Below are 57,671 nucleotides of genomic sequence, written 5' to 3'. Positions count from 1 at the left end.
CCGCATCTCTTCACCAGATTTGAGATACTCTGTGCCGCTATAACGCATCCGCTTATCTTCAATAATTAATTTGCCCGTTTGGATACATAGCAAAGCGTCGTGGGCTTCAACGTCGAAACAAGAAATAAAATGTGAATCATTAGTCGCAATAATTTTAATGCCTAACTCCCTAGCAATTTTAACTATTTCAACATTCACAATTCGGTCTTCTTGGGAGCCGTGGTCTTGAATTTCTAGATAATAATCATCACCAAATACATCTTTATACCACTGAGCAACTTTCCGGGCTGCATCTGGTCTATTACTAAGAATGGCTTGGGGAACTTCTCCACCCAAACAAGCGCTGGTGACAATCAAGCCTTCATGGTATTGTTTTAGTAAATCTTTATTAATACAAGGACGAGAAAAAATTCCTTTGCCTTGAACACCTTGAAGGTGAGAAATTGTAGTTAATTTTACTAAATTTTTGTAACCTTTGGTATTTTTAGCTAAAACAACTTGATGATATTTCGGGCGGCGTTCTTGTTTTTCAATATCGCCATTAATTACATACATTTCATTGCCGATAATCGGCTTAATATTTTGACTACGGCAGATTTTTATTAGTTCAACGGCTCCATACATGACACCATGATCGGTAAGAGCGATCGCTTTCATTCCCAGTGCGATCGCTCGATCTACCAACTCTGGTAGCTGACTTGCCCCATCAAGTAGACTGTAGTCACTGTGAATATGTAAAGGCACAAAGGACATAAGCATCTCCAACCACAAGCCAAGATATCTCTAGGGGCCTACCTTGTGGTATACCCTTTCGAGGCAGATTTTGCAAAGCAACGGAATCTTAGATTAACAGTTTTTAACCAAAATTAAAGCTGTTCTTTTTCGGGAATTATCACTATCATTAGTGTTGTTTTAATAGTTACAGCAGTTAAACAGTACCTAGCCAATGAGTCAAACAGAGAGAACTACTTCGCCTGAAACCAAAGCTAGCCCTTGGTGGCAGCGTATCCCTCTCACGTTGCAAATTCTCATCGCCTTAGTAGCAGCGGTCAGCGTCGGAATTACCCTTGGTGCAGGGAATCCCAATCCTAGCAACGCCGCCTTAATCAACAATTTAGCAATTCCGGCTGAATTGGTACTAAAGGCTCTCCGCGCCTTGGCTACACCCCTAATTCTGGTAGCGGTGCTGCATACTTTGATGACTACCAATATCCCTGGTACAGCCGGACGGCGGTTGGCAGTGTTACTTTTAACTAACACTACCGTAGCTATTTTGGTGGGACTGTTCGTAGCCAATGTACTGCGTCCGGGGACTTGGGGCAATGTAAACACCTCAATAAGTACGGCAATAACTGCTCAGAGTCTCGATCCTTGGGGAATACTCAAAGATGCTGTACCCGAAGCTGTCCTCAAGCCATTGGTTGATAATAATGTCATCCAGCTGATTGTGATTGCCCTAAGTTTTGGCATCGTCCTGCGGGGCTTAAAATCTGAACAAATCGCCCAAGGGAAGAATGGATTCCAGCCGATAGAGGATGTCATCGGAATTTTATTTGAAGCGGTAGTCCGCATCCTCAACTGGGTAATTGCTTTAGTGCCGTTCGCAGTCTTTGGGATTGTGGCTAAAACTATTGCGATGCAGGGCTTTGCCCCATTTAAATCTTTAGGTGCATTTATCGTCGCCGTATTATTAGCACTGGTATTGCAGGCTTGCTACTACCTGATCAGAGTAAAATTTGGTTCTTGGGTACACCCGCTAAAATTCCTAGCTGGTGGTTCTGATGCGTTTTTGACAGCTTTCTCAACTTCTTCCTCTGCGGCAGCAATGCCCATAACCTTTGAGGTTTTGCAAACAAAAGTCGGTTTAAGGGAATCTTCTGCTGCCTTGGGGGCATTAGTTGGGGCAAATTTTAATAATGATGGTACTGCCCTCTATGAAGCAATGTCTGCGTTGTATATTTCCCAACTAATTGGGCAACATTTGAGTCTGACACAGCAGTTAATTGTCATCCTTACCTCGATTTTTGCATCGGTAGGTGCGGCAAATATTCCCAATGCGGGACTGGTAACGATGACACTGGTGTTCACTTCTGTCGGCTTACCTACCCAGTACATCGCTTTGCTAGTTACTGTAGACTGGTTTTTGGATCGCTGCCGTACCGCGATTAATGTTATGGGAGATATGACTGTTAGCGCTCTACTTGACGGCAAAAAGCCACGTTCTGTAGACGAGGCTTAGTTTGCCAGCTTTTATTTGAGTTCAGCAGCTTGTCAAATATCTAATGCTGTTGAGGTCCTTTGGCGTCACATGCTTTAGTCCAGCAACGTTCTAAAAGTTGCAGACGCCAGATCAATACAAAGCGTTGGGGATTCAATACTAATTTAGTATCGCTACTAAATAAGGGCTGGTTCAGATACTGCCAAAGAGGAAATTTAATTTTGGTGTGTTTTGGAGTCATAAGAACAAGAAAAATAATATAAAAGTTGTGTCTAGGAATTACCTAATACTGTTTTTCTAGTTAAAGGCTACCCTGCGTTTTTGCTATTGTCTTTGTGGCAATTGCGGAATTCCAGCAAGTGAATTTATGTTGTTTACGCTTTAATACTGAAATTGCGCGCACCATTTTTCTGATTCCATATCCAGTGAAATCTTATGACTTTTCTCAAGATTGCGTGAGATTATCTTTTGCTATACAAGTCTTGAAGTCTGTTTGTAGCTTAGACTACTATTTTTTATTTTTCAGCAAGCCCTATTTAAGTTTGTATGTAAATTTATGTAACTAATGATTTTGATATGTAATTTAAATGTGGAACAGCTTATCCCCTACATTCCCAGAATTAAACTTGACTGCTAAACAGATTTTTCAAGCTGGGCGTTCAGAAAATCAATTATGACCGCAGTGCTGACACTCCCATCGGGCCACGAGTCACGCCTAATTGATTTTGCAACTTCAATTCACGCCAGAGTTGGGAACCAGTAATTTCGCCTTGCAATAATTGACTATAAAAATATATTGTTTTACTCACTTGCTCTGGTGTTTCATTCACAAACTCGATGCGAAAGTGACGTAATCCCAGTTCTATAAGGCGCTGTACGTACTCGGCTCCCGTTTGAGCAGTGCCGTTAAATACAGTATTACGGCAACCTACATCTGCTTTGATGACGTGTTCGCTGCCTACACGGTCTTTTAATTTCACTTCCTGTTTTTCACAAGGTCGTCCACAGTTGGTGTAATCTGTACCCGTCGAGAGAAAGGCGCAAAAAACACAATGTTCCATGTGAAACATTGGTATATGTTGATGGATTGTCACTTCAAACCACTGGGGTGGACAACTGGTGAGCAGGTCTTGCAGTTGGGTAATATTCAGGTCATAGGATGCCGTCAGCCGTTCTAAACCAAAGTGTTGCTGAAAGTAGTCTGCTGTTAAGGGATTAGCAACGTTGAGCGAAAAATCTCCAATGCAACGGTCTTGAGCAAAGAATTGCAATTGGTCATAGTTCCGTATCAGATAGCCATCTGCTTCCGAGGCACGTACTTGCTGTAAAATCCAATTTTCCCCCGGTTTAGTAATTCGGGGTGGTGCAACCCAAATTGTGGGAAGTTGGGAGTTAGGAGCGATGCCCTGAGCCTGTCGAAGGGTTAGGAGTGCTGAGTTATGAGTTAAAAGTGAAGAATTTTCTGCTTTGTTTTTTTGCTGTTGCTGGCGCACCATTTGCACCGCTTCTTGGTAGGCACGGGGGTCTTCAAATTCACAGTACAGTGTTTCAACACCAGCTTTGAGGGCGGCTTGGAGTTGCTTGAGATTTCGTACTAGGACGATGAGTGAGGGAGATGTAGCTTTAGCTTCCCGCAGGGTGGGAGATGAGGGGAGTAAGTTTTGGAAAGAGACATCACAATGTAATTGCCAGCGTTTGGGTTGACTTCGCAATTCTTCCAACTGTGCTACGATTTCCCGCCGCATCCGGTTTAATTCACTTACGGGTAGCATAATAGCACCGCTGAGGTGGTTGGTTAGTGTTCCTAAACAGAAAGGGGTGTTACCCAAACGACCAAATTGTTCTTGTAAACGGTCTGTATCTAGGGGTTTGGTGTGCGCTTCAACTAGTGAAATTGCGGACTCTACCTGTACAATATTACCAAGTTGATCACGAGCGATCGCAATCAACGCCTGACCAACTTCTCCATAAACCTCCAATTCAATGGGACGCTGAAATTGGGGATTCTCTCCAGCAAAACTCTGACGTAGTTGCTTATCTAATTCTGGATCGCTGGTTTTCCAAATGCGATCGCCTATATGCACTCGGCGCAGGTTCAAGTCATTTCGACCAAAGGTCAGCATGGTTTCATTACCTTTGTGTACCACAGCATAAACCCGGCCACCTTCTTCCTTCGCCTCTGGATGACCGCAGTCAAACACAATTCCATCCCCTGGTTTGACAGGCGCTTCCAATTTGACTGTTACCTGTTCGTTGTGAATGCGGCTGACTTCACCTAAATAAACCCCACGTTTTTTACCAAAGCGGGCGTGAACTAGTTCTTGATTATTAATCCCGCCAAACCAACCCGTGTAAAGTCCGCGAGAAAATGCCATCTCTAAGTTGTAGTGTTCTTGATCTGTTTGACCTCTCCCCCAGCCCCTCTCCGTTTCGGAGAGGGGAGCTTTTATTCCCCCTTCCCTTGCAGGGAAGGGAGTTAGGGGGTTAGGTCTTTCCAATTGCGTCATTACACTATCCAAAGCTTGCCGATAAACACGGGTGACATTAGCAACATACTCTGGAGCCTTCAAACGACCTTCAATCTTGAGACAAGTTACTCCAGATTTCACCAAATCGGGCAGAACATCTAACCCTGCTAGGTCTTGAGGACTGAGTAAATATTTGCGTTCTTTTAAATTTACAACTTCCCCATCAGCGATTAAATCGTAGGGCATCCGGCAAGCTTGGGCACATTCACCTCGGTTAGCAGAACGTCCGCCTAAAGCCTCACTAGTCAAACACTGGCCGGAATACGCTACACACAAAGCACCGTGAACAAAAACTTCCAAAGGCAGCGACGTTTCCTGTTGGGCAATCTGCTGCTGTATTTTATTGATTTCTTTGAGAGAACATTCACGCGCCAATACCACCAATTGACAGCCAAGAGATTTGGCAAATTCCACCCCAGCCGCACTGTTAATTGTCATTTGCGTGGAAGCATGGATGGGAAAATCGGGCGAAAGTTGACGGATGAGACGGCATATACCGATATCTTGAACGATCGCTGCATCCACACCAGCTGCAATAATTGTGCGGAGATATTGCTGTGCTTCTGCTAGTTCTTTGGGAAATATGAGTGTGTTGACGGTGACATAACCCTTTACGCCCCGACGGTGCAGGAATGCCATCAATTGGGGTAAGTCCGCCTCAGTAAAATTTTGTGCCCGCATTCTGGCGTTAAACCGATCCAAACCGAAGTAAATCGCATCTGCCCCATTTTCCACAGCAGCTTTAGCACATTCCCAATTACCTGCTGGCGCAAGTAATTCAGGACGTTGAAGAGAAAGTTGGGAAGAAGGGCGATCGCTTTTCATCAGATTTAGGAAAGGTTAACTAGCACCATAGTGATTTTATCGAAGTTTGTGGGGAAGGGTGCGATCGCTCTCTCATCTGCGGTTCATTCAATCCTCTTCTTCTCTGCATCTGGAGTAAATAGACAGGCGAGAAGAAACAGAACTATATTAAATTTAGTTAAAAAAAGTTTCACTAGGTTGTCAATATATTAACAAAATGGAAATTCTTAAATCAAGCACCGCCATAAATTGGAATTAAACCTGTGCCTGCTAAAGATGCCTTTCATACAGTTGTCAAAACAGCACTTGAGAAAGATGGCTGGTTAATCACTCACGATACTTATGCTCTACAGGCAGGAACCCTTGAATTATATGTTGATTTAGGAGCAGAAAAAGTTATTGCAGCCGAAAAACAAGGACAAAAAATAGCTGTTTAAATTAAAAGTTTTCTAAGTCCGTCAAAAATTACAGAACTTTATGCTGCATTAGGACAATTTATTATTTACCGAATTGCTTTACAAAAACAAGAAGCTAATCGCACTTTATATTTAGCAGTTCATAGTACTGTTTACAATGAGTTTTTTATCCTTCCATTTATCCAATCTGTAATTAAAACTAATCAACTCTGTTTACTAATTTATAATATTGAACAGGAGGCGATCGCAGAATGGCAAAGCTAAACGAATATCGAGAATATATTAAGAATTTACTTCAACAACACGCCAGTATTGTTTGGGATAATCGTATTCAAGCACAGACAATTTTTGATACAGAACACGATCGTTATCAATTAGTTTATGTAGGTTGGCGCGAACAAGACCGCATATATGGGCCTGTTCTCCATCTAGATATTATTGACGATAAAATCTGGATTCAGCAAGATGGGACAGAGGTAGGAATTGCTAATGAATTGGTTGAATTAGGTGTCCCAAAAGAGGATATTGTTTTAGGTTTTCAGTTACCCTCTGTGCGTAAATATACAGATTTTGCTATTAGTTAGTTGAATTTCTTAAAAATTGCGATCGCTCTCTTGTTTTGCTTCACATCATTGGGTTAAAAAAGAGCGATTGCTTTTCTTTCTTGGCGTCTTGGCGGTTCGTTAAAAAGAGCGATCGCTAGTTTATTAGAAAAACTACAACTCAAATTGGGAATACTAAGTAAAGTGCGGTTATTTGCTGCGGAGAATCCAAGCGACTTTTTGCCAGATATAGCCCTACTGAGTATTTATCAACTTGGAGAAGATTATGACTTTACCAGTGACAGTAACCTTTATGCTTGCTGATTGGATCATTAAAGGAATTGCAGATGGAACATTGGAAAGGGTTGGAGGTGTAATCCGAGAAGTAGGAAGCAAACATATCGTTACGTGGTTACGGGAGGAGGGATCTCCTACTGGAAATCAGTTAGGGGAACTTGGGCGAAGTATGCTACTAACTCAAGGAATTTTGCAGGTAACTAGTGCAGTTAGTATACTTAACTTGGGTGTCTCAGTTATAGGCTTTGCTGTGATAGCACAACGCTTAAAAGAATTAGAGCAACGGCTACAACAAGCACAAAAACTGTTAAATCACATTAACCGTAAAATCGACCTTAGTTTCTATGCTAATTTTCGTGCTGCAATCGAATTAGCAACTAATGCTTTTACAATGACCAAAACTGAAAATCGTAGAAGCAGCGCCCTACAAGCTATTAACCGTTTTTTAGAAGCAGAACATATCTACACTGAATATACTGATATCGAAATTGAGCAAAAAAGCCAAATTGCTGATGAATATCTGCTGACTTTATCTTTAGCCTACCTAGCTGAAGCACATTGCTATTTAGAATTAGAAGAACACGATACAGCACTTCGCCGCTTTCAAGAAGGAGCAATAGTTATTCGTTCTCGTATTCAGAAATATGTGAAGCTTCTGCTTACTTCTAACCCAGCAATATATTTACAGCCTGAGTTCAGAGGTCAGATTGATTTACGGAGGCTAACCCGAATTTACCAATGGCTCGACCCAACTTTAGATGAAAATGCAGTATTTGATAGGCAACGGATGAATCTATTCATGTTGGCTAAAGACCCTAATAAGTGGGTAGAATCGATACCAGCCGCAATTTGGGATTCCAAGGTAGATTGGGTAGGAAAAGCAATTTGGGATGATCCTAAGCCTCAGATTTACGCACGTCTTCCTAAAACTTTGGAACTAATGGAATCTATGATTGAAACCAATCGCCGTTTTGAAGCATATCAAACAGAAATACAAGCAATATCTCAATTAGGAATCAGCTTTCATGACTGGCTTAAATTAACTCCGTCTACAGAAGTTAAACCAGAGGGTGCAAAATTAATGTATATAATTCCATCCAAACCTTTAGAGTTACAGCTTTCCATGTGAATTAGCGCTAGTTGATAAATAGACACTCGAAGTGGGAATACTTAGTCAAGCAGGAGTATTTATTGCCTAGATGTAAAATTGCTTCTCATTAAATATCCTGCGACGGAAGTTTATCAACTAAGAAAAAATTATGAGTTTACCAGTTCAAATTACCTTTACACTTGCACCATATATTGCTAAAGGGTTAGCTCAGGGAGTATATGCACTATGTGGGGGTATAATTCGGGATACTCTAAAAAATAATAATATCATTGGATTTTTAAGAGGGACAACTCCAACCCCTACGAGTTCCTCTAATAACGTACTAAACCTGATTATTTCTGGTGCAAACTTGCTAACTTCAGGAGCAAATATAGCCGTGTCTGCTAACGGATTTAGCAATGTTAACCATCAATTAGATAAGGGATTTAGTGACGTTAACCAGCAACTAAGTAATATTGAAAATAAAATCCAAGCAATTGGAAAACCTTTACAAATAAGTCCAGGCATTTTGCAAATATCTACTGCTGCTAGCGTACTTAATCTGGGAGTATCTGTGATGAGTTTTGCTGTTATATCGCAGCGACTCAATGAGATAGAAAACCAATTAAAACAAGCAGGAGAATTGTTAAATAAAATTAATCGCAAAATTGACCTGAGTTTTTATGCTAACTTCCATGCTGGAATAGAATTAGCACTTAATGCTTTCACGATGACTAAACCTGAAAATCGTAGAAGCAGTGCCTTACAAGCTATCAATCGCTTCTTAGAAGCAGAACATATTTACAAAGATTACACAGTTAATGAACTTTCCCAGAAAAGCCCAATTATTGACAAATATATACTGACATTATCTCTAGCCTATATTGCGGAAGCACGTTGTCACTTAGAACTAGAAGAACATGAGACAGCGCTTCGTCGTTTTCAAGAAGGAGCAAAATTTATCAGGTTGCTGCTTCAAAAATATATTGAACTCATGCTTACTTCTAATCCAGCAGCATACTTACATCCTCAGTTTAAAGGTCAGATTGATTTACATAAACTAACCCAAATTTACCAATGGATTGACCCGAATTTTAATGAAAATACAGTTTTCGAGATGCAACGCGAGAATATGTTTAAACTAACTCAAAGTCATGATGAATGGTTATCATCACTTCCATCGGCAATTGTAGATCGTAGTGAAATTCAATGGGGCATATTCGGAGGAAATCCTACTCCATTCACAGGGAGATTTGAAAAAGAAGCTTACAAACGTCTTCCCCAAGTGTTTGAAGTAATGGAATCTATGATTGAAACCAATCGCCGCTTTGAATCTTACCAAACAGAAGTACAAGCAATATCCCAATTAGGAATCAGCTTTCATGACTGGCTTAAATTAACACCATCTACAGAAATTAAACCAGACGGCGCAGAATTAATGTATATAATTCCATCCAAACCTTTAGAGTTGTAACCTTCCATGTGAACTAAGTACAGCATTTCACTCGTAGCGAATTAAATTTAGCAAGACTCCGCGTTCCTCTGCGTTTAAAAACGCTACTCTTTGAAGTAAAGCTGTATTAAGTTCGCTATTTTCCTAAGTCAAAGGCTTTTTAACTTCACACTGCATCAGCCCCTTGGCTCTTTTGACAAACTTTTCATCGAATGTATAAAATTCAGAACAGTGCTGACTTTGAGCTAGATGAAAAGCATCGGCAAAATCTAAGCCATTTTCATGCCACTGGATTACTTGAACAACTAAACTAAGATTAGTTAGGTAAATATTAGGTAAACCAAACAAGTTTCTCAAAGCTGTACATATCTCATGTGGTTTAAACTTGTATGCAAATCTTAATACCCATTCAGTCTCAAGTATTACGGTATCTGAAATAAAAATATCTTGAGTCTGGAAAATTTCTCTGCTCTTTTGAAACTGTAATTCGTCATCTTGAGTTAAAAATCTAACAATTATTATATTTGTATCAACTGCAATCATGCCACGATTCCTCTACACCTTGGCGAATTGCATTATCCATATCCTCAAGAGTTTTAGGTTTTCCCTGATATTTTAAACAACCTGCTACATCATCTAATTTAGTTTCTGCAAAAGGTTTCTTAGGCTTTAAAAGAATTCCATCACCCATATCAATAATAATAAATTCTTGACCTACTTCCCATTGATGAGCTTCCCGCAAAGATTGGGGAATAATTACTTGTCCTTGGGGAGACAATTTGGTAATTTCCATTAATTTAAGAAGTAAAAAACTAAAAGTAATATAAAAATTTTAGCATTTTTGATTATTCCCATTTCTCCTCTTCCTCTGTCTTCTCTGCGCCTCTGCGGTTAGTAAAAAAAGGACGAACCCAAAAGTTCGCCCCTAACATAGTATTATGCTGTTGCTCAATCCAAACCCAAATCTAAATCTTCGCTTCTTCTCTCACCAACTTATCCCAACCCAAATCTTTCAAATTATTATTCCGACGCAACGGACGAGTCACCAACTCTAACATGTCACGCGCATTCGTAAAGCCGTGAATTTGAGCAAAAGTGAACTCCACCGACCACTTGGTATTAATACCCCGTGCTTCCAATGGGTTAGCGTGAGCCATACCAGTAATTACCAAGTCTGGTTTCAACTCATAAATTCGTTGAAGTTGATTGTAATTATCCGGCTTCTCTACAATCCTTGGCAGGGGTGAATTCATTTCCTGGCAAGTTTTCTCCAACAGCGCCAACTCAGCAGCTTGATAGCGCTTATCCATGTAAGGAATACCGATTTCGTGAACAGTCATCCCACAACGGATTAAGAATCTTGCTTGGGAAATTTCCAGCAAGTTATCACCCATGAAGAATACAGACTTACCGCGAATCAGTTTTACGTAATCTTCCAAGCCTGCCCAAATTTGGGCTTCCCGTTCATCCAAACCCTTGGGAGTAATACCGAACACCGAGCAGATTTTCTCAATCCAAGCGCGAGTGCCATCGGGGCCAATGGGGAAGGGTGCGCCAATGAGTTTACACTTGCGGCGGCGCATTAAGGTGGTAGCAGTGCGGCTGAGGAAGGGGTTGACACCAGCGACATAATACCCTTCTTCCAGTACTGGCAATTCTGTGAAGCGCTTCGCGGGTAGCCAGCCGGAAACTTTGATGCCTTGTTTCTTCAGTTCCAAGGTTAACTGAGTAACTACGGGGTCGGGAAGGGAGCCAAAGAGAACTAAGGGTGGATGATCTACGTACTCAGATTCATCTTGGGCAACATCTTCTTTCTTTTTACCGAAGTTGAGCAATTTTGCGATCGCATTACGTTCACTTTTTTCTGTTTCCGCCACCGGAGCCTTATCAGGGCAACGGTTAGCCATTGCTGCTAATACAGTGTCTTCCCCTTGGGTAAAGGCGTAATCTAGACCATTTGCCCGCGCTACAACGATGGGAATCCCGATTTCAGATTCTAGTTTCGGTGCCAAACCTTCCAAATCTGTTTTGATAATTTCTGTAGTGCAAGTGCCAATCCAGACAATTACACTAGGATTGCGATCGCGTTTAATTTGCAAGCATAACCGCTTTAACTCTTCATAATCACTCAGCTGTGCCGAAATATCGCCTTCTTCCAACTCTGCCATTGCATAGCGGGGTTCAGCAAAAATCATCACCCCCATCGCGTTTTGCAGGAAGTAGCCACAAGTTTTTGTCCCAATCACCAAAAAGAAGCTATCTTCAATTTTTTGATATAACCACGCCACGCAGCTAATTGGGCAAAAGGTATGGTAATTCCCGGTTTCACATTCAAAGCTTAAAGCTTCTGGTTGTTGAGCGACAGTCATTTTGGTTTTTTCTCCCCTTGATATTTAATGGCAGTTCAACCAATTTCAGATTTTAGACTTCGGCTTTGCTCAGTCGAACGATTGATAATTTTGGATTGAAGGCTGGGACAACAAAAGTATCCGCTGTCTAACGACAATTTCCCTAATTCCTCATCCAAAACCCCAAATCTAAACCTTAAAATTGCGAAGAACGGCAATAATTAAGCGTTGGGGAAGAGGCGGGCAATTTCTGATTCATCAAAAACGCCTGCTGGCAGTTCTTCCCCTAAAAAATCGTTATTTTCTTCAGCCTTTTGTAAAGCTGTTTCATCACCCCAGACATCTGATAACACGTCTTTAAACGCATTCTCATCTAGTGGACTATCTCCAAGCCCCTCGTCTTCGTCTTCATCCAGCTTTACTTCCGTTGCAGCTGTTGTATCGAAGGCAATTTCCCCAAACTCATCTGCTTCTATAGAGTTTTGGAGAGACTCATCTTTTGAGTTGTGTCCGTTGGTTAAGGAAATATCGCCAAAGCCATTTTCCGTTTCTTCCAACTCGCTGATTGCCAGGCTTTCATCCTCAGAATCCACCATTGTGAACTCTTCAACTACCGCCACCGCCGCAAAGCCATTTGTATGAGCGTGTGTCAATGTTTCATCTTCAGGCTTTTCATCAATGACATCTGCTGCTTCTTCTACGTATTTCTCTACATCTGGGTTGACGACAAAGCGATTACCGAGAGCTAAATCTGGGTCAAAATGCAAATCCAGCACCTCAATTAGGGTATCGGCGTCAGGATTGAGTTTGGCAAAGGGCAGCATTAACTGCGCTAGTTTTGGCTCTAGGGCGTTAAGAACTCCCAGGATGAGGTAGGAAGGTGGTCGCTTCCCGCCATCAGGGGTGTACACCGATTCCACTTCCATGTGGAGGGTAATCCAGTCTCGATTATTCTGGAAAAATTGCAACCACTTTTGCTTTATTGAATCTGTAAAGCTGTGAAAGAATGCCATGTTATTGTCCCCCATCCTGAGAACTTGGTGATTTATACAATCATCAAGTCTAGTTCCTCTTCTGAATTAGGAACCTGGGGTTTACCCGGATTTAGATAAAAATCGGACAACAAAGCGAACAGCTCCCGATCTGGTGTGTCATTAGGTACAACACCTTCGGGACGGGCTAGAATTTGGTCGGCGATGTTTAGGTAGTAGTCGCAAACGTAGTCTAGGGAAGGATCTTGCTCTGCCATTTCAAACAAAGTTTTGCCTTTCACACGGGAAACGCGGATATCTTCGATTAAAGGTAAAACTTCTAGAACTGGCATGGGCACTGCTTCTATATATTTTTCAATCAAGTCGCGCTTGGAGGTGCGATTGCCAATTAACCCAGCTAGACGCAGTGGGTGAGTTCTTGCTTTTTCGCGGACTGAAGCAGCGATCCGATTGGCAGCAAATAAAGCATCAAAGCCGTTGTCTGTAACAATCAGGCAGTAATCTGCATAGTTGAGTGGTGCTGCAAAACCACCACAAACTACGTCACCCAGAACGTCAAAAAGAATTACATCGTACTCATCAAAGGCGTTGAGTTCTTTAAGTAATTTTACGGTTTCACCGACTACGTAGCCGCCACATCCAGCACCCGCAGGTGGGCCACCAGCTTCTACGCAATCAACACCGCCGTAGCCTTTATAAATTACATCTTCCGGCCAGACATCTTCGTAGTGATAGTCCTTTTCTTGGAGGGTGTCGATAATTGTGGGAATCAAAAACCCAGTCAGGGTGAAGGTACTGTCATGTTTGGGGTCGCAACCAATTTGCAGCACTTTCTTGCCACGTTTAGCTAGGGCGACGGATATATTACAGCTAGTTGTGGATTTACCGATACCACCTTTTCCGTAGACTGCTAGTTTCACTGTTGTTTCCCTCTTATAGCTTCTTGTCAAACTTGTGGCTCAAACATTTGCCTTCACCTTTCCTGAGATGGCGATGCGTGAGGTCTGTTGATGTCATTATTGGGCAAATTACCTAGAAAGGAAAGTGGCTCCTAATCTGTAAAACGGTCTTATACGATGAATTCAATCTTAATTATGCATATTTGGCTTTTTAGCAGCTTTAAAGACTTTAAAAGCCCTTAAAAGAGTTATTAAAAAGTTTTTATTAATTATTTTTATAAAAATAGTTACAAAAAACAAAAAACTGAAATCGGCTTTTTTGAATGCTTTTCATAGAATTAGCTGATGTTATGACAACGTGTTTTCAAGGCATTGGGGCGCATGGTTAAGGTTAAAGAGAGGTATATGCAGCCTGATGCTGGAAATACTACTAGAATTTGCGTTAGCGTAGCTCACCGTTCGCGCAGCGTTCTGCAGGAAAGGTATCGCAGATAAATTGCCAGTTTTCAACCGATAGATAAGACTGTTTAATTGCTGCTTGAGAGTAAGTTAGTGTGATTTTGTAAAAATTTATTAAATTACCAGATATTGTCTAAGATTATTAAAATCTTTCGGCTGCCGCCTTGTTCACAGGCGGCAGACTATTAATGGGCATTCTCAGACAGATACTGGGAAGGAGGCAAATCAGGACACCTCAGTTTCAAGTCCGTGGATTTCCTGTAATGTTTGCCAGCCAGCTTGCCACTGGGAGTTATCTTGTAATAATTTGGCATTTATCCAAAAACGGACTTTCGGATCGCAAGCAGAAACCATTTCGGCATAAACCCACTTAGCCTGATTTTTACGATTGACAACTTGGAAGTGCCGCCAGCCATCAACTTTTCGCTGTGCTGTCCACTTAGAACCAACTAGGTAAGGAAATTTTTGTTTTTTAGTCATTTTTTATTCGTGATTTGTCATTTGTCATTGGGAAAACATTTTCTTTATCCCAAATTTGCAATATTCAATTAAAATGTCACCAAATCACCATTACGGGTAAACTTTTGGCAATGCAACTCACTATCTTGCTGGACACATAGCGAAAACCATCTGATATGGCTCCAGCAAGTGTTGATGTTGTTGGTAATTTTGCGCTTTTTCTTGCAAAGGCGTTGTCTTACAACTTCATTAGGGCAAAGAATTTCTAACGTGCCTGTACCATCTTCGTAATCGACGATGCGAAATAGACAGTCTTGCAACATAGCACGGCTGCTGCTGTCGAAGAACCGCTTAAATCGCTGTAGCTTTTCCCCTTCAGTCATTTGGCTAATGGGTTTTATTTTCAAGAAATCCTCATCCTCAAAATCAAAGTCATCATCTTCAAAGTCGTAGGGGTCAATCATTTTTCAGCATCCACTAAGCGACCTGGAATTATGGTAGCTCTGTGTGGGGGCAAGAGGAGAATAGTAGGGGCAAGGTAAAAGAACTTCATTATCACATCTATTAATAGCAGCGACAGAGTTGTGTGGAGATTTGCTCAAACAAATCAGATGCTCCTACTCACAGCCAATCGCAGAATGAAAGGAAAGGATTCCCTAGAGCAAGTATTGCAGGAAGAAAATACGGCGACTTCGTTTCCTGTGATCACGATTGGAGATACCGATCGAGTTTTGAATGACCCTGATTACCGGCATCTCTGTGTTAACCGCCTACTTGAAATTGTTCTTTATATTGAAAATTACATGGGGACACGTAGAATTTTCATTCCATAAGTTGTTCTGCTTGTTGTGCAATGAAAAAGAATCGCACATAGGAAAATCAGAACTAGGGGAAAATACGACTTTTACAAGACGTGAACACCGATCTAGGCGATCGCTCCCCTCTTCATACAATATCTATTAACAGCAGAAATTATCTTTACTTGGTGTTCTGGTGGTAGCCTCTGACAAGCTGCTGCACCTCTACGTTCCTGAAAAAGCCTATGCAACCTACTAATCCTAACCAATTTACAGAAAAAGCCTGGGAAGCGATCGCCCATACCCCGGATATTGTTAAACAATATCAACAACAGCAAATTGAAAGCGAACACCTGATGAAAGCGCTGCTAGAACAAGATGGTCTAGCAATTGGGATTTTCACCAAAGCGGGTGTTAATCTTCAAAAGCTGCGCGATCACACCGAACAATTTTTTCAACGTCAGCCGAAAGTATCTGGTAATAGTACCTCAGTATACTTAGGACGGAGCTTAGATACACTTCTAGATCGAGCAGATGGGTATCGCAAAGAGTTTCAAGATGAATATATTTCAATTGAACACTTATTGCTGGGTTATGCCAAAGATGACCGTTTTGGCAAAGCTTTATTCCAAGAGTTTGGTTTAGACGAAGGCAAACTCAAAAATATTATTAAACAAGTTCGTGGGAGTCAAAAAGTGACCGATCAAAATCCAGAAGGCAAATACGAAGCACTGGAAAAATACGGGCGCGACCTTACAGAAGCCGCGCGTAAAGGTCAACTCGATCCAGTGATTGGGCGAGATGATGAGATTCGCCGCACTGTGCAAATTCTCTCTCGCCGCACCAAGAATAACCCTGTGCTAATTGGTGAACCGGGTGTTGGTAAAACTGCGATCGCCGAAGGATTAGCACAGCGCATTATTGCAGGTGATGTACCCCAATCTCTCAAAGACCGCAAGCTGATTTCTTTAGATATGGGTGCTTTGATTGCGGGAGCAAAATTCCGGGGTGAATTTGAAGAACGCCTGAAAGCAGTATTAAAAGAAGTTACTGAATCTGGCGGCAATATTGTTTTATTTATTGATGAAATTCACACCGTTGTCGGCGCTGGTGCTACTCAAGGCGCAATGGATGCGGGTAACTTATTAAAACCGATGTTGGCGCGGGGCGAATTGCGCTGTATTGGGGCAACAACTCTAGATGAATACCGCAAACACATCGAAAAAGATGCCGCACTAGAAAGACGCTTCCAGCAAGTTTATGTCGATCAGCCTAGTGTAGAAGATAGTATTTCGATTTTGCGCGGGTTGAGAGAACGTTATGAAAACCACCACGGGGTGAAGATTTCTGATAGTGCTTTAGTTGCCGCCGCCGTATTGTCGAGTCGTTATATTAGCGATCGCTTCTTACCAGATAAAGCAATTGACTTGGTAGATGAAGCCGCCGCGAGATTAAAAATGGAGATTACCTCCAAACCAGAAGAACTCGACGAAATCGATCGCAAGATTCTGCAATTGGAAATGGAGAAGCTTTCGCTACAAAAGGAAAGTGATGCTGCTTCTCGCGAACGTCTAGGAAGACTAGAAAAAGAAATTGCCGATCTCAAAGAAGAACAAAAAACCCTGAATACTCAATGGCAGTCTGAAAAAGATATCATTGACAAAATTCAGTCTGTGAAAAAAGAGATTGAACGGGTCAACTTAGAGATTCAGCAAGCAGAACGCGATTACGATCTTAATCGCGCTGCGGAGTTGAAATACGGCAATTTAACCAGCTTACATCGTCAATTGGAAGCAGTAGAAGCTGAATTGGCAAGCACTCAAAGAAGTGGTAAATCACTATTACGAGAAGAAGTAACAGAAGGTGATATTGCCGAAATTATTTCTAAATGGACAGGAATTCCCATCAGTAAGTTGGTGGAATCGGAGAAAGAAAAACTGCTGCATTTAGAAGATGAACTGCACCGCCGCGTAGTTGGACAAGAAGAAGCAGTCACAGCTGTAGCCGATGCAATTCAGCGATCGCGCGCTGGATTAGCCGATCCTAATCGTCCCATCGCTAGCTTTATCTTTCTTGGGCCTACGGGTGTGGGTAAAACCGAGTTAGCGAAAGCGCTGGCGGGGTTTATGTTCGATAGCGAAGATGCGCTGGTGCGAATCGATATGTCGGAATACATGGAGAAACACGCCGTCTCTCGCTTAATTGGTGCGCCTCCAGGATACGTAGGCTATGAAGAAGGCGGACAACTTACAGAAGCGATTCGTCGCCGTCCTTACTCAGTGATTCTCTTCGACGAAATCGAGAAAGCACACCCCGATGTCTTCAATATCTTCTTGCAAATTCTCGACGATGGTCGCGTCACTGATGCCCAAGGTCATAAGGTGGACTTTAAGAACGCTATTATCATCATGACCAGCAACATTGGTTCGCAGTACATTCTTGATGTCGCTGGGGATAACGCCCACTATGACGAAATGCGCCGTCGGGTAATGGAGGCAATGCGGAATAGCTTCCGTCCAGAATTCCTGAACCGGATTGATGAAATTATCATCTTCCACGGTTTAGATAAGAAGGAATTACGGCAGATTGTGCTGTTGCAAGTTGAGAGATTGCGCCAAAGATTAAGCGATCGCAAAATATCTCTCAAACTATCGGATGCTGCCCTTGACTTTTTAGCAGAAGTAGGGTATGACCCAGTGTATGGAGCGCGTCCACTGAAGCGGGCGATTCAGCGAGAGTTAGAAACTCAAATTGCTAAATCCATCTTGCGCGGCGAATTCAACGACGGCAACACCATCTTTGTAGATGTGCAAAATGAAAGGTTGTCGTTTAGCCGTTTACCAGTTGAAGTTTTTACCGGATAATTACGCCTGATAAATCACACACAAAAACCCGTTTTCTGACAGAGAGCGGGTTTTTGAATTGTCTATATATAGGTAAAGTGAAAATCCAATCAGCAACGTCTGAATTTTTTATTGAGTCTTACACATAACTTGTCGCATTTTACGCATATTTGCTGGCAACTCTAAATTCATCGCTTGTTGAATAAAAATAGATGGAATCGGAATTAGAGGTGTCGCTTGCACAGTATAAGCAAGTATTGTGCCATTACCACAATCTTGTAGTTCTAAATTGGCGTTAAAGTCCTCAAAAGTCCCATTTACCATGCGAAATTGGATTTGCTGCCCCAGCACTTCTACAACATTGAGGTAAATTTCTACTTGAGCCGTAAAAAAGAAGAAGGCTTTTTGTGCTGCTTGATACAGACGTTTGACTTCACCTTTATGTACTACCTCACTCTTGGTGATATCGGGAAAATATTGTACCCAGCGGGGATAATCAGTTAATTGCTGCCAAACGTGCGATCGCACCATCGGCAAATACATCCAGGCTGTCACTGCGCCACCCGATATCTTGTGCGATCGCGTTTCTAGGAGAATTTCACCCTGTACCAGCAACTTTTGCTTGTCTTGACTCCAAGCCATATCTGAACCTGCAATAATTGAATCTGATATATAAGACGCAGACATAATGATTAAGTTACTCCTCAACTCATCCACCTAAATAGAGTTGAAACTACAAGCCATAAAACTTGATTTAGATCCAACCCATTATTAAATTAGTTCCAGTTTAATACTTATCTTTTCCGGAAAGGATGATTTTTTGCTCATCATTTCAGTTACTTTACTGTAAAAACTGTGTTTCTTATCACAATTAACATAATTAATACTTCAGTAAGTATTGTCAAAGTAATACTTGTAGATGAAAAACTGCGTTGTTAACAGCTAGAATGGCACAAACATGATTTAACATCAAGTACCTTACCTTAACGTTTGCTAACGTTTGGATAGTATCTCTCGGTTTTACGTGTTATTTCTGATGAAACTATAACTTCATCGTAACTTCATATTTTAATTATCAATATCAAGTGTAATGTCTGTTGAGTTGAGAGGAAAATTAGGTGAGTCAATCTTCTTTAAATCGTAGATTAATCCAGGTTTTTGGTATACTTCTCGGCATTAGCGTTGCCGTCTGGGTACTTAGAGGTATTGGTATTCTGACTTTTATCCCAGGTGGAATTATTTGGCTCTTGCTACTTGGGGCGATCGCGATCGGAATTATTAGTTACGCTCAAAGGACATGGTGGCGTTTTTAGTCATTTGACTAATGACTTTGCGAAACGGTTTGATTTTCATACCGTAGTCTCGTTTAAGAATTGTAGCTTGCCTATTTTGACTCATTGCCAAAAGTATTTAATAGGGAAGCAATGCCAATAATTTACGAGGGGAAAGGAGCATGGCAAAGTATAAATGTACTGTTTGTGGCTATATATATGACCCAGCAGAAGGCGATCCAGATAGCGACATAGCACCGGGGACAGCCTTTGAAGATATCCCAGAAGATTGGTCATGTCCAACTTGCGGTGCGACAAAAGACGACTTTGAACCTGATGAAGAGTGAAAATAACAGCTAGCCTAGAAAGTAGGTGCTGTAAAAGAGACATTTTTGAAATTGTTACCGTTACAAATTGTAGTTATTGGGGGTGGAGCAGCGGGATTTTTTGGCGCGATCGCTTGTGCTAAAGCCAATCCTGATGCCCAAGTTACTTTACTCGAAGCCAGTCGTCAACCCCTAGCGAAAGTGCTAATTTCTGGTGGCGGACGCTGCAACGTCACTCACGCTTGCTTTGAACCGGAGGAATTGGTGCAAAATTACCCCAGAGGTGCAAAAGCTTTGCGGGGTGCTTTGACTCGGTTTGGGCCTCAAGATACAGTAGCTTGGTTTGCTGCTGGTGGAGTCTATCTTAAAACGGAAGCTGATGGCCGGATGTTTCCTGTCACCAATACTTCAGAAACCATTGTGGAATGTCTAATTAAATCGGTGGCGAAATCTGGGGTAAAACTCCGCATCGGTACGCATGTAACTTCAGTGAGAACCTCAGCAGACGGGGGGTTTGATATTCTTCTGAAGTCGGGAGAGACAATTAAATGCGATCGCCTACTTTTAGCGACCGGTAGTAGCCTTGCGGGTTATAAAATTGTCCAAGAGTTAGGTCATCAAATTGAACCGCCAGTACCCTCGTTATTTACCTTCAACATTGTCGATCAAAAATTGCGGGAATTGGCTGGAGTTAGCGTTAACCCTGCCCAATTACGGTTATCTGCGGGCGGAAAATCCCAATTGCAACAAACTGGGCCATTGTTAATTACCCACTGGGGTTTGAGTGGCCCCGCTGTTTTGAAGCTTTCTGCTTGGGGTGCGAGAGTTCTGCACGAAAGCCGCTATCAAGCCAAATTATCGATTAATTGGCTGCCCATGATGCAACAAGAACAAGTGCGAGAAAAAGTTTTAGCAGTTAAAGATGAATGGGGAAAGAAAGCGATCGCCTTGCATCGCGGAGTCGATCTACCCCATCGTCTCTGGCAATATATCATTGCCCGTGCAGGCATTACCACAGAAGACCGTTGGGCAGAAATATCTAGTAAAACCTTAAATCAACTGGTGCAGGAACTTACTCAGGGACAATACTTAATCAACGGCAAAGGAGCCTTCAAAGAAGAATTTGTTACCTGTGGCGGTGTCAAACTCAAAGAAGTCAACTTCAAGACAATGGAAAGTCGGTTAGTTCCTGGTCTTTATTTTGCCGGAGAAATCTTAGATATTGATGGCGTTACCGGTGGGTTTAACTTCCAAAGTGCTTGGACAACCGGGTATTTAGCAGGTGTGGCAATGGCGACTAGCTACGAATAGTCTCAAAGTAATCCAACCTGAAGCGAAACTAGGAACAGTCTGATTGCTTCACCACTACGCGTCTACAAAATTATTGTATTGGAGCATAAAGAGGGAAAATTATCTTGCAATTGTAGATCAATTTTGAACACACCCAACAATGAAATTCAGCGAAATCCTCCGTCAATTTGGTGACGCGGCTACCAATCATAGCCTGACTAGCAACCCAGACCAAGACCCCGAAATTACAGGGGTAGCAGCCATTGATGAAGCTACCAACGGTACGATCGGTTACGTAGAAGGCGCAAAATTTAAATCTTTTGTCAACACTACCAATGCTAGTGCTTTAATTTTGCCCCAGGACGAAAAATTACAGGCGCTTGCACAAGAGAAGGGTATTGTCTGGCTAGCAACCCCAGATCCGCGACTTTTGTTTGCCAAAGCGATCGCACTTTTTTATCAACCATATCGCCCTACCCCAGAAATTCATCCTACCGCAGTGATTCACTCCACCGCAAAAGTTGGTAGTAATGTTTATATTGGCCCCCATGCTGTGATTCAACAAGGAGTGGAAATTGGTGATGGTGCAATTATTCATCCCAATGTAGTAATTTATCCAGATGCCAAAATAGGCGATCGCACCACCTTACACGCCAACTGTACCATCCACGAACGCACCCGTATCGGTGCAGATTGCGTCATTCACAGTGGTGCTGTCATTGGTGCAGAAGGCTTTGGTTTTGTTCCCATCCGTACTGGTTGGTTCAAAATGGAACAATCAGGCTATACAGTCTTAGAAGATGGTGTAGAAGTTGGCTGTAACACTGGCATTGATCGCCCAGCAGTGGGAGAAACACGGGTAGGTCGCAATACAGTAATCGATAGCTTAGTGCAAATAGGTCATGGTTGCCAAATCGGTTCTGGTTGTGCGATCGCAGGTCAGGTTGGCATGGCCGGAGGTGTTAAACTTGGAAATCGCGTTATTTTAGCTGGACAAACAGGAATAGTCAATCAAGTGAAAATGGGAGATGGGTCGATGACATCTGCTCAAACTGGAATTCACAACGATGTTGCACCAGGAGAAATTGTCTGCGGAACCCCAGCCCTTCCTTACAAACTATATCTCAAGGTATCTGCTGTTTATGGCCGCTTGCCAGATATGTATCAATCGCTAAAACAATTGCAACGTAAATTCAAAAATAGCAATGAATAAGCTGAAAGTTATCTAAATTACATAACTAAATTCAAATTAACTCTTGTGGGGCGTGAATCTTGCACGTCCCATTCTGTATTCTTGTTCAAAAGGATTTTTTATTCCTATTGACAGATGACAAACAAAAATACTTTACGATCATTTTATACCAACTTTAGAAATTGCGGGAAAAAGTAAAGATTGAGTTAATGATTCTTTTTATCTGCGTATAAAAAAATATAAAGACTAAAATATTTATTAGGACAAAGTACGAACTTGTACTGAATTTTTCCACAAAGTAGGGTAACATATTAGTTAAAACAACTGTGCATACAGTTCCGTTAACCAAAAACAAAATTTTTGGAACGCATCCTAGTTAAATTTTAGACTCAATTGTTGAAGATAATGTCAATTTTCAAGCCGATACGAACCGAAATAAGCATTTGCAAATAACTTGTGAAGTATGGTTACAAAGGGTATACAAACTGCCTGACTAATTTTCCATTATTCGCATCTAATCAGTCAATCAAGTAACTGAAGTGAGTTCACTTTTTTAATAAGCATTTGCAAACATACTCTGAAACATAGTTACAAAGGGTATGCATTTTTTGCAATGCAAGCTGCGTGAGTAATTGTCCAAATATTCACGCTCAATTAGACAATTAAGATCGATAAAAATCCACTTATCCCCTAGAATAATGACTGCAATTCTTTCTTTGGATGCTAAGATATCCAACCAATTACAGCAAGTTTTGTTAGAACTCACAACAGCACAGGATTTGTCTCTACATCCCTTTGTTCAACGCTTTGCCAAAGGAGAATTTTCACAAAATGCAATCCGTCAGTTTGCAATGAAAATGCTACCTGGCTCTAACAGATTCAATATGGCTTTTCTGAAAGTTGCATCCAAAATGGATAGTTACCATGCTAGAACGATTATGCTAGAAAATGCATTTACAGAGCATGGAGAACTCAACTCAGACCTTGCTCATGTAGCATTATTTATGCGTTTCATGAAAGGTATTGATTGCCCTCAGATTGATATCAATGCCGATGATGGAGCGTTTCTCATTCCAGAATTACGCTTTAAGAAATTTGAATTTTGTGATGATGAACCTATAGTACGCTCTTTAGGAAGATTTGCAGCAATTGAGCAAGTCTTACCTGGAATTTTCATCAAATATATCGAAGGACTTCGTAAGATATTTAAAGGTATTGATGACCATACCATCGAATATTTTCATCTCCACTGCCACTTAGATCCAGAACATACAGATGAATTGATTCAAGTGGCCCAAATTTATACCAAGTCTGAGAAAGATGTTGCACTCTTCCGTGAAGGAGTTGAAGATATGGTTAAATCAATTGGCGATATGTTTTCTTGGATGGATGAAAACCTCGAAAAAGAAGCGTTAACTTTACGAAGCTAATACCAAAGCAATTCTCAAAATTAGAGTTTAATTAAAGTTATCCAAAATTACCAGTCTTATATATTATTGTAAGTTGGTTAATTTTGGAAATTTTTTATCAAAACAGAATCAAGGCGTCAGTTGTCAGAATACAAAAAGGTTATTCTGTACGACTAACGCCTTGGCGCAGCTAATGATTGCAACACATTCTTGGGTAAAGACGCGATGAATCGCGTCTCTACAAATGGTCTATTTGTCGCATTCTTTTTTCAAATTGGTATTAGAACCAGCCTTTCAAGGTGGGTAAAATTTTGCTCAATAAACTCTCTTTAACCTCTTAACTCTGTGTTCTCTGTGCCTCTGTGGTTAAATAAAAGACTTTTCAACCGCAGAGACGCGGAGGGCGCAGAGAGAAAAAGAGATTTTACCAGTCACATTGAAAGGGCTAGTCCTAAAACTAAAATCCTAATTTCTCTAACACTGGCTTTGTAGAAACAATGTGACGGTCTAAACCCAGTTCTTTTGGACTAACGCCAAGTGCCAAAGCAATCAACTGGGGTAAATGCAACACTGGTAAACCTAGTTTTTGTTCAATCACCTTTTCTACCTCTGGCTGACGCGAATCTAAATTTAAGTGGCACAGAGGACAAGGTGTAACTATACAGTCAGCACCAGATGCTAAAGCATCTTGAATATGCATCCCCGCCATTTTAAAAGATTGGGTAGTGGCATAACTAGAAAGCGGCCAACCACAACATTGTGTCCGTCCTCGGTAATAAATTGGTGTTGCACCCACCGCCCGAAACATATTTTCCATCGCTTCCGGTTGGAAAGGGTCGTCATAGGGCATAGATTTTTGGGCGCGGAGGAGATAACAGCCATAAAAAGCCGCACATTTTAATCCAGTTAACTTTCGGGTGACACGTTTGGTAATTTCCTCTAAACCGTAATCTGTCACCAAGGCATAAAGAAGATGTTTAACGTCAGTACTGCCGCGATAAGGCGAACAACCTTCTTTATTTAGCAAGCCATTAACCTGTTCCATGTAAACAGGGTTAGAAGTCTTACATTCTTTCAGGTGTTCATTTACGTGACCGATAACACCTTGACAAGTGCTGCAATGGGTAAGTAAGGGCAGATTTAATTCTTCTGCTAGGGCAATATTTCTGGCGTTGACTGTATCTTCTAGCAGTTGCGAATCTTCTTTAAATGTGCCTGAACCGCAGCAAGCAGCTTTTTTAAGTTCAACTAGTTCAATGCCCAATGCTTGGGTAAGCGCTTGAGTTGATTGGTAAAGTTCCCGACAGGCCCCTTGAGCAACACAACCAGGGAAGTAAGCGTATTTCAGTGTCTGAGGTAGCATAGAAGTATGTTTGGGTTAGAGCGATCGCTCTAAACAATAACTGTTTTATCATTCCCTTGTTAGCACTAAAGTTCTGATGTTTGACGTTTAGCTACCTTTAAGCGTTTAGGTTAAAGGGCCGCGGCATCTACATATTCTTAACTGCTAGCAAGGCTGTAAATACTGACCGAGACATTGTAAAAAATTTTAGCAATAATTGGAAAACCAAAGCATTTACACGGTATTGGCGATGGCGTAGCACGCTCTACTGCTCAAGTGTTTCCAGAAAACTTACCCCATTTATTTTAGGAATGGCAGAGGTTTTCTAACAGAAAAACCCTTGGAAGTATGCGGGCGATCGCGCTTGACGATAAGATGTATATGCTCAAAACAATGTCTCCTCTAAAGAGCAGATCGTAGCAAGTGGTTAAGGACTTTTATTTATGAGCCAAGCGGAACTTTTTGAAAAGGTCAAGAAAATCGTTATCGAACAACTGAGTGTTGATCCCCCAGATAAAGTCACACCACAAGCCAAGTTTATGGAAGACCTGGGAGCAGATTCTCTCGATACTGTTGAGTTGGTGATGGCTTTGGAAGAAGAATTTGATATCGAAATTCCCGACGAAGCTGCGGAGCAGATTATATCCGTTCAAGACGCAGTAGATTACATCAATAACAAAGTTACCGCCTCAGCTTAACTGGGGATTGGAATTGGGGATTGGGATTGGGGAGATTTTTCTCTAATGTCTAGCCACCCTTCGCGTGACGCTGCTAATGTCGCTAATGCTGACGTTAACGACAGTCACTTGAAGTCAGCAAATCCGATGCCAGTCGCTCGTAAAGGAAACCTTTAAGACCGCGCTGGCTCACCAGTACCTAGTCGCTAACCTCAAATTTTTTGCCTGCTGCTTTTTCGCCATTTTTAACTGAATCATGACAGATCATACACGTAAACGCGTTGTTGTAACTGGTGTTGGCGCGATTACACCTATAGGTAACACAGCAACAGAATATTGGAATGGATTATTGAGTGGACGCAATGGCATTGACTACATCACATTATTTGATGCGTCTCGCCATGATTGCCGGATTGCTGGTGAGGTGAAAAACTTCGATCCACATGATTACTTGGAGCGCAAAGAGGCCAAGCGCATGGATCGATTTTCCCAATTTGGGGTTGCGGCAGCAAAACAGGCTCTCGCTAACTCGGAGTTAGCGATCAATGACCTGAATGCAGAACAGGTAGGTGTGATGATCGGCTCTGGCGTTGGTGGCATTAAGGTATTAGAAGACCAGCAAACTATCTACCTCAACCGTGGCCCCGATCGCTGTAGTCCATTCATGATCCCGATGATGATCGCCAATATGGCCGCAGGATTAACGGCAATTCATACGGGTGCTAAAGGGCCAAACTCTTGTCCTGTAACTGCCTGTGCCGCTGGCTCTAACGCTGTAGGCGATGCTTTTCGCTTAATTCAAGGGGGATATGCCCAGGCGATGATTTGCGGGGGAACGGAGGCAGCTGTCACACCATTGTCGATAGCTGGGTTCGCCGCCTGCAAAGCACTCTCTTTTAACAATGATGACCCGGCTCATGCTTGCCGTCCCTTTGACCGCGATCGCAACGGATTTGTCTTGGGTGAAGGTTCAGGAATTTTAATTCTCGAAGAACTGCAACACGCCCTAAGTCGCGGCGCTCACATTTATGCCGAAATGATCGGTTACGGCATGACCTGTGATGCCTACCACATCACCTCTCCCGTACCTGGTGGACTTGGAGCCGCTAGAGCGATCGAACTGGCTCTTAAAGATGCTGGCATAACTCCCGAAGAAATTAGCTATATTAATGCCCACGGCACTAGTACCCCAGCTAATGATTCAACTGAAACTTCAGCAATCAAAAAAGCCTTGGGAGAACACGCCTATAAGGTGGCAATTAGCTCCACCAAATCGATGACAGGTCATTTATTGGGCGGTTCTGGAGGTATTGAAGCAGTCGCAACAGTACTAGCGATCGCTAATGACCAAATTCCACCGACAATCAATCTGGAAAACCCCGATCCAGAGTGTGATTTAGATTACGTGCCTAACTCTAGCCGCGCTCAAAAAGTCGAGGTGGCAATATCCAATTCTTTTGGGTTTGGCGGTCATAATGTCACACTGGCCTTTAAGAAATACGTTTAAAAGAAGGCAGGAATCAGGAGGCAGGAGTCAGAATTCAGAATTCAGAATTCAGAATTCAGTAGTTTAATCCGACCTGCTCATTTGCCCCATGCCCACTTGCCCTGAGCGACTTGTGCCGAGCATCTCGACTCCGCTCGATGGAACCGAAGCCGAGGTAAGCCGAAGGGATGCCCAATGCCCAAAGTATCAGAAATATCATTCCGATATAACTTAAGCGTTCAGCATGACCCAATTATCTGCTTGATTTATCACCAGAAACTCAGGAGATCCCGCTTGTCCATCGACAAGCGGGAGTGGGATGATGAGGATACTGTGGGGAATCTAAAATAACCCCAGCAAAAGAAGCTACGAAGAGTGCTAACCCGTCGTTAAAAACAAGAGATTATGACTGTTGCAACCCAATCCGCCAAAGAACTGTCCCTCGAAGAACTTTGTATTAACTCGATCCGCTTCTTGGCTGTTGATGCCGTAGAAAAAGCTAAATCGGGACACCCAGGACTACCAATGGGCGCGGCTCCGATGGCTTTTGTCCTCTGGGATCGCTTTTTGAAGTTTAATCCCAAGAATCCCAAATGGTTTAATCGCGATCGCTTTGTCTTATCTGCCGGTCATGGCTCGATGTTGCAGTACGCCCTGCTTTACTTAACAGGCTACGACAGTGTAAGCATTGAAGATATCAAGCAATTCCGTCAATGGGAATCCAAAACCCCTGGACACCCGGAAAACTTCATGACCCCAGGCGTGGAAGTCACCACTGGCCCCTTGGGTCAAGGAATTGCCAATGGAGTCGGTTTAGCGATCGCCGAAGCGCACCTTGCCGCTAAATTTAACAAACCCGATACCAAGATTGTTGACCATTACACCTACGTAATTTTGGGTGACGGTTGCAACATGGAAGGTATTTCTGGGGAAGCTGCTTCTTTCGCAGGACACTTGGGATTAGGCAAACTCATTGCTCTGTACGACGACAACCACATCTCCATCGACGGTTCCACAGATGTGGCATTCACCGAAGATGTTTCCAAGCGCTTTGAAGCTTACGGTTGGCACGTTTTGCACGTTAAAGATGGCAATACCGACTTAGAAGCGATCGCCAAAGCAATTGAAGAAGCTAAAGCTGTCACCGATAAACCATCAATGATTAAGGTGACAACCATCATCGGTTATGGTTCCCCCAATAAAGCCAACACCGCTGGCGTTCACGGTGCTGCCCTTGGTGGAGACGAAATAGCTTTGACTCGGAAGAATTTGGGTTGGGAATACGAGCCTTTCGTAGTTCCAGAAAACGCCCTCAACCACACACGTAAAGCAGTTGAGCGCGGTGCAGGCTACGAAAGCGACTGGAACAAAACATTTGCTGATTACAAAGCTAAGTATCCCCAAGAAGCGGCTGAGTTTGAACGCTACATTAGCAGCAAACTACCCGATGGTTGGGACAAGGTACTACCCACCTACACCCCAGAAGATAAAGGACTACCTACCCGCAAACACTCAGAAACCTGCCTCAACAAAATAGCGGCAGTTTTACCTGAATTGATTGGTGGTTCGGCTGACTTAACCCACTCCAACTTGACCGAAATCAAAGGTAAGGGCGACTTCCAAAAAGGGCACTACGAAAACCCCAACATCCACTTTGGTGTGCGGGAACATGGTATGGGCGCAATCTGTAATGGTATCGCGCTGCATAGTTCAGGATTAATTCCCTACGGTGCTACCTTCTTAATCTTCACAGATTATATGCGTGCTGCCATCCGCTTATCCGCCCTTTCTCAAGCTGGCGTGATTTGGGTGATGACTCACGATTCCATAGGACAAGGTGAAGATGGCCCCACGCACCAACCCATTGAAACTCTCGCTTCCTTGCGAGCTATTCCTAATTTATTAGTGTTTCGTCCCGCAGATGGTAACGAAACCTCTGGCGCTTATAAAGTAGCGATCGAAAAGGCGAAGGAAAATGCTCCGTCTCTGTTGGCTTTCACCCGTCAAAACGTCCCCAACTTGGCAGGTACATCGATTGAGGGCGTAGCCAAGGGTGGATACACCGTTGTGGATAGCGAAGGTACACCCGATCTCATCCTGATTGCCACTGGTTCAGAACTGAGCCTCGCCGTCGGCGCAGCCGAAAAACTTAAGGCTGAAGGCAAGAAAGTCCGTGTTGTCTCCCTACCTTCATGGGAACTGTTTGAAGCACAGGATGCGGCTTATAAAGAGTCAATTTTGCCGAAAGCTGTCACCAAGCGTTTATCTGTAGAAGCTGGCGCTAGTTTCGGTTGGCACAAATATGTGGGTACTGAAGGCGATACTGTTAGTATCGATCGCTTTGGTGCTTCGGCTCCAGGCGGTGTTTGTTTAGAGAAGTTTGGTTTTAGCGTTGATAATGTATTAGCTAAGGCTAAACAATTGTTGGGTTAATAGCAACAGGATATTCTCAAAATATTGTGGGGTGGGCTGAAAAGCCCGCCTTTTTTATGTAAATAAAGATTAGCTATAATTTGAGTAATAAGTTACTAATTGGGAGGAAGTTATGCAGGAAGTTTGTGAGTAAAGAGACGTACTTCTAGCCCGGATAACAAAAATTGTAGAACATTTGATGCAAAAGGATAGTAGTTATCAGTATTATCTAGAGAAAGATAAAGCAATTAAAATGATATTTAAATACTATTCTGAGAAAGTTTCTATGGAGGAACTAAAAGCTATGTCTGATTTCAGATTAACAGGGTTTGTTGAGGGAGATATGATGACTTTGTTGTTGATTGAAGGGGAAGATGATATAGACCTTAAAGCAATGTTTTATGTTTAGATATAGATAGTAAATTCCTAAGCAGAAGAATTATTTTTTATTACATAACTTAATCTAATGATTAGAAACAAGCTGATCGCGTTATAATGCATAACACACTATACTTTTGTAGTACAATAGTACTAAGTTAGTCTAAAATTACTATTTATACTGAGAGGCAGTATGAAAGCAGAGCTTCTCAAGAGATTTTTTAGAGCGATCGCTAGTTCAGATCAAGAAGCGATTGACAAGCTGACATATTTAGTGATTGAGGAAGAACGCACTAAGGGGCATACTCTCTTAGCTGACCAGTTAGAGAATATCACTAAAAAAAGCCAGAAAGAGAAGCCTACTAACATCAGCAAACCTGCTTCTTCAATACCAGAAAACTTACACTCATTAACTGAATTATCAACCAGTAAGCGATTTAATCTTCCCCTAGTAACTATCATACCAAGGGATCATTTGCGGCATCACATGGTGTTGCCAATAAATATTGAAAAACGTTTCTGTCGAATTGAACGCGAGTATGCGGCTAGAGATAGGCTTGCTCATCATGGATTGCGTTACAGACAAAAAATTCTTTTATATGGCCCTCCTGGGTGTGGAAAGACGCTAGGAGCAGAACGTTTAGCTTGGAATACAGGTTTACCACTTTTGAAAGTTCGGTTTGATGCAATGGTGTCGTCTTTTTTAGGCGAAACTGCCAGCAATTTAAGACTTGTATTTGAGGATGCCTCAAAAAGTCCATGTTTATTGTTTCTTGATGAATGTGACTCAATTGCTAAGACACGAGAAGACTCTCAAGAAGTAGGAGAAATTAAGCGAGTAGTCAATACATTTCTTCAAATTTTGGATGAGTATCAACCCTCTTCTGGGCTTTTAGTAGCAGCAACAAATTTGAATAAATCTCTGGATACTGCCCTTTGGAGAAGATTTGATGATTTGATCGCAGTACCCAAACCCGGAGAACAGGAGCTAGAATTTATACTAAAGGAAACACTATCTGCAATTGAAGTGGGATCTATCAACTGGCCAAGGATCATTGAGCAGATGAGAGATTTTTCTGCCGCTCAAGCTGTGAGGGTTGCACAAGATGCGGCTAAAAGAGCAATCCTTGAGCGAGAGGAGCTAGTGATTCAAGAACACTTAGAAGAAGCGATCGCAGAAATCAAAGTTTCCTAGTATTAATTTTTGGTGTCTGGATAAATAAATGGTTGAAAGTTCTCAGGGTTTTCCGCATATTACGCTTAGGTTGACAAAACAAGGAAGTGCTGTACTACCAACAGGAGGAGGAAAAAAGAATCCCATCACAGTCGTTAATCTGGGGAATCGCCAGGGACATGGAAGTAAACTCAAAGGTTCGGTTGAATCCTTAATCTTTGATTGGCAAGATACTCAAGAAAAACGTGAGCAAGAAGGAAAGCCACCACTTCCTGAAAAATCTAAACCTATCATTTTAAAGATAGATCCTATTGCTTTCGATGTAGAGGATCTGAGAAAGTATGGTATTGAGGTCATTGCTGAATTAGAAGATGGATATATTATTGGGGCTTCTACCAATGATCCAGAACTTAGTAAACTACAAACAAAGATAGAACAATTTATTAAAGCAGAACGAGGTGGTAATAAAATTGCCGAAATATGGGAAATTTTGGATGGAACTAGAAGACCAGAATACATTTTATCACCAGAATTACTTAATGAATGGGAAAAAATTACTGACGATAACATTTTGATAGTAGATGTGGGAATTTCCTGCATAGGTACTAAGTCTCAATTTTCTGATTATCCAGAAGAAAAGCCTAACGAAACTGATGAAAGATATACTAGACGAGTTAGTGAATGGATAAATAAACGTGATTCAACATACCAACAATGGGATGATATCAAGTCAGAAAGAGAAGATGATTTTACAGATTTTGTTCAAGGATATCAAGGAGAAATCTTCAATATTATTGATGGACATATTCCTAATTCGGCTCAACTACCAGATAGCTTTTCTTGCAGAATTGAAATTTCTGGTAAGGGATTAAAAGATTTAGTTTTAAATTTCCCGTATATTTTTGATGTCAGTTTACCTGATGATATAACTGAATTTGTTAAGTCTGAAACTTTATCAGATGTTGGTAATATCGATTTTCAACTAGAGCCACCAGAATCAAATGCTCCTAATGTATGTGTTATTGATAGTGGTATTCAAGAAAGTCATTTTCTTTTAAAAGCAGCGATTGATTCACAAAGTTCAAAATCTTGGGTTCCAGGAGAAACTCATACAGCTGCTGACTATTATGGCAACGGTGGACATGGAACTAGAGTAGCTGGTGCGGTTCTTTACCCCAGGACTATACCCCGCAGTGGCAAGGAAAAATCTATTTGCTGGATTCAAAATGCAAGAGTTCTAGATGCTAACTGCGAACTGCCTAAACAGCTATTTCCCCCAATTTTTCTATGTGAAATTGTAAAAATTTACTACGACCAAACAAAAACAAGAATTTTTAATCATTGTATTGCTGGATCTGTTCCCTGCCGAACCCAGTATATGAGTTCTTGGGCAGCAACAATTGATAATCTGACATGGACAAAGGATATCCTGTTTATTGTCGCAGCGGGGAATTTACCTTCCGAAGGCGGGAAAATAGGCTATACAAGATTATCTGTGAAAGAACATCTGGCAGCCAATCGACCATATCCAGATTATCTATTAGAAAATTCATGTAGAATTGCTAACCCTGCACAAAGCTTTCAAGCTTTAACAGTTGGTTCAATTGCTCTAAGTTATTACCATCAATTTCCCTATTCTTCTATCTCACAGAAGGATAAGCCTTCAGCCTTTTCATGCTCTGGATTGGGAATTTGGAAGACAATTAAGCCAGAAGTAGTTGAATATGGTGGGGATTTTGTTATAGACGAAGGTACACCACCTAACATTACATATCCTCACAATGTTTGTCCTGAATTAGTGCGTTCAACATTGAATGGTGGCCCTGCACTTGCTGCTGACAAAGTGGGAACATCATTTGCAGTACCAAAAGTAAGCCATATTGCTGCACGTCTAGCTGCTGATTTACCCAATGAGAATTGCCTTCTTTACCGTGCATTAATAGTGCAATCAGCAAGGTGGCCTGAATGGACAATGGCAAATGATGTTAATAAATTGCACGTTCTTCGTCAAATTGGTTATGGTCTTCCCAATGTTGATCGTTCTTTGGGTAATGCTCCCAATAGAATCACTTTGATGACAACAGGAGAGCGCCGTATTGTAGCTAAACAAGCTCATGTTTACCAAGTAAAACTACCAGAAAAATTACGTTCTCAAGGAGAGTCATTTAAAATTCTTCTGGAGGTTACTTTATCGTACAAAGCCCAACCACGTCGAACCCGTAGAAATCGCCGAAAATATCTTTCAACTTGGCTGGATTGGGAATGTAGTAAAAAAGGAGAAGATCCAGAACGCTTTCTGAAAAGGATTTTGAAAGAGTATGATGCTCCAGAGGATGCTGAAAAGGGAGAGGGTATTTTTAAATGGATGCTAGGAAAACAAAATAATCACGGAATAATTAAAGATGTATCCAGAAGTGCAGGAAGCCTTCAAAAAGATTGGGCTGTTGTAGATTCATTTGAACTCACAGAAGCATTTTCTATTGCAGTTGTTGGACATGAAGGTTGGAACAATGACCCAGAAGCTAGTGTTCCATACTCTCTAGTTGTGAGCTTTGAAGCCATACAAGTTGATATTCCAATTTATACGTCAATTGTCGAGGCTCAAGTTGAAACAGAGATTCAACCCCCGATAGAAATTCAATCTATTGTAGTTAGCTGAAGCGATCGCACCCCCGCTATTAAACATCTCCATAAATTAAATATGGATTATCCAGAACCCTTGTAGAGACGTAGCAGTGCTAAGTCTCTTTTGCATCAGATATTTATTAAGATTTATATTTATCCCGTTAAAAGTGAAGGTTGCTACAGAGGTAACATTATTTACTAAGTTGTTTTAGTTAAACTTAAATTCTCTGTGATATATTTATGTAATCAATAATACCCGTAAAATAGATATTAAAACTTAATATTATGTCTATTCCAGAACAAAATTCCAACAAAGCATTGAAGCAAACGCAGGCTAGCCCAACAAAGAAAAAGAAAGTACAACCTCCCCCAGACCTCAAAAAACCAAAGAAAACTGAATAAAAAGCATTAGAGTTACTTGTAGAGACTTAAATTAAATTAAGTCTCTACAATTTTCATCAAAAATAAATCAGCTTATTTATTTTTTGCTTGAGTCTTTGCCTGTTCTAAAGCTATTTCTTTGATTGCCTGATATGAATTAACATTTGAAGTACCTTCAATAGCTTTAACTGCCAAATCCTGAACTTGTTTGAGAGCGGATTCAAGTTGTTTAGAAAGATTTTGAATTCGCGTCTCTTGATTAGTAATAGTTTGTTCTAGAGATTGCAGCCTTTGTTCATAGAAACGCTTTTGCCCTTCTACTTCCTTAGAATATAAATCTGATTTTATTTTCGCTTGGTAGTTGGCGATGCCTTTGCCTTCTTCTGTAGCTTTTTTGATGGCTGCTTCTTTATCTTTTGGAAAAGCCTCTACCTTGGCTTTTAACTCTTCAAATTGTTTCTCTCTTTCCGAAATTGCTTTCTCCCGTTCAGCCCACTGCTTTTCTGTTTCTTGTAATAATTCTTCCAGTTGCTTATATAGCGCTTTCTGTTCCTGCTCGTATTCGTCATTTTGCAGTTGCCGCTGGAGTTCTAGATTATACTTGTACTCTGAAGCATCGCGTTGCCGAGTTTTATTCAAGTTTTCATTCCGTTCTTTTATCGCCCGTTGCTGTTCCTCTTGTTCTTTTCCCCAAGTATTTCTTTGCTCTAGTATTTCTTGGAATAACACTTCAGAACGTCGGCTATATTCTTCCTGATAAGCTTTAGTATTATCTTCATAGGCTTGGATGAGAGTATCCAAGATATCATCAGAAACTTCTAAATTATGCAGTTGTGTTAATTGTTGAATTTCTTCTTCTAAAGTTCGCCTAATTTCTTCCAATTTAGAGGCTTTTGTGGTTAGCTGTTCCGATAATTCATTAGCAGCACTGCCAAAACCTAATTGAATTTTTGCCAAGCTTTCAATTGTATTGTTCATTTTTTGTTGGACACTAGAAAGCTGATTCATAGCTATTTTTTGTTCTAATTTAGGCTGTTCTTTAGTTCCAGACTGGTTTTCTTGGGCAACTTTATCGAGTTCTGATTTCAGTGCTGCTTTTTCTTTTGCCAACTCCTCATACGCCTGAAGAATTTCTACTTTAGTATTCTTATCAGTCGGTTTTTTCCCCACCACAACAAACCTCCTCTTCAGGAATTCAAAATGATTAAGATGCTACGAACTCACAACTATTTAGGGTTAGAACTACCAAAAGCCCTCATAGCTAAGTCTTGTGCTTGTTTTAATGCAGTTTGCAATTGAGCAGAAATGCCTTCTATTTGCTCAGATTGTTTCTTAATTGTTTCTTCCAGAGATTGAATTTTTTGTTCATAGCTCTGTTTGTTCGATTCCCATTCTCTTTCAAATAAATCAGCCTCGATTTTAGCTTTTTGGCTTGTTTCTTTAATTGCTTCTTCTCTAGCTTTCTTAATGGCTTCTTCCAGTTCGCTGGGAAATGTAGTTACTTTTTGTTCATAATCTGCGAAGAGTGGTTGGCGTTCAGCGAATATCTTTTCTCGTTCTGTCCAATCTTTCCCTTTCTTTTGAGAATTTTCCTGTATTTCCCTTTGTTGTTGGCGTTTTATCCCTTCGTAGCTGTCTGTATTGAGTTTGCGAGTAGTTTCTAACTTATACTGAAATTCTTCTTGTTCTTGCTGGCGGTCTTTGGCTAATAAATCGTTATATGCTTGAAGTTTTTCTTCATACTCTGCTTGCTCTTTTTGCCATTCTTTCCGCCTAATTGCAATTTCTTTCTCTAGTGCTTCCTTTTTGCTAATAGTATCTTGTTCGAGAATTTTTAATTTTTCTTGGTGTTCTTGACTTAAAACGTCTAAAGTATCCGCTACAACTCTAATTTGTTGCAGTTCTTGTAGACGTTGAGTTTCAATTTCTATAGCTCGGTTCAATTCATCTAACTTGGAATTTTCCTGAGCTAGTTTTTCAGATAATCCATTGAGAATACTGCCAAACTCTAATTGTAAATCAGCTAAACCTTTGACAATACTATCAACTGTATATGCAGAAGCTGCTTGCAGAATTTCTTGACTTTTTGCCTTTTCTGCTTCCTCTTGTTTGGTTGCTATTTTGGATTCAAGTTTTTTTCTTTGGATAATAATTTGTTGAAATGCTTGCATTAGTTGTTGTTTGCTGTCTTTGACTCCAACTGTAGTCATCTTCCAACTCCCTTCAATAGGCAAATGATTTATTGGGTAGCAAGCCATACCAATGACTACCCTATGCAGACATCAGAGTAGCCTTTAAATCAACATTTTTAACGCAGTGGAAATACTGAAATGATCCACATCTGACACTTAGTGGGTACGAATTTTCCACATATATGTCCTTCTGTTTTTCAGTATAGTTTTTCTTTTGAGGTTTTATAGTATTTTTGTACTAAGATAAATATACCTAAACTAATCTCCTCTGTCAAGATAATCTTCATGCAATAGTGTCTTTGGATCTTGTGAAGACAGAATCGAAAATTGAAAGTCTTTAATTAAAAACTATTAGAAGCTTGCAGCCACAGTGATTTATGATTTAGGATACTGCTGTGGTGTATATTACTTTTTGTAAAGAAAATCTAAAAGAATTAACCCTAGTAGAAGCGCGGTTGCAGTAAGGCGAGATAATAGACTCATCATCCTAATTGATACAAACACAGTCGTAGACTTTTGTGATATCAATGTATACCAGTGAATCGACCAAATATTCTGCCAGAACGGACATTGGACAAACCAGCCGTATTCTAGTAGTAGAAGATGAAGAATTAATCCAGGAAATGCTAGCTGTAGCTCTGGAAGAAGAAGGTTACGGGGTGATAACTGCCCCTGATGGGCGGTCTGCTATAGAATATCTCAAAAGTTTTGAAACCAATTCAGGGGAACTTCCCTTCGATCTGGTCATTCTTGATTTGATGCTGCCGCAAATCAATGGGCTAGATATTTGCCGTTTGCTGCGTCATCAAGGCAACCCAGTACCTATTTTAATGCTCAGTGCTAAGGGTAGTGAAACTGACCGTGTTTTGGGGTTAGAAGTGGGTGCAGATGACTACCTGACCAAACCCTTTAGTATGCGAGAGTTAGTGGCTCGTTGTCGCGCTTTACTCCGCCGCCAACGCCTAAGTAATTTACCACCAATACCAGTATTAAAATTTAAGGATGTCTCCTTAAATCCCCAAGAATGTCGCGTGCTAGTTCGCGGTCAAGAAGTGAGTCTTTCTCCCAAAGAGTTCCGTTTGCTGGAGCTGTTTATGAGTTACGCCCGCCGGGTATGGTCACGGGAACAATTGCTCGATCAGGTTTGGGGGCCGGATTTCGTCGGCGATAGTAAAACTGTAGACGTTCACATTCGGTGGTTGCGCGAAAAATTAGAGCAAGATCCCAGTCACCCCGAATATATTGTGACTGTAAGAGGTTTTGGCTATAGGTTTGGATAATTAGTTTCGATAGTTGTTAGTTTTTAGTAGTCACCAAAAAACTAACAACTCAAATGCTTTTATTGGGATTTTTTCTGGGTTTAGCGGTAGGCATTGGGTTTTGGATTTGGCAACAGATTCAACTTAACCGCTACCTGGGGCGCTTACTCCGACCGTTAACCTCGCATTCTTATAAGATGGGACTGCTGCTGATTCCTGGGTTGCGGCAGGAAATAGCGATGGTGAAACAGCAGCGACAAGATTTGCAGCAGTCGTTGCAAACTTACCAAGACCTGCTAGATTTTGCCCCAGTGGGATATTTGCAGGTGGATGAGGAAAATCAACTGCTGTGGTGCAATCGACAGGCGCAGGAAATTTTGTATCTGCAAAGGTGGCAACCAGAACAGGTGCGCTTGTTATTGGAGTTGGTACGGTCTTATGAACTTGACAATTTAATTGAGCAAACTCGCGATCGCCAAAAACCACAAACGGGAGAATGGATATTTCATCCATCTTGTGATGATACGGCAGAGATGGCAACAATCAAATCTCTGGCTTTGCGGGCGTCTAGTTTGCCTTTACCCAATGGACAAGTGGGAGTATTTTTAGAAAATCGTCAACCCCTATTAGATATAAATCAAGTACGCGATCGCTCTTTTTCCGATCTAGCACACGAACTCAGAACACCGCTAACTTCGATTCGCTTGGTTGTAGAAACTTTACAAAATCGCTTGGAACCACCTTTAAATCGCTGGGTTAACCGCCTCATGCAAGAAGTTGACCGGCTGATTAACTTAGTGCAAAGCTGGTTAGACCTTACCCAAATGGAAGCAAACCCAAATCTGCAATTGCAAGCCAAAGCTGTAGAATTGCGATCGCTAATTACATCTGTTTGGGAAACACTAGAACCCTTAGCACAACGTCAACATCTGTCTTTTTCTTATTCTGGCCCCGAAAATCTGTGGATTAAGGCAGATAAAGCCAGGATTTACCAGGTTTTTCTCAACTTGCTAGACAACAGCATTAAGTACAGTCCTCCTTGCACAAGTATTCATGTTGAAGCGAAAATCTTATCAACAAAAGATAACGATCCTGTTTCCCCAATCTTGGAAATAAATCTTATTGATTCGGGAGTTGGCTTTTCTGAGGCAGATTTACCCCACGTTTTTGAGCGATTTTATCGAGGAGATAAAGCCCGAACCCATTCTCCCCAAGATAGTAACTCCATAGGAGCGATCGTTGGCAGTGGATTAGGTTTAGCGATCGTTGAGCAGATTCTAATTGCTCACGGTGGTTCAATCAAAGCGATGAACCATCCAGAAACCGGCGGTGCGTGGATGCAACTCCAATTTCCTGAAGTTATGGCAAACTCCCTAAGCCAAGACTATAGTTAGTAATATCTTCACCTTTGAGAAAACAAGTGTGAAAGCCGTCGATTATACTCCCAATCCTCAAAGACCACAACTCGCACGCGCCATTAGGCGCTTAGAACGGGATGTATTACGCATGGGTGCCTTGGTAGAACAATCATTTCGCCTCAGCCACCAAGCGTTATTTACTCGTAACTTAATAGCCGCTGAGGAACTCCCCCGATTAGATAAAAAGATCGATCGCTTTTATCGTCAAATCGAATCAGACTGTACGGCGATTATGACGCTACAAGCGCCTACGGCTCCTGATTTGCGCTGCTTGAGTGCTTTTATGCAGCTGGTGCGAGATTTAGAGCGCATTGGCGATTATGCTGAGGATTTAGCTGAAATTGCGATTAAAATTTTTCCTTACGCGCCTCATACGTCAATGCCCGACATTGAAGCTATGTCCCTTCACGCGCAGGCGATGCTAGCAACTAGCTTAAAGGCTTTGGGAGATTTTGATGAAGCCGGTGGACGCCGTTTAAAGCATCTGGATGATACTGTAGACGATGCTTACGATCGCGTTTATCAGACTTTAGCCCAACAACGAGATGTGCCTGGTGTAGTCGAGCCAATTATACTGCTAGCACTGGCAATTCGTTGTCTGGAACGTATGGCAGATCATGCGACAAATATCGGTCAAAGAGTAGCATATATTGTCACCGGTCAACGCTCCTAATTGATATGCTGCCCAAATCTCCGACTTCTACGCTCCAAGTATCTGCAAGAAGTCGGGGATATAAATCCAGCGACTTAGTAAGCTCCATTCCACCCTCCTATCTTCATATAGGACTCCGATTTGATTTCTGAAAACATACTGAGACTGAAAAGCCAGTTTTATCAGGGTTTTATCTGAAATCTTGTTCAAAAATCAGATATGAGTCTTATAGATTATTTGTGCCTACATACATACTTAGTCTTCAAAAAATACCAAATTATTAAAAATAGGTTAACTAAATATTTTACTAAAAGCTTACCTATTCTTAAACTTACACAATTAAAGTAGCGGGTAAATAACTAAAAATTTTGGTTCTATCTCACTGATAAATACCTTAAGCAAAAGTTGTTGCCATCAGAAGATTTTGAGTTAGTCCCTAGCTCTAATTGAGAAGAATAGACTTTCCGAGACACAAGTAAATTTTGATACAAGTTATTAGAGTTTCTTAATCATTGTGAATAGCGAGATTCCCTGATAATTGTGTAATTACGGTTAATGATGTATTCTACAATTCCTAGTTCAAACTCTTCTGCCGTGTCAAATAGCTGTGCTTTCAGCAGACAATTACCCCAGCAGATATTTACCCGTCGGGAAGTAATTCCACCTCAAAATGATGTGCTTTGGCGTATTGAATACGGTGCAGTTCGTACCTTAACATGGAGTGAAGATGGAACATTCATCACTCTCGGTTATTGGGGACTAGGGGATCTGATTGGCTATCCTTTGTCTAGAGTCAAGCCCTACCAAATTGAATGTCTCACGGGCGTGGAAGTAAGCATTGTGCCACCTCATTTGTGGCATCAGGATATTAATGCTTTGTTGTCTCATATTCAACAAGCAGAGGATCTACTAAGCATTGTGCATCGAAAACCAATTTTGCTACGTTTATGGCAATTTTTAGTATGGTTAAGTGAAAAATTTGGCCGTGACGTAGATAAGGGTAAGCTAATTGATTTAAATGTTACCCATCAAGATATTGCTGAAGTCTTAAATACTACGCGAGTAACAGTTACGCGACTCTTACAGCAGTTAGAGGAAGAAGGAACAGTTTTACGTCACAAACGCCGCATTATTTTGCGCCTACCAAATAAATTAATTAAAAACTATATATAGTTCAGCAGTATATTAACTGACTTGCTTGTAATAATCACAGACTAAATGTATAATCATCGTTGTGATTGTGTGTGAAATCCACGAAAGAAAAGTGTTTAAAGCATTTTGTTATGACTGGATTACTGTAGGTGTGAGTGAAAGTAAAAACATGACAAAACGATTCTGGAATCTTTTTAAGGTTAGTCCGGTTGTATTAGCTGCTACATTTTTCGTTGCTAACAGTGCCTTAGCTGCTGAAGTTAACGAACAGGTAACAAATGTTGGCGAGTTATCTGAAGCTCAAGAGTCTAACGACATGAGTCAGGTAACATCAGTTTCTCAGTTTTCGGATGTGCAGCCTACAGATTGGGCGTTCCAAGCTTTACAATCTCTAGTTGAGCGCTATGGCTGTATTGCAGGTTATCCTAACAGTACTTATCGTGGGAACCGTGCTTTAACCCGTTATGAATTTGCCGCAGGTTTGAATGCGTGTTTAGATCGGGTTAATGAACTGATTGCTACAGCTACTGCTGATTTGGTCAGCAAACAAGATTTAGCTACTTTACAGCGTTTACAAGAAGAATATTCTGCTGAACTAGCAACTCTGCGCGGTCGCGTTGATGGACTAGAAGCCCGCACTTCTGAGTTGGAAGCTAATCAGTTCTCCACTACCACCAAGTTGGTTGGAGAAGCAATTTTTGCCGTGTCTGATGTTTTTGGTGACACTAGAGCCGCTCGTGGTGGCGATCCTACTCAAGATTTAAATTACAACACCACTTTTAGCGATCGCGTTCGTTTAAAATTGTTGAGCAGTTTCACTGGTACAGACCAGTTGGAAACACGTCTAAATGCTGGTAATATCGTCTCCAATCGTGGTAACGATGCATTGGGTACCGGTACTGGTACCAACATGAGCCGCTTAAGTTTTGATGGAGATACTGGCAACAGCGTTAGCATTGATAAACTCAACTATGCTTTCAACTTGACTGATGCAGTACGTGTCAAAGTTGATGCTACTGGTGCTGAATTATACGAAAACATCAATAACTTCAACCCTGACTTCGCCAGCTCTGGTAAAGGTGCGCTCTCACGCTATGGACGTTTCAGCCCCATATATCGCCAAGGTCAAGGTGGCTCTGGTGTAACTGTTACCTTCAATCCTAAAGGCGCCATAAGTCTCAGCGGTGCTTATCTAGCTAGGACTGCTAACGACCCTACCCTTAATAATGGGTTGTTTGATGGTGATAACGCTATCTTTGGTCAGATATCTTTCCAACCCACCAAAGCCTTTAATATTGGTCTAACTTACGCTCGCACTTATCAAACTGATGGTGCTGCCAATAACCTTTTCCAAGGTACAGGTAGTATTTTTGCCAATACTCCTTTTGGGGCTAACACTCGTACTGAATCCAACAACTACGGTGTACAAGCTACCTTCCAATTTAGTCCTCAGTTGGCTATTAGTGGTTGGGGAGGTTACACAACTGCCGATGCTAGGACTGGTATTAATGCAGGTGCAGACGCAGATATTTGGTACTGGGCTGGAGCGCTTGCTTTGAAAGACTTTGGTGGCGAAGGCAACGTTTTAGGTGTGATCTTTGGTCAACCACCCAAAGTTACTGGTGGTAGCATCAAAACAGTTGCCGGCAATACTACCTTCGACGACAGTACTTCTTATCACTTAGAGGGTCTTTACAAGTACAAGATTTCCGATAATATTCAGGTTACACCTGGTTTGTTGGTAATCTTCAACCCAGAACACAACGACGCTAATGATACTGAATACGTAGGTACTCTACGTACTACTTTCTCCTTCTAAAATTGGAGATGAAATATAAAGCTGAGAATTAGATAAACAAAACCCCACCTAAAAGTGGGGTTTTGTTTAGGAAGAAAATTGGCTATGTAGGATTGTAATCTGGCTGATTGGATATATCTTTTGGGGGGCGATCGCTACTCCAAGCCCACCACACAGAACCACAGTGACAGTAGTAAAACTCTTGCCATTTACGACGACGGTCTTCCGTAAGAACAGGCGATCGCCGATTGAGCCAAACTTTCTCAGCTTCTAGGCTACTTGAGTGGCAGTTAGGACAGCAAAAATCATAAGCATGTATTGCCTTATTCGTCCATTCAGGTGGGAGGGGAGCAAAAGCGTCCATGTAGTTACAAATATAGTCTTAATGGCAAGCCAAAACTTTGAGGTTTTGAATTTGGCGGCAAAGGAATACTATAAAATCCCGCCATACTATCAAACTCCTGAATAAATATTCTTATAGCTCGATCTGAATTTATTCAAGACTGCGAGAGTATTTCATAAATCAAAGGTTAACATGAAAACTTTATTTTTTACACACCTAGTTACTATGCACATTATGGCTAATAATTAAATTTATGGAGCCAAATGTTGAAATTCGCCGTTTGTTAGATGTGATGCCTGCTTCTGGTCGGATGACGACAAAAATCGTCAGTAAGCCAGAGCAAGCAAAAGTAATTGACGCTTCCTTTCCCCAACCCTGGAACCAAGCGCGACCAATATATATTAATTTTGATTTGTGGCGTCGCCTGACAAAGCCGCAACGAGACTTGCTGCTGTTGCAGATGGTTAGCTGGTTGACGGGGGTAAAGTGGTTTAAACCCGACATTTATCAAGGTGTGGTGTTGGCTGGGCTGTTAGGCGGATTCTTAGAAGCAGCACAATCAGATGTAGTGGGTGTAGCTGTCGCTGGGGGATTAAGTGCGATCGCTGCTTTTCGGATCTGGCGCACTAATAAATCTCAAGAGTCAGAGTTAAATGCCGATGCAGCCGCAATTAAAATAGCACAGCGGCGTGGTTATTCAGAAGTTGAAGCAGCACAGCATCTATTATCAGCAATTGAAGCGGTAGCCAAAATTGAAGGGCGTTCCAGTTTCAATTTTACTGAGTTGATTCGTTGCCAAAACTTACGAGCGATCGCAGGTTTATCAGCAGTGGGTATACCAGAAAGTTATAAGTAAAAATGAGTAATAATTCCGAAGTCAGAATCCATCTGTCTGAATAGTTAAAGAATCAGAATAATATCTGATGATAATCGCATTTACAGCAATCTTGATGATCCAAAAAAATTGGATTCTGAACTAACAATGTTAAGCAATAAAATTAGCAAGCTTACTTCAAAATTACCTTTGAATTCTCCTTGGTTTATTATTCTTCTTTTTTCTTTTCTTGGTTTAATAGGTATTCTTAACCATTCCATGTGGCGAGATGAACTAAATCCCTGGCTGATTGTCAGAGATAGTGGCTCGTTCGGAGATTTAATTGCAAATATTCATTATGAGGGTCATCCTGTTCTATGGTATTTTTCTCTGGCCATTCTGAGAAAAATAGTCGATTATCCTATTATTATGCAAATTTTCCATTTGGCAATTACTGTTGTTTCAGTTACACTTTTTTGCCTATATAGCCCTTTTAACTATCAACAAAAATTTCTATTTTCCTTTGGGTTCTTTCCTTTTTCCGAATATCTTTTAATTTCTCGAAACTATGCCTTTAGTATGTTATTTGTTTTTGCATTCTGTACAGTTTTTGCATCTAGAAAAATAACTTATGCTTATTTGGCAATTTTATTGGGTTTACTAGCAAATAGTAGTGCTTATGGTTTACTAGTATCATTTGCTTTATTATTGACTTTACTGGCTGAATTTTGTTTTGATCGTGAACATCGACAGCAGTATTTTAGTCAAACCAAAAAGTACGACTTGTTTTTAAGTATTTTAATTATCACATTATCTTTTATTTTATCCATTTATATTATTACTCCTCCGACAGATAGTTATCTTCACGGTGGGTTAAATAATGGTTGGCTAATAGAATTAGATGTCCGTCATCTGTTGAGAAGTATCGGCAGAGTATTTGGTAGTTATTTATTAATTATTCCTGCACATAAAAGATGGCTGGATTTAATTGTTTGTGCGACAATTGCTTTATTTATTGTAGTTTTAACTTTAATAAAATTATCTGAAAAGCCAGTTGTTTTCTTTTTCTACATGATAGGCAATGGTATATTATTTGCCTTTACATACTTGAGATTTTTAGGTATGCCGCGGCATTTTGGACATTTCTATTTAGTTTTAATTGCAGCTTTATGGCTGGGAAGTTATTATCAAAATTCTATAGTTTTACTTAATAAAATTTCTATTCTTCCACGTTCAATTACATTTATTCATAAATGGCATTATATCGCTTTAATGCTCATTCTTTATGTCCAGTTTGGAGGAGGAATTTATAGTTTTTCAAGAGATTTAGTTGTACCATTTTCTGCTAGTCGTGAAACAGCCCAATATATTCACAAATCTGGATTAGATAATGAGTTTATTGTTGCCAGTCGAGATGCGAATATGGCTCCTTTATCGGGTTATCTTAATCGAAAGTTTTACTATCCAGAGGTGGAAAAAATGGGAAGCTTTACTTTATTTAAAAAAGGTCGTCAAGAAGTTGAACAAGCTGAGATATTAAGCCAGATTAATTCTCTACTTCAAAATCAAGATGAGCTAAAGAAAGTTTTGCTGATTTTAAATAAAAAATTGAATGTCAACCGCAATGATTTGAAAATTGTTCCGATTAAAGATTTTCAGAGAGGCTGGGTGGATAGTGAAAGATATTATCTTTATTGGGTAGATGAAGTATAAGGATAATGCGCCAGAGAACTTTGTAGTTTAATATAGTATGGACTTTTTTGTAATAGAGGATCAGCATTTACATTTGAATGTGTCGCCATAAATACTTGTTGTATCCAGTGGCTATCGCTAACAAAAGATATTTCATCAAAGCTACAGCAAGAAACTAATCCTGCTTTCTTAGCCATTTTACAGCGCTGTTCTGTCTTAAAAAACTAAGGGCTTAATTGTTATACAAGCAAAATGTGTCACCAAAACACCTCAAAACTAACGCTTTTGCATCCTTTGACTAGCTTGCCACCGCTGATAACTAGCTGGGATGCGTGAGGCTAATCTACACTGGAATAAGAGAATGTGTGTTTAACTGACTTAGATATCAAAAACTGGGGAGTTTTGTCATACCTTCTCGGTGTTGCTTATGAGGTGATTACCTCGTGTGGTAAAACTTAACTTAAATTCTGTCAGTTACTAACGGAGTTGATGGGAATGAGCACCTTAATTTTTATTGGCTTGATAGGAGTTTACGGAGGCGGCGCTTGGAAGTTTTGGAATGGGTTTGAACGGACTAATTTTAATCCAAGTTTGACCAATCGCATTGGTTTATCTTTGCTATGGCCAGCTTTGTTTATTACAAATCAGTCTTATCGTCGAAACTTTAGAAAGGCGTTGAAGGGCTAGGGATTAGTATTAAACCTAACGTCATCCAATCCTGACGGTGGTATATATCTCAAATAAATCTAACCTACAACCTCGCTCCCCTATTAGGGAAGCGAGGTTAGGTTTGCTCTTTTTACGAAGCAGAGGAATTAGGGAGGGGTAAGTTCGTTAACCGTTGGAAAATATTTTAGCTGGTGAATTTAGGAATTATTTACCATTGGTTAATAGATGGATTGCTCCACCAACAGCTGCACCATCAATAGCATTGCCAAGAGTATCTCTTTTATCGCCAGTAACTACTCCCGTTACTGCGCTAGCTCCTGCACCAACTCCGATATCTTGAGCAGCGTTTCGGTGACGGCGATTACGAGTATTTCTCAGACCATTTGCACCATTGACGGCTGCACCAGTGACACCACCCTTAACAGCATTCCCTAATACACTGCCATTTCCCCTAACAGCTCCGGTTACAACGTTGGTAACAGCCCCGATACCTGCATCTCTTAGTACTTGGTCATCAGCAGCAGCGGGTTTGGCGGGAACTAAGGTTACACCAGTTAAACTTGCAGCCATGAGGCTGGGTAAAAGTGCGCGTTTTAGGATTTTATTCATTGTGTTACCTTCTCAAAACATCAAACAACTTTCTAAAAACCAAAGTTACTAGAGTCTGATAAAACCTGAATTTTTTATTTGAACTACTAGCAACTATTTATTGTTTGAGAACATATTCATTGTTGCATTTGCAAAGTCATAACTGCATCTACTGAAAGCATGAATATAAATTCAGTCCAGAGAAGGCCTTAATGATTTTTTAAATCATACAAGGGATTACATCTTGACAAAATTAATTAAATATGGACTGTAGATTTGTCACAATTAACAAGGGATTTGTAATGACAAATAAGTAGTGTTTACCTTATCTATCTCAGGACTTACGCAAAATCATGAAAAAACGAACCACAGAGGGCGCAGAGGACACGGAGAAATAAGAGTTTCAGAGAGTTCTTGCGTAAGTCCTATATCTAAAGATAGTTGTCAAAATAATTAAATTAATATCAATTCAATTAATGATTGCAATACATTCTTGGCTAAAGACGCGATGAATCGCGTCTCTACAAGATGGTCTATTTGTCGAACTTGCCAAGAAAATGTCAAGCAAAGGTAGAAAAACCGAGATTGGGTGGAATATCCTGAATTCGCCCAGGTCCGATCGCTCGTAATGCTTCTTTGAGTAAAATATCCTCAGTATACAAAGCACGTCCGACAATTACGCCAGTCACGCCTTGAGGTTCTAACGCCAACAAACTCAGCAAGTCGGTGACAGAACTTACCCCGCCAGAAGCAATTATCGGGATGGAAATTGCGGCTGCAAGTTCTCGCAAAGCTTCTAAATTTGGCCCTGTCAGTGTACCATCCCGGTGGATATCTGTGTAAATTATGGCGGCTGCGCCCAATTCTTGCATTTGTACAGCTAGTTGAGTTGCTAAAACTTCCGAGGTTTCTAACCAACCGCGAGTTGCGACTCGACCATTACGGGCATCAATACCGATAATAATCTGTTCGGGAAATTCTTGGCAGAGTTCTTGCACTAACTGGGGTTGTTCTACGGCAATGGTTCCAAGAATTGCCCACTGTATGCCTAGATTAAATACCTGTTGTACACTAGTGCGATCGCGCAATCCTCCGCCAATTTCAATGGGTACTGACACTGCTTGAGCGATCGCTTCAATTGCCCCCAAGTTTACTACTTTACCTGCTTTGGCACCATCTAAATCAACTATATGCAATCTGGTAGCACCTTGATCTACCCACTGTTTGGCAACATCAGCAGGATTTTCGCTAAAAACTTGCGAGCGATCGTAGTCTCCCTGATACAGTCGCACACAGTGACCTTCTAGTAAATCAATCGCTGGAATTACGTCCATTTAACTCTTCCTCATTGCAATCAAAACGCTATCTATAGCTGAATTTACTATTTTTCATTTTTCATTTGTAATTGCCTTACAGCTTGCCCAAAACCTAGCACAAGCAAGATGTTAGAAAGCGTCAAAAAAAGTTCTGCACCACCGTGCAACCAATCTACATTGGCCAAAGACTCGCCATAATGCAATTGGGCGTAAATTCCGGCTGGGATGGTGATAGCAACAAAGACAAGCGTGCCGTAAAATCCATACAACGCTAAACGCGGCATTTGCGGACTGCGGCTGATAAACCACAAGAAACCCAAATAGGGAAACAGTGAAAGTGCAAACAGGGTTTCTTTAGAAATCATTGCTCTGATTTGATAGGTTTTGGTTCAACAGTGTTAACAGATTTGGTAGAACGCCAAATCAAAAACGCCGCCGCCCAAAGCGTAAAATTACCAACTAAAGTCATGGTAGCTTGAAGCGTTACCATCCATTCCAAAGATTCGGCGTTGTCGAAATAATGCCAGGTACAGGCACACATAGCGCTGACTAAAGCTGGTAACATCGCCAGGGATAATCCCCACCAGCTGCGGTTATTAGTCAGTTCGCCGTAAGTCCAGATTAACCAAATGGCGACAATCCACTCTATAACGCTAGAAATATGAATAATCCAGGTGGGAATCGAAAGGGTGTGCATAAGAAAGTTAGGAGTTGCGAGTTAGGGATTTGGAAAGGACATTACTACTGTCAAGGTAATATGTCGCTTGAATTTTATATTTGTTTAAACAAACCTTTATTATGCAACGCCAAATAAAAATTCTTATTTGTAAGCGTCTTCTAAATTATCTAGTTTGTCAGAATTGCTCGTTGAGTTGGAGGATTTGCGCGCAAAACCACCTACCTCTGCCAAAGTATAGAGGGGTCTGGCTTTAACTTCTTCGTAGATGCGCCCTATATATTCACCTAAGATGCCAAGACTTACTAACTGCACAGAGCCGAGGAAGAAAATTGCCATCAAAATAATCGTAAAGCCGGTTAAAGGCGAATGGGGGACAAAAAGACGCCAATACAAGACTAATAAAGCCATGAAGATGGCCGCCGCCGCCGCTACTAAGCCTAAGTAGGTTGATAACCGCAGTGGCACTATTGAAAAAGACACTAGACCATTGATAGCAAGGACTAAGGATTTGCTAAAAGTGTATTTAACTTCCCCAGCAAAGCGGGGATTGCGCTCGAACCGAATTGCTGTTTGCTGAAAGCCAACCCAAGAACGTAAACCACGAATATAGCGGTTACGTTCTGGCATAGAATTGAGAATATCTACAATCTGCCGATCCATTAGACAAAAATCACCAGTATCAGTAGGAATCTCTACATCTGCAAGCTTCTTAAGGATACGATAAAAGAAATAGGCAGTAAAACGCTTAAACCATCCTTCTTTTTGGCGTTGAGTGCGTTGAGCGTAGACGACTTGATAGCCCTGTCGCCATTTTTCAACCATGTCGGGGATTAGTTCTGGTGGGTCTTGTAAGTCTGCATCAAGGATGACAATAACTTGACCGCGGACAAAATTAAGACCAGCAGTTACTGCAATTTGATGACCAAAGTTACGAGCAAAGCTCAGATAGCAAATGCGCGGGTCTTTTTGATGGAGGTCTCGTAGTAATTGTAAGGAGCGATCGCGGCTACCATCATTGATTAAAATTAATTCGACAAGCCCATCCATCCGATTCATGACTGCACTCAGTCTGCGGTATAGTTCTGGAATAGTTTCTTCTTCGTTATAAATTGGAACAATGAATGAATACTTTGGTAACATCTAAAAATATTGTTTAATTTTTTAACAGATGATAGACTGCTTGTAATTATAAAGATTTGCTTCTCACCATACCTAATAAGACTTAAGTCAGATTTTTATAGTTTATTTATTCTTTAGGTTGAGTCATCTGAAGAGTCTGATTTTTTCAGCCTTTCTACAGCTTTTTTGGGAAAAGTTCGACGATGGCGATACCAAGTAGACCCTGCTATGAGTGTTCCAGTTAGGCCTAATGCAAGTATTAGCGGCAAAAAATCGCCTGTATTCACTGCCTTCAGACCAGAACTACCTAGTAGTACAAAAGGTAAGACACTAGGAACAGTACCAAGTGTTGTACCGAGAACATAATCTTTAAAGCTAATCGAAGTCAGTCCCGCGACAAAGTTAACCAAGCCATAGGGCATGATTGGTACTAATCGGATGGCAAACATATAAAAAAGCCCTCCACGACGCACCTCAGCATCCATAGCTTGCCAGCGTCCTGCTAGTCTTTTTGCAACTGCTTTGCGTCCAATAGTTCGAGTAAAAACGAAGGCAATTATTGCCGCAATGACTGCTCCAACACTAGTCCAGACAGTACCTAGCCAAGGGCCAAAAATGGCACCTCCAGTCAAATTTAGTACCGTTGAGGGCAAAACTAACATGGTTGCCACAACGTACATAACAATATAATTAATCGGTGCCCAGATACCAGAAGATTTGAGCAAAGCTTGAATTTGTACTGGTTCAATGCCACCAAGAAGATATACGGTTATACCAGTTGCAATTATGCAACTCAGCGTGAGTAGCAAAATACCAGTTTTCAAGTTCCACATTAGAACTCTACTCCTACTTTTTGTGTAACAAAACCCATCTTTTTGAAATTGAAATCCTTGTAGAGACGCGAAATTTCGAGTTTCTACAAGGATTTTTCACTAGATGTCTATTGTATTAGCTAGTTTTAAAGAGAAGCGACGTAACTTTTATCCCAGTATCCAAGCACAGACCAGAAACCGCAAGCTAGCAAGACTTGTGTCAATGAAACCGGAAGTGAACACTTTGGAATGGAAAAAATGTAAGTAATTATAGCGCCTGCTATCCTGCTTAGGACAAGTCTGCTATGGATAACTGTTACAGTAGCTCTCTGACGATTTGCCAATGAATGTCCTAAGTTGTTTGACCACTGTTATAGAACTTGGGAATGAGTTTACCATCTATATGGTGGACAGAGATTCATTTAACAATAGCTATTAATTAATCTAAAATCCAAAATCCAAAATGGTCAAAATGCGGGCATTATTGTCTGGATATTACGGTAAAGGTAATGGTGGTGACGAAGCTTTATTGGCAACGCTTTTGCAAATGTTGCCATCTCACGTAACGCCTGTGGTGCTTTCTGGCAATCCAGAGGAAACCCGCGATCGCTACAATGTAGAAACCTACGATCGCATGGCTCCCTTAGCTGTACTACAAGCTTTACGCTCAAGTGATGCCTTAATTTGGGGCGGCGGCAGTCTCATTCAAGATGTTACCAGTACCATCAGCCCATTTTATTACGGGGGACTAATGGCACTGGCGCAGAAAATGGGTTTGAAAACTGTTGCTTGGGCGCAGGGTATTGGCCCTTTAGTGCGTCCGCAAACTCGTTGGTTGGCACGGCAAACCTTTAGTAATTGTACCAAAGTTAGTGTCCGCGATCGCGCCAGTGCGGCTTTATTATCTGATTGGCAAATTCCTTGTATGATAGCGCCTGACCCAGTTTGGGCGTTGGAATCTCAACCAGTACCAGGACTTTGGGATTTACCTGCGCCGAGAGTTGCGGTAACGTTGCGATCGCATCCCCAACTTACAGAAACACGTCTGGCAAACTTAACTCGCGCTTTGGTGGATTTTCAAAAAGCCACGCAAGCATTTATTTTATTACTGCCGTTTCAAAAAAGTGAAGATTTAAGTATTGCTGAAGCTATTCAACCACACCTTAAAGATGTCAGCCAGATTTTGTGTCTGGAAGATCCGCAACTTTTAAAAGGTGTGTTTCGCGGCGTTGAAATGGCGATTGGGATGCGTTTGCACAGTTTAATTATGGCTGCTGCTGAAGGTTGTCGTTGTTTTGCTCTTAGTTATGACCCCAAAGTAAATCGTCTGATGGAAGATTTAGAAATGCCTGGATGGGATTTAGCAAGTTTACCCGATGACCCCAATTTGATTGGTCTGACTTGGATGGAGCATTATGCCAATGGCGATCCTTTATCATCAGAGAAAATCCAATCTTTGGTGGATGGCGCTTTAATGCACTGCGAGTTGTTGAGTGAAGCCTTAAGTTAAAGAATTTCCCAAAATTATACAGATTATGGTAAATCTCAATCGTGCCAATTCTGCCGCTAATCAACCTATGGGTGCAGTTCGCGTCAAAATCAAGCTCACTAATGCCATTGATGAAGCGCTTGTCAGTCGAGGAATGCTCAATCCAAATATGCTGCGAGTGTATGAAACAGAAGCATTAGTGGACACAGGGGCAGTACGTACTGTACTACCCATGTCTATTGTCCAGCAACTTGGTCTAAGAATTCGAGGACAGCAGATTGCTCAATACGCTAACGGTAGTGAAGAATCTATCGGCGTAACTGAACCCGTAATTATTGAATTGGCAGGACGGGAAACTACCGAAGCCACATTAGTTACAGGTAATATCGTCCTGATTGGACAGACGGTTCTAGAAACGCTGGATTTACTGGTGGACTGTAGAAATCAACGACTTATCCCGAATCCTGAACATCCTAACTATCCTGTAATGAGAATATAGGCTAGTGACTAGTTTTGCCGCTGACAATCCCTGACCACTGTACTTTTTTCTCTTTCTCCCGACGGTAAGAAAAGAAATGCTCTGGAGTTTGGAAAGTACAATAAGGTGCGATCGCAATTTGTTCTGCACTAATTCCCATATTTTCCAGTTGTAAGGTATTCACTCGCCGCACATCTAGGCGTACCTTGCCAGGATTAGGATCTTCTAGTAAAGGTGAATTTGGTAATTCATGCAATGCCGTTACAATTTTTTCTTCGTCATTATGTGATATAATACTAGCCCCGATTTCGGCAGCCACTTCGGTAGAGACTTGGTAAACCTCACCAGCGATCGCTGGGCCCATTGCAATTCTCAAATCATCAAGTTTACTGCCTTGAGATTGTAGTCGAGCGATCGCCAAGGGAACAATCTTTTTAGCAGTCCCCCGCCAACCAGCGTGTAATGCCGCCACCCGTCCAGTTCGCACATCCCCAATTAGCACGGGTGTGCAATCTGCGCTAGCGACCCAAACCGCTTGTCTTGGCTGTTCACTCATTAAACCATCTGCCGATGCGAAATCCTCCTGTGCAGAGCTTAAGAAGCTTTCAACTTCTTGGGGGGTGAGAACAGTATTGCCATGAACCTGCTTTAAGCGATAGACTGATGCCTCTGGTTGCAATACTTCTGTGATAACTTGTGGCGATCGCGGCCAAAACTGTTGGGTAAAGAAGCCGTGGTGCCAACTTTCCAGAATACTACAAGTTAGATAGGGGAGTCCTTCCCAATTGCGCCAGTGCCAAGTGTGCATCTTCAACCAAACCTAAACAGAAATCACTCATCAGCCAATCAATGCTAACTTGAACAACGGAATTTGGGTTAACTGCTGTGGGATTTAATCTGCAAAACTTGGAAGCAGCCTTGCAAGCAGGGCGTAAGCATACATATTTACCATTTTCTCTTCAATTTTTTGAAAGCGTCTCCTCAACCAACCAAACCCTCTGGAACTTACTCAACCAAGGGGCTATTTCAGGGACAGTAGTAATCGCAACTCAGCAATCTGCTGGGCGTGGACAATGGGGACGCCAGTGGATTTCTCCGGCTGGGGGATTATATGTTTCCGTGGCGATTTCTTTCGACCATAAAATAGAGGCTACTGACAGCTACCAGCTAACTTTCGCTACTGCTTGGGGCATTGCGTCGCAATTGCGCCAATGCGGTATAGATGTTGGGATAAAATGGCCCAATGATTTAGTTTTAAATGGTCGCAAACTAGGCGGCATTTTGACAGAAACCAAAGTAAACAAAGGACAAATTACCCAAGCAGTAATTGGTGTTGGTATTAACTGGACGAACCCAGTTCCAGAAACTGGAATCAATCTGAAATCGTGGCAAGCTTCCCAAGATATTAGACCAATTTCTTGTCTGGAAATGCTCACCTCTAAAGTCTTGCTGGGAATAGAATCCGGTATGGAGTGCCTTTTTCAAGAAGGAGTAAATATACTCTTGTCTGGCTATCTAGACTTGCTTACAAACATGGGCGATCGGGTGTACATCAATAATCTTTCAGGTACAGTAGTTGGGGTAACTCCTCAAGGAAATTTACGAGTTGATTTAGAAACACATCATACAAAGGAACTAATTACACCGGAAATTTATATTGAACCCGGTACAATCAGTTTGGGGTACCATAAATCTTCCGTTTAAATTTGAGGTTTGTTCAAAATTTCGCTCTTTGGGCAAGACAAACCACTAGCATCATCTCTTTAGGCCAATTACACACAACTGAGAGAACAAATGACGCAGCGCAATAATTCTGCCCATCATCGTTTGCATTACTTATGGCAGCAAGGTCTAACAAAAAAACGTTTTGCCTCAACACTACCAGCTCAGAGCCTCTGTTGGCTGAGTAGCGTTAGCCTCCTTAGCGGTGGCTTCGTGTTTGCCCAAACGGAAACACAAATAGACAATATAGTTCCTACTGTTGAAAGTTCTCAACCAACAGCAGTTACAAATCCAGTTAACACTTCGACTTCTCTTCGAGACGCTACGCGAACGCTCAGTGTTAAAAAACAGGCTGTTGCGTCGCCGGAAGCCGCTCAAGCGCAACCGGAATTTTCCCAACGGCGAGCCAGACTCAGACAGAGACTAGGCAAGCCAGAGGTTGCTCAATCAAAAGAGCCAGTTAAGCAGTCTACACCCAAAATCGAAGCAGCTGAACCTGTTGTAATTATCAGACAGTCAAAGCCCAAAGTAGAAGCCTCACAAGTCACTCCTGTAAGGGTGAGACAGGAAAAACCCAATACCCCTGCCCGCTATGCACCTGAAAAACTTCCAGTAGTTGCTCAACCATCAAATAACTCTAACAGCCCTGTCAGTGCAACGGCGGAGAAAAAGAAGGATTATAATAACGCCTATATCGATCCTAATAGTTATGACAGTGGTGCAACAGGTACTTATCAAGCACCAAACTCTGTAATTGTTACAGAACGCTCCAGCGGTTGTCGAGCCATTTTGCCATCAGGGCAAAGTGTATTAGGCGGCGTTTGCGCCAAAGTACCCCAGAAGAGTGTAGCTGATTCTAATGGTAAAGCAGCACCCAATTGGCTCAGAAGAAGTCAAAACGCCCAATTACCAGTAGTTCCACCAGTGCGGCAAATTGCAACTACTGGCAACACCAGTAGATGGCGTGCTGCTCAAAGTGGTTCTAGCGGTGTCACCAAGAGCGCATTTCGCTCGAATCGGTTTATCCCGACTCCCGCAGAATTCAGCCCCACAAGAGTGAGTGCAACTCCCATTGCACCGAGTGGTGGGACTTTACCGCCACCAATGGCAGATGGTAACATTGCACCCCGCCCCAGCAACGTAGCTTACGACTTTTCACTGGCATCAGTATTGCCGCAAATTCCCTATATGGGGAGAGTTGCATATAGTGGTACGGGAATGATGTATCCCTTGTCTATTCCCGCTCCCATTACTTCTTTGTTTGGTTGGCGAGTTCATCCAATCACCGGTAATCAACGCTTCCATGCAGGTACAGATTTGGGTGCGCCTACGGGTACGCCAGTTTTGGCAGCTGCTGCTGGTCAAGTAGAAACTGCTAACTGGTTGGGCGGTTATGGTTTAACCGTTACTCTGAATCACAAATCGGCTCAACAAACCCTCTACGGTCACATGTCAGAAATCTTTGTTAAACCCGGTCAGTGGGTAGAACCTGGAACTGTCATCGGGCGAGTTGGCAGCACTGGTAACTCCACAGGCCCTCACCTGCACTTTGAAGTCCGTCACCTGTCACCAAACGGGTGGGTTGCTACTGACCCAGGCGTGGAATTACAAAGTGCCCTCAGTCAGTTAGTGCGAGGTTTGCAAACCGCTCAGGTAAGCCAAGAACCAGGCAGTTAGAAGAAAGTTAGGAGTGAGGAGTGAAGAGTTATGAATTTAAAACTCCTAACTCCTAACTCCTTTACTTACAAATACCCGTGTTCTGCTAGGAATGCGGGTGTAATGCCATCTATACTATTGTCATCAGTGCCTCTGGTGTGGGGATTGCCAGAATAAAGAAATTTTTCGACGTATTTGCCGAGAATATCCCCTTCTAGATTCACCAAACTGCCAGCAACCAAATAGCGAAGATTGGTCTCGCTGTATGTCAGGGGAATTACCGCTACTTTGAATTGGGAGAGTTCTGGCTCATAATCGGCGACTGTGAGACTGATGCCATTGACGGCAATGCTACCTTTGGGGACAATGTACCGTGCGATCGCATCAGATGCAATAAAGGTCATTTCCCAAGAACTAGCCGTTTGTTCTGCCACTAGCAATCTACCAATTCCATCTACATGCCCCATCACAAAATGACCGCCAACTTTGCTGCCTACTTTTAGCGACGCTTCTAAATTGACATATCTCTGTTGGGTTTGCTCACCTCCCAAGGTTGTCCGGCGTAGAGTTTCCGGTGAAGCCGTGGCAATAAACCCGTCTTTTAAAACTTGTTCTACTGTCAGGCAAACACCATCGACAGCAACGCTGTCACCATAAGCCAAATCTTGCATAATTACTTCACCCGAATGGCTTACACAAGTAATTTGCCAAGAATCGCCCCCTAAGGGTTCCATCGTTCCTAATGCTTGGATTAATCCTGTAAACACGGCTTTTTTGTCAAACTAACTCTATTTATTGCCTAATTTTGCCTGAAATCAATTGGTAATTGTCACAGAAATCTCGAACATCCAAGTATATTTTCTGACTTTTTTTAGGATAGGAATATTAACACATTAGCATCCTTCACAAGGCATACTTGGTTAAGAAGGTTATTCTTTAAGAAGACCAATTTGACTTACTCTGGTTTTCACCACAAGTTCGGAGTTTAATAGAAGCAATTATAGAGAACGAATGCTTATGTTTATTACTGTCACCAAACCGCCTAAAAAAGGGTGCTATTTATTACACGGCATCCAAGGCTCTCAAAGCATTGTAGAGGCTTAGGCAATGATTGAAATGAAAGTCGCTGGCATAGCATTAGATGCCATAACCCGCAGCCCGATCGTCCTTTTGAAAGATTCTTCAGATCGGCGGGCTTTGCCAATTTACATTGGTCAGGAACAGGCTAGGGCAATTATGGGCGCACTGGAGAATCAGAAGCCTCCTAGACCCTTAACTCACGACCTGATTGTAAATATTTTAGAGACTTGGAACATGACTCTAGAAAAAGTCATTATTCATTCCCTGCAAAAGGATACATTTTATGCAGCTTTAATTGTCCAGCAAGGCGAAGTCAAAAAAGAAATTGACGCGCGTCCTAGCGATGCGATCGCTATTGCTCTCCGTACAAATACTCCCATTTGGGTAATGGAAGAAGTCATTGCCGATGCTTCTATCCCTGTTGATCGCGATGCAGATGAAGCCGAACAGCAAGCCTTCCGTGAATTTATTTCTAATCTCCGTCCTGAAGATTTGATCAAGCGCTTTGGTAATGGCGACAGCTAGGAAAGTTATGAGTTAGGAGTTAGGAGTTATTAGTTATGAGTGATTTTGCTTCAACTCCTAACTTGTAAGCAAAAAAGTTAGGAGTTAAGAGCTATGATTTACTTCCTTCA

The 57,671-nt window shown here is 41.5% G+C and carries 52 protein-coding genes and 2 pseudogenes (1 of these 54 only partly in view); 31 read left to right on the top strand and 23 right to left on the bottom strand.

Annotated features, from left to right (window positions below):
• Positions 1-753, bottom strand: the 5' end (the start) of a protein-coding gene (locus RMX69_RS12630) for a DNA polymerase III subunit alpha (RefSeq protein WP_322637650.1). 1,878 nt of this gene lie to the left of the window's left edge; the window shows 753 of its 2,631 coding nt (coding positions 1-753); it begins with the start codon at positions 751-753; its stop codon lies beyond the left edge, outside the window.
• A 193-nt stretch (positions 754-946) separates the two neighbouring features.
• Between RMX69_RS12630 and RMX69_RS12625 the strand changes: the two genes are divergently transcribed.
• The gene (locus RMX69_RS12625) at positions 947-2,239 is read left to right on the top strand and encodes a dicarboxylate/amino acid:cation symporter (RefSeq protein ID WP_289799340.1); all 1,293 of its coding nucleotides are present in this window, start codon (positions 947-949) and stop codon (positions 2,237-2,239) included.
• A 40-nt stretch (positions 2,240-2,279) separates the two neighbouring features.
• Here RMX69_RS12625 and RMX69_RS12620 read toward each other — a convergent pair whose 3' ends face one another.
• Entirely contained in the window at positions 2,280-2,459 is a 180-nt protein-coding gene (locus RMX69_RS12620; RefSeq protein ID WP_289799339.1) for a hypothetical protein, read from the bottom strand.
• Between the two features lie 430 nt (positions 2,460-2,889).
• Positions 2,890-5,571 (bottom strand): U32 family peptidase, encoded by a 2,682-nt coding sequence (locus RMX69_RS12615; RefSeq protein ID WP_322637649.1) that lies wholly within the window; start codon positions 5,569-5,571, stop codon positions 2,890-2,892.
• A 242-nt stretch (positions 5,572-5,813) separates the two neighbouring features.
• Here RMX69_RS12615 and RMX69_RS12610 point away from each other — a divergent pair.
• The 4 genes and pseudogenes from RMX69_RS12610 to RMX69_RS12595 all read left to right on the top strand — a co-directional run bounded on the left by RMX69_RS12610 (position 5,814) and on the right by RMX69_RS12595 (position 9,369).
• Positions 5,814-6,230 (top strand): annotated as a pseudogene (locus RMX69_RS12610) (XisH family protein).
• Entirely contained in the window at positions 6,218-6,550 is a 333-nt protein-coding gene (locus tag RMX69_RS12605) for a XisI protein (protein WP_322637648.1), read from the top strand. The pseudogene RMX69_RS12610 and the gene RMX69_RS12605 overlap by 13 nt, the downstream one beginning before the upstream one ends.
• 244 nt (positions 6,551-6,794) lie before the next feature.
• A complete protein-coding gene (locus tag RMX69_RS12600; protein ID WP_322637647.1) occupies positions 6,795-7,934 on the top strand; it encodes a hypothetical protein in 1,140 nt (379 codons plus the stop codon).
• 130 nt (positions 7,935-8,064) lie between these two features.
• Positions 8,065-9,369 (top strand): hypothetical protein, encoded by a 1,305-nt coding sequence (locus RMX69_RS12595; RefSeq protein WP_322637646.1) that lies wholly within the window; start codon positions 8,065-8,067, stop codon positions 9,367-9,369.
• A gap of 123 nt (positions 9,370-9,492) precedes the next feature.
• Here RMX69_RS12595 and RMX69_RS12590 read toward each other — a convergent pair whose 3' ends face one another.
• The 7 genes from RMX69_RS12590 to RMX69_RS12560 all read right to left on the bottom strand — a co-directional run bounded on the left by RMX69_RS12590 (position 9,493) and on the right by RMX69_RS12560 (position 14,969).
• Positions 9,493-9,891, bottom strand: a complete 399-nt coding sequence (locus RMX69_RS12590) for a type II toxin-antitoxin system VapC family toxin (RefSeq protein ID WP_322637645.1) — start codon at positions 9,889-9,891, stop codon at positions 9,493-9,495.
• Positions 9,878-10,141 (bottom strand): AbrB/MazE/SpoVT family DNA-binding domain-containing protein, encoded by a 264-nt coding sequence (locus tag RMX69_RS12585; RefSeq protein ID WP_322637644.1) that lies wholly within the window; start codon positions 10,139-10,141, stop codon positions 9,878-9,880. The genes RMX69_RS12590 and RMX69_RS12585 overlap by 14 nt, the downstream gene beginning before the upstream one ends.
• A gap of 172 nt (positions 10,142-10,313) precedes the next feature.
• Positions 10,314-11,717 (bottom strand): ferredoxin:protochlorophyllide reductase (ATP-dependent) subunit N, encoded by a 1,404-nt coding sequence (locus tag RMX69_RS12580; protein WP_163939065.1) that lies wholly within the window; start codon positions 11,715-11,717, stop codon positions 10,314-10,316.
• 200 nt (positions 11,718-11,917) lie between these two features.
• Positions 11,918-12,709, bottom strand: a complete 792-nt coding sequence (locus RMX69_RS12575; RefSeq protein WP_289799332.1) for a DUF5331 domain-containing protein — start codon at positions 12,707-12,709, stop codon at positions 11,918-11,920.
• 32 nt (positions 12,710-12,741) lie between these two features.
• A complete protein-coding gene (gene bchL / locus RMX69_RS12570; RefSeq protein WP_069070723.1) occupies positions 12,742-13,608 on the bottom strand; it encodes a ferredoxin:protochlorophyllide reductase (ATP-dependent) iron-sulfur ATP-binding protein in 867 nt (288 codons plus the stop codon).
• A gap of 663 nt (positions 13,609-14,271) precedes the next feature.
• Complete coding sequence (locus RMX69_RS12565) at positions 14,272-14,526, bottom strand: TIGR02450 family Trp-rich protein (RefSeq protein ID WP_289799331.1); 255 nt, start codon at positions 14,524-14,526, stop codon at positions 14,272-14,274.
• A gap of 68 nt (positions 14,527-14,594) precedes the next feature.
• The gene (locus RMX69_RS12560) at positions 14,595-14,969 is read right to left on the bottom strand and encodes a hypothetical protein (RefSeq protein WP_289799330.1); all 375 of its coding nucleotides are present in this window, start codon (positions 14,967-14,969) and stop codon (positions 14,595-14,597) included.
• 96 nt (positions 14,970-15,065) lie between these two features.
• On the opposite strand from RMX69_RS12560, the pseudogene RMX69_RS12555 reads away from it, so the two are divergent.
• Positions 15,066-15,338: pseudogene (locus tag RMX69_RS12555) on the top strand (ACP S-malonyltransferase); the annotation flags it as partial.
• Between the two features lie 209 nt (positions 15,339-15,547).
• Positions 15,548-18,166, top strand: coding sequence for an ATP-dependent chaperone ClpB (clpB, locus tag RMX69_RS12550; protein WP_322637643.1), 2,619 nt, complete (start codon positions 15,548-15,550; stop codon positions 18,164-18,166).
• A gap of 108 nt (positions 18,167-18,274) precedes the next feature.
• Here clpB and RMX69_RS12545 read toward each other — a convergent pair whose 3' ends face one another.
• Positions 18,275-18,832 (bottom strand): SRPBCC family protein, encoded by a 558-nt coding sequence (locus tag RMX69_RS12545; protein WP_289799328.1) that lies wholly within the window; start codon positions 18,830-18,832, stop codon positions 18,275-18,277.
• Positions 18,833-19,263: 431 nt separating this feature from the next.
• Between RMX69_RS12545 and RMX69_RS12540 the strand changes: the two genes are divergently transcribed.
• From RMX69_RS12540 to RMX69_RS12520, 5 genes are all read left to right on the top strand, one after another.
• Complete coding sequence (locus RMX69_RS12540) at positions 19,264-19,458, top strand: hypothetical protein (protein WP_322637642.1); 195 nt, start codon at positions 19,264-19,266, stop codon at positions 19,456-19,458.
• A gap of 140 nt (positions 19,459-19,598) precedes the next feature.
• The gene (rd, locus tag RMX69_RS12535; RefSeq protein ID WP_292774831.1) at positions 19,599-19,763 is read left to right on the top strand and encodes a rubredoxin; all 165 of its coding nucleotides are present in this window, start codon (positions 19,599-19,601) and stop codon (positions 19,761-19,763) included.
• Positions 19,764-19,814: 51 nt separating this feature from the next.
• Positions 19,815-21,053, top strand: a complete 1,239-nt coding sequence (locus RMX69_RS12530) for an NAD(P)/FAD-dependent oxidoreductase (RefSeq protein ID WP_322637666.1) — start codon at positions 19,815-19,817, stop codon at positions 21,051-21,053.
• A gap of 139 nt (positions 21,054-21,192) precedes the next feature.
• Entirely contained in the window at positions 21,193-22,245 is a 1,053-nt protein-coding gene (gene lpxD / locus RMX69_RS12525; RefSeq protein WP_322637641.1) for a UDP-3-O-(3-hydroxymyristoyl)glucosamine N-acyltransferase, read from the top strand.
• A 677-nt stretch (positions 22,246-22,922) separates the two neighbouring features.
• Entirely contained in the window at positions 22,923-23,654 is a 732-nt protein-coding gene (locus RMX69_RS12520; protein WP_322637640.1) for an iron-containing redox enzyme family protein, read from the top strand.
• Between the two features lie 436 nt (positions 23,655-24,090).
• Here the strand turns inward: RMX69_RS12520 and RMX69_RS12515 are convergent, their stop codons facing one another.
• Positions 24,091-24,996: a CoB--CoM heterodisulfide reductase iron-sulfur subunit B family protein gene (locus tag RMX69_RS12515; protein WP_322637639.1), complete on the bottom strand. Its 906-nt coding sequence runs from the start codon at positions 24,994-24,996 to the stop codon at positions 24,091-24,093.
• A gap of 422 nt (positions 24,997-25,418) precedes the next feature.
• Between RMX69_RS12515 and acpP the strand changes: the two genes are divergently transcribed.
• The 6 genes from acpP to RMX69_RS12485 all read left to right on the top strand — a co-directional run bounded on the left by acpP (position 25,419) and on the right by RMX69_RS12485 (position 33,761).
• Entirely contained in the window at positions 25,419-25,673 is a 255-nt protein-coding gene (gene acpP, locus RMX69_RS12510; protein WP_289799322.1) for an acyl carrier protein, read from the top strand.
• 235 nt (positions 25,674-25,908) lie between these two features.
• A complete protein-coding gene (gene fabF, locus RMX69_RS12505; protein ID WP_322637638.1) occupies positions 25,909-27,159 on the top strand; it encodes a beta-ketoacyl-ACP synthase II in 1,251 nt (416 codons plus the stop codon).
• Positions 27,160-27,543: 384 nt separating this feature from the next.
• On the top strand, positions 27,544-29,571 hold the full coding sequence (gene tkt / locus RMX69_RS12500) for a transketolase (RefSeq protein ID WP_322637637.1): 2,028 nt from the start codon (positions 27,544-27,546) through the stop codon (positions 29,569-29,571).
• A gap of 178 nt (positions 29,572-29,749) precedes the next feature.
• Complete coding sequence (locus RMX69_RS12495; protein ID WP_322637636.1) at positions 29,750-29,959, top strand: hypothetical protein; 210 nt, start codon at positions 29,750-29,752, stop codon at positions 29,957-29,959.
• Between the two features lie 162 nt (positions 29,960-30,121).
• Positions 30,122-31,123 carry an ATP-binding protein gene (locus RMX69_RS12490; RefSeq protein WP_322637635.1) on the top strand — a complete coding sequence of 334 codons (1,002 nt, stop codon included), beginning with the start codon at positions 30,122-30,124 and terminating at the stop codon, positions 31,121-31,123.
• A gap of 28 nt (positions 31,124-31,151) precedes the next feature.
• Entirely contained in the window at positions 31,152-33,761 is a 2,610-nt protein-coding gene (locus RMX69_RS12485) for a S8 family peptidase (RefSeq protein WP_322637634.1), read from the top strand.
• 440 nt (positions 33,762-34,201) lie between these two features.
• Here RMX69_RS12485 and RMX69_RS12480 read toward each other — a convergent pair whose 3' ends face one another.
• The gene (locus tag RMX69_RS12480) at positions 34,202-35,281 is read right to left on the bottom strand and encodes a hypothetical protein (protein WP_289799317.1); all 1,080 of its coding nucleotides are present in this window, start codon (positions 35,279-35,281) and stop codon (positions 34,202-34,204) included.
• Positions 35,282-35,334: 53 nt separating this feature from the next.
• The gene (locus RMX69_RS12475) at positions 35,335-36,318 is read right to left on the bottom strand and encodes a hypothetical protein (protein ID WP_289799316.1); all 984 of its coding nucleotides are present in this window, start codon (positions 36,316-36,318) and stop codon (positions 35,335-35,337) included.
• 509 nt (positions 36,319-36,827) lie between these two features.
• On the opposite strand from RMX69_RS12475, the gene RMX69_RS12470 reads away from it, so the two are divergent.
• The 5 genes from RMX69_RS12470 (at position 36,828) to RMX69_RS12450 (ending at position 42,600) form a co-directional block, all read left to right on the top strand.
• The gene (locus RMX69_RS12470) at positions 36,828-37,580 is read left to right on the top strand and encodes a winged helix-turn-helix domain-containing protein (RefSeq protein WP_094349166.1); all 753 of its coding nucleotides are present in this window, start codon (positions 36,828-36,830) and stop codon (positions 37,578-37,580) included.
• 53 nt (positions 37,581-37,633) lie between these two features.
• Entirely contained in the window at positions 37,634-38,953 is a 1,320-nt protein-coding gene (locus tag RMX69_RS12465; protein WP_289799315.1) for a sensor histidine kinase, read from the top strand.
• Positions 38,954-38,981: 28 nt separating this feature from the next.
• Positions 38,982-39,650 (top strand): phosphate signaling complex protein PhoU, encoded by a 669-nt coding sequence (gene phoU, locus RMX69_RS12460; RefSeq protein WP_322637633.1) that lies wholly within the window; start codon positions 38,982-38,984, stop codon positions 39,648-39,650.
• A gap of 534 nt (positions 39,651-40,184) precedes the next feature.
• On the top strand, positions 40,185-40,802 hold the full coding sequence (locus RMX69_RS12455; protein ID WP_289799313.1) for a Crp/Fnr family transcriptional regulator: 618 nt from the start codon (positions 40,185-40,187) through the stop codon (positions 40,800-40,802).
• A gap of 148 nt (positions 40,803-40,950) precedes the next feature.
• On the top strand, positions 40,951-42,600 hold the full coding sequence (locus RMX69_RS12450; RefSeq protein ID WP_322637632.1) for an iron uptake porin: 1,650 nt from the start codon (positions 40,951-40,953) through the stop codon (positions 42,598-42,600).
• Positions 42,601-42,682: 82 nt separating this feature from the next.
• Here the strand turns inward: RMX69_RS12450 and RMX69_RS12445 are convergent, their stop codons facing one another.
• Entirely contained in the window at positions 42,683-42,943 is a 261-nt protein-coding gene (locus tag RMX69_RS12445; protein WP_289799312.1) for a hypothetical protein, read from the bottom strand.
• A gap of 232 nt (positions 42,944-43,175) precedes the next feature.
• Between RMX69_RS12445 and RMX69_RS12440 the strand changes: the two genes are divergently transcribed.
• From RMX69_RS12440 to RMX69_RS12430, 3 genes are all read left to right on the top strand, one after another.
• Positions 43,176-43,778, top strand: coding sequence for a DUF3318 domain-containing protein (locus tag RMX69_RS12440; protein ID WP_322637631.1), 603 nt, complete (start codon positions 43,176-43,178; stop codon positions 43,776-43,778).
• A gap of 126 nt (positions 43,779-43,904) precedes the next feature.
• Positions 43,905-45,449, top strand: coding sequence for a hypothetical protein (locus RMX69_RS12435; protein WP_322637630.1), 1,545 nt, complete (start codon positions 43,905-43,907; stop codon positions 45,447-45,449).
• 474 nt (positions 45,450-45,923) lie between these two features.
• On the top strand, positions 45,924-46,115 hold the full coding sequence (locus RMX69_RS12430; protein ID WP_099099661.1) for a hypothetical protein: 192 nt from the start codon (positions 45,924-45,926) through the stop codon (positions 46,113-46,115).
• 186 nt (positions 46,116-46,301) lie between these two features.
• Here RMX69_RS12430 and RMX69_RS12425 read toward each other — a convergent pair whose 3' ends face one another.
• The 6 genes from RMX69_RS12425 to RMX69_RS12400 form a co-directional block, all read right to left on the bottom strand.
• Positions 46,302-46,706, bottom strand: coding sequence for a hypothetical protein (locus tag RMX69_RS12425; protein WP_322637629.1), 405 nt, complete (start codon positions 46,704-46,706; stop codon positions 46,302-46,304).
• A gap of 539 nt (positions 46,707-47,245) precedes the next feature.
• Positions 47,246-48,019: a 1-(5-phosphoribosyl)-5-[(5-phosphoribosylamino)methylideneamino]imidazole-4-carboxamide isomerase gene (hisA, locus tag RMX69_RS12420; protein WP_289799308.1), complete on the bottom strand. Its 774-nt coding sequence runs from the start codon at positions 48,017-48,019 to the stop codon at positions 47,246-47,248.
• Between the two features lie 47 nt (positions 48,020-48,066).
• Positions 48,067-48,366 (bottom strand): DUF3593 domain-containing protein, encoded by a 300-nt coding sequence (locus RMX69_RS12415; protein WP_322637628.1) that lies wholly within the window; start codon positions 48,364-48,366, stop codon positions 48,067-48,069.
• Positions 48,363-48,698, bottom strand: a complete 336-nt coding sequence (locus tag RMX69_RS12410; RefSeq protein WP_322637627.1) for a DUF2499 domain-containing protein — start codon at positions 48,696-48,698, stop codon at positions 48,363-48,365. Before RMX69_RS12410 ends, RMX69_RS12415 begins: the two co-directional genes overlap by 4 nt.
• A 123-nt stretch (positions 48,699-48,821) precedes the next feature.
• Positions 48,822-49,820, bottom strand: a complete 999-nt coding sequence (locus RMX69_RS12405; protein WP_322637626.1) for a glycosyltransferase family 2 protein — start codon at positions 49,818-49,820, stop codon at positions 48,822-48,824.
• Between the two features lie 113 nt (positions 49,821-49,933).
• The gene (locus RMX69_RS12400; protein ID WP_322637625.1) at positions 49,934-50,632 is read right to left on the bottom strand and encodes a TVP38/TMEM64 family protein; all 699 of its coding nucleotides are present in this window, start codon (positions 50,630-50,632) and stop codon (positions 49,934-49,936) included.
• 451 nt (positions 50,633-51,083) lie between these two features.
• On the opposite strand from RMX69_RS12400, the gene csaB reads away from it, so the two are divergent.
• The gene (gene csaB, locus RMX69_RS12395) at positions 51,084-52,121 is read left to right on the top strand and encodes a polysaccharide pyruvyl transferase CsaB (protein ID WP_322637624.1); all 1,038 of its coding nucleotides are present in this window, start codon (positions 51,084-51,086) and stop codon (positions 52,119-52,121) included.
• A 25-nt stretch (positions 52,122-52,146) separates the two neighbouring features.
• A complete protein-coding gene (locus RMX69_RS12390) occupies positions 52,147-52,599 on the top strand; it encodes a retroviral-like aspartic protease family protein (protein WP_322637623.1) in 453 nt (150 codons plus the stop codon).
• A 1-nt stretch (position 52,600) separates the two neighbouring features.
• On the opposite strand, the gene pgeF is transcribed toward RMX69_RS12390, so the two are convergent.
• Positions 52,601-53,386: a peptidoglycan editing factor PgeF gene (gene pgeF, locus RMX69_RS12385; protein ID WP_322637622.1), complete on the bottom strand. Its 786-nt coding sequence runs from the start codon at positions 53,384-53,386 to the stop codon at positions 52,601-52,603.
• A gap of 77 nt (positions 53,387-53,463) precedes the next feature.
• On the opposite strand from pgeF, the gene RMX69_RS12380 reads away from it, so the two are divergent.
• Entirely contained in the window at positions 53,464-54,282 is an 819-nt protein-coding gene (locus tag RMX69_RS12380; RefSeq protein ID WP_289799300.1) for a biotin--[acetyl-CoA-carboxylase] ligase, read from the top strand.
• A gap of 90 nt (positions 54,283-54,372) precedes the next feature.
• Complete coding sequence (locus tag RMX69_RS12375; protein ID WP_322637621.1) at positions 54,373-55,977, top strand: M23 family metallopeptidase; 1,605 nt, start codon at positions 54,373-54,375, stop codon at positions 55,975-55,977.
• A gap of 65 nt (positions 55,978-56,042) precedes the next feature.
• Here the strand turns inward: RMX69_RS12375 and RMX69_RS12370 are convergent, their stop codons facing one another.
• Positions 56,043-56,723 carry a riboflavin synthase gene (locus RMX69_RS12370; protein ID WP_289799298.1) on the bottom strand — a complete coding sequence of 227 codons (681 nt, stop codon included), beginning with the start codon at positions 56,721-56,723 and terminating at the stop codon, positions 56,043-56,045.
• A 340-nt stretch (positions 56,724-57,063) separates the two neighbouring features.
• On the opposite strand from RMX69_RS12370, the gene RMX69_RS12365 reads away from it, so the two are divergent.
• Positions 57,064-57,561, top strand: a complete 498-nt coding sequence (locus RMX69_RS12365) for a bifunctional nuclease family protein (RefSeq protein ID WP_094349146.1) — start codon at positions 57,064-57,066, stop codon at positions 57,559-57,561.
• Positions 57,562-57,671 lie beyond the last annotated feature (110 nt).

Source organism: Nostoc sp. EspVER01 (assembly GCF_034530635.1).
Taxonomy (GTDB): Bacteria; Cyanobacteriota; Cyanobacteriia; order Cyanobacteriales; family Nostocaceae; genus Nostoc.
Note: the sequence above shows the minus strand (reverse complement) of the source record. Positions and strands in the feature narration are given on the sequence as shown.

Bases quoted from the DNA above. Each gene is read 5' to 3' on its own strand.
- RMX69_RS12600 (WP_322637647.1), top strand. From the start codon at position 6,795: ATGACTTTACCAGTGACAGTAACCTTTATGCTTGCTGATTGGATCATT.
- hisA (WP_289799308.1), bottom strand. From the start codon at position 48,019: ATGGACGTAATTCCAGCGATTGATTTACTAGAAGGTCACTGTGTGCGA.
- lpxD (WP_322637641.1), top strand. From the start codon at position 21,193: ATGAAATTCAGCGAAATCCTCCGTCAATTTGGTGACGCGGCTACCAAT.
- acpP (WP_289799322.1), top strand. From the start codon at position 25,419: ATGAGCCAAGCGGAACTTTTTGAAAAGGTCAAGAAAATCGTTATCGAA.
- RMX69_RS12580 (WP_163939065.1), bottom strand. From the start codon at position 11,717: ATGACTGTCGCTCAACAACCAGAAGCTTTAAGCTTTGAATGTGAAACC.
- RMX69_RS12445 (WP_289799312.1), bottom strand. From the start codon at position 42,943: ATGGACGCTTTTGCTCCCCTCCCACCTGAATGGACGAATAAGGCAATA.
- RMX69_RS12425 (WP_322637629.1), bottom strand. From the start codon at position 46,706: ATGAATAAAATCCTAAAACGCGCACTTTTACCCAGCCTCATGGCTGCA.
- RMX69_RS12590 (WP_322637645.1), bottom strand. From the start codon at position 9,891: ATGATTGCAGTTGATACAAATATAATAATTGTTAGATTTTTAACTCAA.
- tkt (WP_322637637.1), top strand. From the start codon at position 27,544: ATGACTGTTGCAACCCAATCCGCCAAAGAACTGTCCCTCGAAGAACTT.
- RMX69_RS12440 (WP_322637631.1), top strand. From the start codon at position 43,176: ATGGAGCCAAATGTTGAAATTCGCCGTTTGTTAGATGTGATGCCTGCT.
- csaB (WP_322637624.1), top strand. From the start codon at position 51,084: ATGCGGGCATTATTGTCTGGATATTACGGTAAAGGTAATGGTGGTGAC.
- RMX69_RS12495 (WP_322637636.1), top strand. From the start codon at position 29,750: ATGCAAAAGGATAGTAGTTATCAGTATTATCTAGAGAAAGATAAAGCA.
- RMX69_RS12545 (WP_289799328.1), bottom strand. From the start codon at position 18,832: ATGTCTGCGTCTTATATATCAGATTCAATTATTGCAGGTTCAGATATG.
- RMX69_RS12575 (WP_289799332.1), bottom strand. From the start codon at position 12,709: ATGGCATTCTTTCACAGCTTTACAGATTCAATAAAGCAAAAGTGGTTG.
- RMX69_RS12415 (WP_322637628.1), bottom strand. From the start codon at position 48,366: ATGATTTCTAAAGAAACCCTGTTTGCACTTTCACTGTTTCCCTATTTG.
- RMX69_RS12435 (WP_322637630.1), top strand. From the start codon at position 43,905: ATGTTAAGCAATAAAATTAGCAAGCTTACTTCAAAATTACCTTTGAAT.
- RMX69_RS12585 (WP_322637644.1), bottom strand. From the start codon at position 10,141: ATGGAAATTACCAAATTGTCTCCCCAAGGACAAGTAATTATTCCCCAA.
- RMX69_RS12615 (WP_322637649.1), bottom strand. From the start codon at position 5,571: ATGAAAAGCGATCGCCCTTCTTCCCAACTTTCTCTTCAACGTCCTGAA.
- RMX69_RS12520 (WP_322637640.1), top strand. From the start codon at position 22,923: ATGACTGCAATTCTTTCTTTGGATGCTAAGATATCCAACCAATTACAG.
- RMX69_RS12430 (WP_099099661.1), top strand. From the start codon at position 45,924: ATGAGCACCTTAATTTTTATTGGCTTGATAGGAGTTTACGGAGGCGGC.
- RMX69_RS12450 (WP_322637632.1), top strand. From the start codon at position 40,951: ATGACAAAACGATTCTGGAATCTTTTTAAGGTTAGTCCGGTTGTATTA.
- RMX69_RS12595 (WP_322637646.1), top strand. From the start codon at position 8,065: ATGAGTTTACCAGTTCAAATTACCTTTACACTTGCACCATATATTGCT.
- RMX69_RS12390 (WP_322637623.1), top strand. From the start codon at position 52,147: ATGGTAAATCTCAATCGTGCCAATTCTGCCGCTAATCAACCTATGGGT.
- RMX69_RS12470 (WP_094349166.1), top strand. From the start codon at position 36,828: ATGTATACCAGTGAATCGACCAAATATTCTGCCAGAACGGACATTGGA.
- RMX69_RS12410 (WP_322637627.1), bottom strand. From the start codon at position 48,698: ATGCACACCCTTTCGATTCCCACCTGGATTATTCATATTTCTAGCGTT.
- RMX69_RS12465 (WP_289799315.1), top strand. From the start codon at position 37,634: ATGCTTTTATTGGGATTTTTTCTGGGTTTAGCGGTAGGCATTGGGTTT.
- RMX69_RS12475 (WP_289799316.1), bottom strand. From the start codon at position 36,318: ATGACTACAGTTGGAGTCAAAGACAGCAAACAACAACTAATGCAAGCA.
- RMX69_RS12375 (WP_322637621.1), top strand. From the start codon at position 54,373: ATGACGCAGCGCAATAATTCTGCCCATCATCGTTTGCATTACTTATGG.
- RMX69_RS12560 (WP_289799330.1), bottom strand. From the start codon at position 14,969: ATGATTGACCCCTACGACTTTGAAGATGATGACTTTGATTTTGAGGAT.
- RMX69_RS12365 (WP_094349146.1), top strand. From the start codon at position 57,064: ATGATTGAAATGAAAGTCGCTGGCATAGCATTAGATGCCATAACCCGC.
- fabF (WP_322637638.1), top strand. From the start codon at position 25,909: ATGACAGATCATACACGTAAACGCGTTGTTGTAACTGGTGTTGGCGCG.
- RMX69_RS12400 (WP_322637625.1), bottom strand. From the start codon at position 50,632: ATGTGGAACTTGAAAACTGGTATTTTGCTACTCACGCTGAGTTGCATA.
- clpB (WP_322637643.1), top strand. From the start codon at position 15,548: ATGCAACCTACTAATCCTAACCAATTTACAGAAAAAGCCTGGGAAGCG.
- RMX69_RS12490 (WP_322637635.1), top strand. From the start codon at position 30,122: ATGAAAGCAGAGCTTCTCAAGAGATTTTTTAGAGCGATCGCTAGTTCA.
- RMX69_RS12565 (WP_289799331.1), bottom strand. From the start codon at position 14,526: ATGACTAAAAAACAAAAATTTCCTTACCTAGTTGGTTCTAAGTGGACA.
- RMX69_RS12515 (WP_322637639.1), bottom strand. From the start codon at position 24,996: ATGCTACCTCAGACACTGAAATACGCTTACTTCCCTGGTTGTGTTGCT.
- RMX69_RS12485 (WP_322637634.1), top strand. From the start codon at position 31,152: ATGGTTGAAAGTTCTCAGGGTTTTCCGCATATTACGCTTAGGTTGACA.
- RMX69_RS12620 (WP_289799339.1), bottom strand. From the start codon at position 2,459: ATGACTCCAAAACACACCAAAATTAAATTTCCTCTTTGGCAGTATCTG.
- rd (WP_292774831.1), top strand. From the start codon at position 19,599: ATGGCAAAGTATAAATGTACTGTTTGTGGCTATATATATGACCCAGCA.
- RMX69_RS12455 (WP_289799313.1), top strand. From the start codon at position 40,185: ATGATGTATTCTACAATTCCTAGTTCAAACTCTTCTGCCGTGTCAAAT.
- RMX69_RS12605 (WP_322637648.1), top strand. From the start codon at position 6,218: ATGGCAAAGCTAAACGAATATCGAGAATATATTAAGAATTTACTTCAA.
- pgeF (WP_322637622.1), bottom strand. From the start codon at position 53,386: ATGCACACTTGGCACTGGCGCAATTGGGAAGGACTCCCCTATCTAACT.
- RMX69_RS12405 (WP_322637626.1), bottom strand. From the start codon at position 49,820: ATGTTACCAAAGTATTCATTCATTGTTCCAATTTATAACGAAGAAGAA.
- RMX69_RS12625 (WP_289799340.1), top strand. From the start codon at position 947: ATGAGTCAAACAGAGAGAACTACTTCGCCTGAAACCAAAGCTAGCCCT.